The following is a 57,671-nucleotide window of genomic DNA, read 5'->3' as shown; positions in this document are numbered from 1 at the left end:
TTCCATTCAGGTACACATTTTCTCGTCCGGTCAGTTCCGCGCTGAAGCCGGTCCCGACCTCCAGGAGAGAGGACACCTGTCCATTGATCTCGATCCTTCCGTGAGTCGGTGCTGTGATCCGTGAGAGCAACTTGAGGAGCGTGCTTTTTCCGGCGCCGTTTCGGCCGATGATTCCCACCACCTCACCCTGTTTGACACCGAATGACACATCATTCAACGCCCACATGATATTGGAGACATCCCCTGCCGGATCCTGGCGACTAAACAGGGAACTGACCCGAGCCTCGATCCGTTCACGCAACGTCACGTACCGTTGTTTCCGAGCTCCGATTCTGTACATTTTCGAGAGATTCTCGACCCGGACAGCGATCTCACTCATATTGAATCTTCTCCACCGGGTTTGCGTTCACGACCTGGTTGAAATGATCGAAGAACAACGCGACTCGGAGCGCTGACAACGGAGCGGCTACACTGTTCCGTGATCTGGGTCAAATGACATCGGCGAAGTCTCGTTCCATCTTTCTGAAATATGCCAGGCCTCCAATCAGGACGCCAAGAAAGACGACGATGCTTGCCCCTAAGACTACTGGGTCAGGAGCGGATTTACCTAATAGAGCCCAACGAAACCCTTCGATAACTCCGGCCATCGGGTTGAGACCATAGAGTAATCTCCACCGCTCAGGCACAAGACTGACCGGATACACAATCGGGGATAGAAACATCCATATCTGAATCAAGAACGGGATGGCATGCCCCACATCTCTATATTTCACATTAGCGGTGGACAGAATCAGCCCAACTCCAGCGGCTGTGAGCATCGCAACAAGGATGAAGAGAGGTAATGTGAGCACTTTCCACGTGAGCGGAATACCGGCATACACAAGCAGACCAAATAACAAGACAAGCGACAAGGCAAAATCGATCAGTGGCGAGATAATCATCGAAAGAGGGAGCAGCATCCGCGGGAAATAGACTTTCGTGACCAAATTGGCGCTACTCACAAGACTCTGTCCTGAGCGCGTAATAGCTTGCGAAAAGTAGGTCCACGGAAGGAGAGCGGTTAGTGTGAACGCAGGATACCACACGCCGTCCGACGGCATCTTAGCCATCCGCCCGAATATCGCGGTAAAGATCACCATCGTGATCAATGGCTGCAGAAGGACCCAACTCGCACCGATCGCCGTCTGCTTGTAACGGATTTTAATTTCCCGTTCAACGAGCGTATATAACAACTCCCGATATTCCCAAAGTTCAGACCAATCGATATCAAACAGCCCGCTTTTCTTTTCGATTATCAGCTTCCGCCTTGACTGACTCACCAATGCTTTAGCCTGAGCGTGCGATTCCATGTTACTCCCGAATCCTACTTCCATTCAGCCGTCAGAAAAAAACCAAACACGTGGCGAGAGAATTGGTACTCGACTGCGCTTCCATCACTTTTAATATTTGTAAATCTATAGGAAATATCTCCCGTGATATTTCTGGTCACTTTGTAGCTGAGCCCGGCTGATCCGGTGAAGTTCTGAAACGTCGAATTGGAGGTATCGGGGAAGAATTGACTGAAGCCGTAGGCCGCCGACCCATCGAGAGTCAGCCGTTCATATATCCTGTGACTAATTCCTGCCCGAGCAAGGTTGCTGATAACCGCACCACCCTGTAGGAAGATCGATGGCCGGGCTTCCCGTGAAAGCGTCACATTGAGAACCGTGTCTCGCTCAGGCTGGGTCGTAACTGTGATGGACCCGGACGGAAGGCTGCGGCCGGCCGGCTCGACAAAGGTGACTCCTCCCTCGACAGTAACGTTCCACTCCTGGAACTCCTTGGTGTAGTCACCTGCCAACGTCACCAAAGTGGTACTAAATGACCTCCCACCGTCGGATCGCGACTGCAGTATGTAACTTTGCCTATATACGGCCGCAATACTGTCGTTTCTGGTCAGTCGATATCGCGGTCCTCCGTACCACGTGTGGCTATTCGTGTCGAAGAAACTCACTCCGGGTGTGTCTCCACCAGCTATAGTACCCACCCTTCGAAGGGCGAACGTATACCCCCCCTCCACAGCAAGGTCTCTCGACACGGGATATGAACCGTTCACCGATGTTGTATTGATAAACGTATTCGCCCGGAATCCCTGTACGCCCTGAAAGAACGTCGGGTCTTGGGGCACGATCTGCCTCACTCCGGTCACAAAGCCGGGAGATTCAGGCGTATATCTGAAGTTTTCGATTACACGCAACTTGGCTCCTCTGACGTACTGATCAACCCATCGATCCAAACTGACGTACCCGTTCAGTGTCGCGTTGAAAAAATTTAGGTTTGTGTTTTCCACATACGTATTGAAGTCCCCGCCAATTTTGATCTTCGCTTCGATATCCCGAGTGTCGTGCAGTATCTGTGCCGCTCCACCGACAGTCGTCACAAAGTCTTCAAGCTTTGTGCCCGCGGGTAAGATCAGTGCCGGTCGGTTGAATATATTAGTGTCATATCGCCCCGCCACACTCGCGGATGGAACGATCGTCGTCTCCGCATGAACTTCTGCAATCTGCAACGCGCTATAGCCCAGGATCAGTATGAGCGCAAGTGCGCCTCTGACCGTTCCGCTTCTCTCGGCATACCTATAACATCGTACTAGAATCACGGATATTCCTTTAGTTAATCGGGGTGACTACACACAGGGCGGTATATGGCGCATAAGGCACTACCCCATCCAACCCTCTTACTCAGTAACTAGATCGCTGAAGAGCCGCAGCCATCCCCTGGGATCAGACGACCGATAGAATGCTCCTTACGGCACGACCAGCGTGTCGCCTGAGGCCAATACAATGTTGCCGGGCTCACCACGACCGCTCACGAGATCATCGTACCGAAGAGGGATGTGGATCTCTTGGCGCTTATGACCGGGGCTCTCGATCACCCGCACAACTTGCAGCCTATTCTTACTCGCATAGTTTGTGAAGCCTCCAGCCATAGAAATCGCCTGGAGCACGGTCACATACGACTTGAGCTGGTATTTCCCAGGCTTCGCGACCTCGCCCAAGACAAATACAGAATAGCTGTTGAGTTCTTTGACGTTCACCGAGACTGAGGGATTCTGAATATACCCTTTAAGCCGGTCGGTGATCTGCGCAGCGAGCGCCTCCGCGGTGAGACCTGCCGCTTGAACGTCTCCAATAATAGGCATCGACACGTATCCGTCCGGACGTATTAAGGTAACCCTGGACAGATCGGGGTTCTTCCACACATTGATCTCTATTTGATCTTCGGAGCCGAGAAGAAATTCGGTCGGAACATCGGATGCCTTGTATTCTCTCGACGTCACCGGGCCCAGGCAACCGGCTTGGACAACAACGAAACACAACGCTATCCCAATTGAGAGAATACGCACGACTAACTGTACCCGTCTGGATATGCAAATCAATGGCGTGCAGTTGTCCACGGAATTCCTTTCCGGCAGTCTCTATCGGCCTGGGAAGACTACCATTGACTCACTTGGAACCACGAGTGTATCACCAGGCTTGAGCTCGAAGTTGTCGCTGATGCCGCTGCGGAGCACAATATCATCATAGCTTGCCGTGAATCTTCTCATACCTGGGGCGGTTTCGGTAAATCGAAAAATGACGATCTGATTTCTTGCCGCCGTCTCTTTGAATCCACCTGCAATCGTAATCCCTTGTAGAAGCGTGGTTTTGCTTTTCAGCGGATATCGCCCAGGATGAGCTACTTCACCAAGTAGGAAAATATTGGAACTATTGACCTCTTTCAGAGTCACAGCCACAACCGGGTTCTGAACATATTCTTTCAGCTTGTTCGTCATTTCCTCAGCCAATTGCGTGGGCGTTTTCCCGACGGCGACCACGTCACGAATAATCGGCATGGAAATCCTGCCGTCAGGGCGTACTTGCACTTGCCTGGATAAATCTGGGTTCCTCCACACGGTGATATCCAGGACATCTTCGGCACCGATAATATATTCACTACTGACCGCGTTCGAGAGCTTCTCCAACAGCGGTGCCGCTGCTCCCGCTTCTTTACTGACCTGCGCTGCTACTTTTTCACCTTGGTTCGCGGGAAGAAGGGACAATGCCGTGTCCGGACCCTGCTTTCCCGACGTTACCGGAGGGATGTTTCGAGTTTCACTCAGCCCTGATCCTGCGCTGAGTCCAAGAAAGAGCAGGGTCATTGTGATACAGCGGGTGCACTTCATAATCGGCTCCTTCTTTGGTTGAAGCCCCTCAGTCGTCGTCACCATGACACTACTCAACTTTCCATTTCGATTCAACATTGCGCCAATTTTGCGCTTCCTGATACACCACAAAGGTCTCGACCGATACGCTTCACTGTCGGCTCAGGTGCTACCGTCCGGTCTTCACCGAAGGAAGCGCGGTAAACTCGACCACAGGATGCGGGTCGATCCCGCGAACAGCGTCCAGATATCGCCGTTGAATCGCGCCAAGGATCGGGGACTTCTCGGACAACTTGTAGTCGTCAATCGTGGTCACTAATGTGACTTCGTGAAGGGTGCCGCAAACAGCGAGTTCATCAGCCACCAGCAATTCTGTTCGATCGATGGGGCGGCGGCTAAATTTCACTCCCAGCGATTGAGCAAGTGCCTCCACCATATCGAGCGTGATGCTTTCGAGAGCTCCCTCAGTGGCGGGCGGAGTCACGATCGTGTCATTTCTTACCATGAGGATGCACGAAGCTGTCGCCTCAGCAACACGTCCGGACTGATTGAGTAACACCATATCCTCATAATCTCTCGACTTTCCTTCAAGACGCGCCAACAGGGATACTTGGTAATTGCTCCCTGTCTTTATTCGAGCCGGCAGCGCAGTATCGCTGCTTCGACGCCAGGTGCTCACTCCGATTCGGATCGGACGGGGAGCCACTTTATCCTGATGATAAGCGGTGAGGACGAGGTCCGCAACCGTATCTTCTCCCCAATGACCTTCCGTTACAAACAAAGTGGTGCGCACCCACATATCGCGATCGTTCGTGACCAATGCCCCGATCAGCTGATCAACGGCCCCACGATATTCTTCGAAGCTGTATGCACATGGGATATGGAGCAGACGAGCGGACCGCTTGAGGCGCTCATAATGCTGCCGCATCATAATGATCTTGAACTGTCCATCCGGCTGCCAATATCCCTTGAGTCCTTCAAATACATTTCGCCCACGCGTGACCGCCTCGCATCCGATGTGAAGCGTTGCTTGATCCCAGGGAACAAGCTTCCCGTTCATGTATGCGAATGCAGGCCTTTGCAGTTGTGCCACGTGTTCCTCCTCTAGAATTATGCTGGATGCGGTGTCCGGAAATCGTGAACGAACCGTTGAGCTACAGAAAGCGCTTGAGGCGTACCGATATCGAGATACCGCCCTGTCGGAAATGGCACCCCCTCCACTCTGAGTTTGGCCTTTACCGCTGCACGCAGCACTGCGCCGACCGGAATGTCACCCTGCGGATCGATTCTCCGATTCCCAATCAGTTCGCTATCCTGCGCCTTTCTGACTCGCCGCAGAAATTGATGCAAGAACTCTGTAAATGCGGGCGTCCACACGGCACAGAGCCAGGCATATCTCAAACGAGTTACGCCCGGCTTTAGGTGAATGGCTCGGACGCGAAGAGACGCATCAATGTCGATCATGTCCATCGACTTGGAGTCATGAGCCGGGAAAAGCGCTAACACAACATCAGCTGCTCGACGATTCAAATGTTCGAGTAGTTTAATAAACACATCGCTCGGTCGGAACAGAATATCCGGGAAACCGAAGGCGACTACCTTGTCCTTGATGAAGGAGTATGCCCGGTCGACAGTGTCCGGCGGGCCACTGGAGCCTTCGATCACAACATAAGCAAGATCCATATCGAGCTTTTGCCCGTCACCCCAGTATGCCGGAATATCCCATTTGCCCTTACGAATGATGATATAGCTTTTCTGGATGCCCGCTTCGCGGAAACATTCCAAGAGATAGTGGCTGGCTACCTTCGGGCTCCTTTCCGTTCCGTCTCGATCTTTATCGATTCCAACGAGAAGCAATTCCTTACTGCACGGGAGCGGCGCCAACCGCCGGGAATGGCCTGCCGCCGGGACAACCGCCACGATACCCTCTCTTTGCGCGTCCCGAGGCTTCATGTGAACCGGATGCGAGACGGCATCAGCGCTCTCCCTTCTCCTCTGCTGAATACACAAGCTTCCCTTCGCCGACTGTTTCGTCGTCGTAAAGCGCCACCAGCTCATCGGGAATATGCGCCAGATCAGTGACTCGAAGATAATCTCTCATTGTCGTTCCGCTGCATGCTTCATCAGTCCGAGGAGCGCCGATCTTTCCGGCTACATCATCGAGATTCACTACACGAAAATCGATGCTGAAACGAGTCTTGCCGGAAGTATTGGGCACGCTTGAATGCATCTGCGCACCAGAAAACAGAATGATACCCCCAGCCGGCATGATCAGACGAATCTGGGGATCGAGCGCAAGCGGTTCGATCGATTTGGGCAACGGCCTGGGATCTTCTTTCAAAAACTTTGCGACATGCGATCCGCGATTTTGCTGATTCCACAAATAATAATTGTACCCCTTGGAGCTATTCTTCACTGGAACATTCCAATACTGCGGATGGAAAGCCATGGCATTGTTCGACTGAATATCATAGATCGGAATCCACCAATTTATCTGACACGGGGGTGCGGAATACCATGTATCTCGATGAGGATGCCACGCATAGGCAATGCCCGTCGTTAAATACTTATCGCTGGTGGAACTTCGCATCTTCGGAACGTCAAAATACGTTTTTTCCGGATCGCAACCCATCTCCTCAAAAATGTTGCGCATCAGCGCTTTCGATTCAGGATGATGGATGAAGTTTGGCTTCAGCTTCACGAGGATGTCGGCGTACTGTTCAACGGAAAGATGGAGTTGAGCCGTCTCAGGGTCATAAGGAGCGAAGGCCTCCTCGATCAACTTCTTGGCGAACTCGATAAACGCGAGAGTACTCTTCTTTGGAGAATACACAAAGAGCTGGCCTTGATATAACTCTTGGCGGCGCCGTTCGTCCGAAAATGGAGGGTCATAATAAACAGTATTCATGATGCTTCTCCATTAAGTGTTTCCCGGCCTCCGACATTCCTTCAATAGTCCGGCTTCCGCGAGCGCCTCGGCGGCGACTTGAATTCTGCGGAACGGAAGATCGGCGCGTTCCGCGATATCAAGCAAGGCATGGCGCCCATCGGATAGGTTCAAAACCCACAGGAGCGCTAATTCCTTGAACTGTTTCTCTTGTTGACCTGCAACGGCACGATAGAGCCCTCGCCGTCCCAATTGTGGTTCGCACTTCGGATTCTGACTCACATATGTGCGATTTCCTTCCAACAACTCAAATGTCTCCAGACATCGGTCATACGACCGGATCAGAGACTCAGCCTTCACAAAATCGAGATTATCCGCGGACGAATGATACTCCGGATATTCGCCATGCGGTGTACGCATGAAGCACCCAACGGGCAGATCAAACCCCGGAGAACAATATTGCCTCTCATCATATCCGTAAGGTGAAAAGTCGACAATGGAGTAGGTCTTCTCCGAGCACTTCAGCACATGCGCCATTGCGCGGTCAATTTCCGCATTGCCCTGTCGACTTTTCTTGTATGTGACATTCCCCGCGTCGCCGACGCCGGTCAAGACCAGCCCATGTTTAATGCGCGATACATGCTGTTCGTTCCTCGCTAACCAAGTGATAGACCCAATCGTTCCTGGGATAAAGACAAAGCGGTATGAATATCGCCTTGACCGGGCGGCTACAGCCTGCGCCAGCATTACTGCTACGGCTATACCTGAGAGATTGTCATTGCACAGGGACGGATGACATACATGACACGAGATGAGAATCTCGTCCGAGGTCTCACCGGATAGATAGGTTTCGCCATAGGTCAGTGAACCCGACTGAAGGCTGGAATCGATGATCACATCGTAGTCCTCGTCCTCCTGCATCCCCGACAATTGCTTCTCACTCAGACAAAATCCCCAATTCTCCGTGTAGTAGGAGGTACGGTACGGAATCCACTCGGGATGATCGGGCAAAGAGAACAAGTGCGGCCTCAACTCTGCCAATCGCATCTTTTTCCGAACTGGTACGCTGTAACTCATCAAATGCAAATTGCTAACTTTGTAATCGACCAAGCGTGACCCGCTTCGACTCATAATGTACGCATCGGACACATTCCACTCAAGAGGAACCGTCCAGTCAAACACCTTTGTTCCGCTGGGAACTTCATGCATCTCAAGGGGTATATGCTTTTGGAGAACTCTGAGAGTCTCTCGGACCCCTTCTCCGGTGATACTCCTGCAGATCGGGTAGAGTTCCGCCATGAAATTGTGCATCTCTTTGCCCAAATCGTCGGCTCTTGCTATCTTCTGCTGGTAGGCTGGAGTCATTGGTTACAACGAGCCGTTCCTTACGAATGCTGGCCAAGTTCGATCCTTCTCCGACATAACCAAGATGGGTTCCGGCCACGCAATCTTGAACGCGGGGTCATCCCATCGAAATCCCCGAGCACTTGTAGGTGCATAGAACTCCGACATGTGATACGACACCTCGCTATTAGCTTCAAGCGTGAGAAACCCGTGAGCAAATTGCTTCGGGATGTATACGGCTCGACGGTTGTCTGCTGTCAGGGTTATGCCTACATGTCGACCATATGTGGGTGATGTTGGGCGCAAGTCGATGATGACATCATAGATTGATCCTGCGGTACAGCGAACCAGCTTCACCTCCTCATTCGGGGATGCCTGGTAGTGCATCCCCCGCATGGTTCCCTTGCTGATATTGCCCGAGATGCTCGACTGCACCCATGTAACGACTAGTCCATGTACTTCGAACTCTTTTTGACACCAAGTCCTCGCGAATATTCCCCGTTCATCTGATATTGGCTCAGGGTCAATTATGAATGCGCCCTTGAGGACGGTTTCCGTGAAAATCATGAATATATACGAACTTCAGGAATCGGGACGACGAACTTCCCTCCCCACTCGCGAATATAGCTCATCTGGTTCATAACTTCTTCACGGATATTCCAGGGAAGTATCAATAGATAATCGGGGCGTGTCTGGCGAACTCGTTCCGGCTCATAAATCGGGATATGGATTCCTGGCAGAAAATGGCCTTGCTTGTGTGGACTTCGGTCAACAGTGTAGTCAATAAAGTCTGTTCGAACGCCGCAATAGTTAAGCAGTGTATTCCCTTTTGCCGGAGCTCCATAGCCTACGATACGTTTGCCTTCTTGCTTGGCGGAAATTAGGAAAGAGAGCAGTTGTCTCTTTGTCGACTCGACTTGCGGGCCGAACGAAAGATAATGATTCAGGCCGCCAAATCCGGCGACTTCTTCGTGCTTTCTTAGCTCCTTTGCACGTGTTTCAACGGGCTTGCTGACGTCGTCATCGTGACAAGCATAGATTCGGAGTGATCCACCGTGTGTGGGCAGTTCTTCCACATCGAACAGCCTCAACTTATGGTGCGCGAACACTCGCTCAACCGCCAGGAATGAAAAATAGGAAAAGTGTTCGTGATAGATCGTGTCAAATTGATTCTGATGCATCAGCTGAAGCAAGTGAGGGAATTCCATCGTGATAAGACCCGTGGGCTTCAAAAGCACTTTAAGTCCCTTCACGAAATCGTTCAAATCAGGTACATGTGCCAGCACATTGTTCCCAATAATTAGGTCAGCATCCCATCCTTGCGCGGTCAATTCCAGCGCAGTCTTTTCCCCGAAGAATGCAACTTTGGTATTCACTCCCTTTTTCGTAGCCGCTTCGGCCACATTCTTCGCGGGCTCGATTCCAAGCACAGGAATACCTCGTGCTATGAAGTTTTGCAGAAGGTACCCGTCGTTACTGGCGATCTCCACTACTCGAGAGCTATGGTCCAATCTGAATCGATCGACGATCATGTCGACATAGGCTCGGGCATGGGCTAACCACGAATCCGAAAATGAGGAAAAGTAGGCATAATCCGAAAAAATGTCATGCGGAGTTGAAAACTGCTCCAGCTGCACCAATAAACATTCCTCGCAAACATAAACATGCAATGGATAAAAGGGTTCCACACGATTTAGTTGCTCTGCTTTAAGGTAGGAGTTGGCCAACGGGGACATGCCCAGATCGATGAACGTGTGCTCAAGCGCCCTACGGCATGACCGACACTCTGATTGCCCCATGCCCAGATCTCCTTCCCTTCACGAAAATCGATGGAATGTGCCCGTCGCCCTGCGCGATGACCGGCGCCCCCTCAACTACTACATTCGCTCCTTCCACTCAAGCTGGTCTGTCAGGTGTTGACTCTCACGCAGTCGCTTTAAAGTGATCAATCGTATCAACTCACCTGTCCGGAACTCAGGATCATGAAATTTCATGGCCATGAGTCCATCGCGAAGATCTCTCACGGCAGTTTGAAGATCTACCATAGGAAGAAATCCTTGCGCTAACTTGGAAAACTTATCGAAATTCACGCGATATGAACGTTTATCCGGCTGTGCATCTTTGTTAATTGAGATCTCCACATTCGGCACGAGATTCGCCACAGCTGTCGCCAAATCTTTCACTTGATAATTCCATGCGTCGCTTCCCACGTTGATCGTTAGAAAGGCCCCGCCATCTCGATGATCTCGCTGAATAGCCCAATCGATTGCTCTCGCCATATCTTTGACGTGAATCAAGGGACGCCATGGGGTTCCATCACTCAGGATATTGATTCGTTTAGCTACCAGCGCACCAGCCACAAAGTCATTTAAGACAAGATCCAAACGCAGCCGATCACTCATGCCGCAGGCCGTAGCGAACCTGAGGCAGGTTGCGGTGAAGGTCTCCGATGCAAGTGACGCCAGATCTCGTTCAGTATTGACCTTCGATTTTGCATAGGCCGTAAGCGGATTGATAGGGTCTTCTTCCCGACGAGGTCCTCCCTCGGCAAAGCCATACACACTGCAACTCGATGCAAACACGAATTTTCTAGCGCCGGCTTGCTTTGCCTTACGAGCAAGGTCGATGCTCGCTCGATAGTTGATATCGAGAGTCACTTCCTCAAAAGTGGCACCCATTGGATCATTTGAGATTGCGCAGAGATGTACAATGCAATCAACTCCTTCCAGAATCTTCTCTGGCACCTGTCGGATATCTCCGAAGTATTGCACATCGGCTCGACTTTCTGGCAATCGCGTCGCACCCGTTAAACAATGAGCAAAGTAGCCCATGTCGTAACCGATGAGCGTTGCCTGAGGATGGGATTCTCGTAAACGTCGGAGCACTAATGGTCCTACATAGCCCATGTTGCCGGTAACCAAGATCTTCATGTCATACTCCCTCAATTTCCGCTTGGATCTTCTTTACTCACTAACGGTTTCCCTCAAGAACAACCGGTTGCGCTCCCCGCATGCACTACTCCAATTTCTCACTTCCCGATGCGATTTACTGCAAGGTAGGCCAGGAAGTTCACACCCTTTCCAACAGTGTAGTGGAGAAACAATTATAGGATGATCTTCAGACCATTGATGTTTTTACCATACTTTCCACGGCGCCTTGGATGACTGCCAGAGTTCCTCCAAATAATTCTTTTCACGCAAAGTATCCATACAGGACCAGAACCGGTCGTGCCGATAGCCTATCAGTTGACGATCTTCCGTGAGTTGTTCGATTGGCTCTCTTTCCCACACGGTTTCGTCGCCTTTGACGTAGTCTATGGCCTTGCGATCCAACACATAGAAACCTCCGTTAATCCAGCCTTCATCCCCATGCGGCTTTTCCCTGAAGTCGACGATGTGATCTTGATCAAACACGAGCCTTCCGAACCTGGCTGGCGGCAAGACCGACGTCACTGTGGCGAGCTTCCCATGCGACTTGTGGAACTTGATAGTGGCTTGAATATCGACATCTGAAACTCCATCTCCGTATGTGAACAGAAATGTTTCGTCGTTGCCGATCCATTTCTTTAACTGTTTGAGCCGACCACCCGTCTGGGTATGTAGACCGGTTTCGACAAGGTGGACCTTCCAATCCTCATGTTGCTTCCCGTCATGAATCGTTGTCTTCCCGCTTCCAAGATCGACTGAAATATCTTTATTGAAGGCATAGAAGTTAAGAAAGTACTCCTTAATCATTTCTCCCTTGTATCCTAGGGCAATGATAAATTCCTTTATGCCGTGGGATGCATAAATCTTCATGATGTGCCAGAGGATCGGCTTCCCTCCGATTTCGACCATAGGTTTTGGTCGCAAGGTGGTCTCTTCAGAAAGTCGGGTCCCTAATCCTCCGGCTAGAATGACCGCCTTCATGCTCATTTCCTCCTATGCAATGCTTTTGGCGTCTGGAACGCTATCTGTGGAGATCGAATTGACACTAGGATAGTAAACGAAACTCACGCCGCTACATATGGGGACAACTGACCAATATCTACCACGGCTCGTGCCCGGAGTGCGAGTGCATGGAGAAGTACAATCGCCCTTTGTCGCCCTGGCATTTTCCGCACAAAAACTGCCTCAAATCCAATCAGAGGACCGTCCATAATTTGGACTAGCTGGCCATTTCTCAGTTCTTTGGCTTCTTCTCGTACGAACATTTTAGCATCTTTTGTTTTGTTCTTAATGATGTCGATCATCGCGGCATCGACCTTCACAGGAATTGAGCCGAATTCGACGATCTTTCGGACTCCTCGGGTATAAATTACTGCTCTATAATGCTTTGAAAGATCGATTCGGACAAATAGATATCCGGGGAACAGGGGACCAATTACGGTTTTTGGTTGCCGTCGGACGATTTTATGCTCTTGTAACAGCGGCAAAAAACACTCAATTCCCAAGCGCTTGATATTTTGCTCAACATGCCTTTCATGGTTCGCTTTTGTACTAACTGCATACCAATCCAACTCCTCAAATCTTGAAGTAACAGCAAAATCTTCGTTAATCCGGTTCACATCTCGGGTTGGTTTTTCCATAATTTAGCTCAGCATGTGGGCTACCGCCCATCCGGTGCACACCAGATTTTACTTTTATAGAGCCTCCCCCACAAGTCAACGTACGAACCGGGACATCGTCGTCACAAAGCTAGAACAATCTTCTTGAGAAGGCTTCGACCGACCCCCCACTCACCTCATCGGCGAGTGCGCCAGAACTCCGAAACTATTCTCCATCTATGCAGTTCTTCGAACCTAATACACCGACATGATGAATGAGACATTTGGTTTGGGATCTATTCTCGGGAAATTCCAGTGTGAATACTCACTTATTGAATCTCAATAGAGAGCTGATGCTTCTCGCCGCAAAACCATTGCCTGTGCCGCATTGTTTTGCCGACTCAAGCACGTCTAAGCACCGCTCGCTTCATGATTGCTTAATACGGCAGAGTTAAACTATGCACGATTCTAAATTAGAACATGAATTTAAGCCCCACAAAGTATAGCGCATGACTATTTGAATTCCCGAACGGCAGCTTTCTTGTCCAGCGGACTTCAGCTAGGGTTGGAGTTTCAGCAATGGTTATGGGTGTCGGCACATAGACTTTCAACACCTGTTCGACGGCTGGGGCTTGATCCATGAGGATCAGCATACCCCCGCTGCTGATATTTAGCGATAGCGCTCTACCGTCTCTCGCGGAAATGGTGTTTCCCTCTTCGGGAGATGTTATTTGATAGAGGATCGGCCTCAGTAGCGCCGCTCGCTCGCTATGTTTCTCATGGCTATCCCTTATCGGCCATTCCCATTCAATTGGTGTCACTTTCGAACCCTCCTTGGCTATAAAGCATTGTATATACAGACTTTTACGTTGCGATGATCCCTAGCTACACATCAGGACATTAGAATCGATTGAACGGTTATCCAGCTAGGACTGATAGATCCGATCCCACACCTCAGGAACCTGTGGCGAATATATTTGTTGCGACTTGGATGAACAATACCAATGATGTAGGCTGCTTTCCCAAAGGTATATGTTGACTCCCTCGAAAGGGTTAGGTACTATACCTGCATTACCCTGTGTTGTACCTATCGAGCTGATCTAATTAGGGTTGTCAAGAATCGATACTGGCTCATTCCACAGAAATAGAGTGCCGCCATAAGTCTTTATGACTGAATCACCAAAGGGTTCCGACCAAACAGATGTGCTTGCTGATCAAAGGGCAGGATCAGGAATTGTGGTGCTATCAGCATCTATGCAGCTTCTCCACATGAATCGACAAGCTACTGAACTTGCTAAGAAAATCAATGCTGTTGAGCATGGGGGCAATACAGCGATTTCCGCACGTGGAGTCCTGCCGACCGCCTTGACTGAACTTTGTGGAGAAATTATTAAAGCCCTTCATATACGTACGGAGGCCAAGGATTGGGAACAATTCGAACTCAAGCGGGTGACCGGGGATCCAAACCAGCCGATTCTTTTGAGGGGATTCGGTTTGCCAGATCGAGGAGGGATTCAAAACGCCAGGCTTGTGGTTACCATGGAGGAGCTGGGGCGGAAACAAAACCTCAATACTGAACATGCTAGAGAACGGTTCCAATTAACAAACCGTGAGCAATCAGTAGTTGAACACTTGGCGAAAGGGTGGACCAATAAGGAAATCGCGAATGCCCTCCAGATTACCGAACAAACAGTAAAAGAACATATTAAGCACATTATGAGAAAAACGAACGCTACCACCAGGACCGGCATTCTTGTCCAAATCTTCAATTCCTAGTCCTGACGTTTCCCTTTGCTATAGCTTTTTGATTGTGTCAACGGCGCAACAGTGAGTTGAGATTGACACAGCTCCTGATAATGAAAATCCTGGTATCTTCTCCTTTTCCTTCAAATCCAAGAGGTATTTGTTAGGCCTACCACTTGCAGTAAGGCTCCTTAGAGGTGAGCAGATATGCAAGGCATGGTAGCTAAAAGTCTAGTTATAGGGCTTCTTGGAGCGGCGGTTCTTACTTCAGCTTGTGCAACTAGCCCATCATCCCAGGTAACAGAGCTACAAAACAGCGGTTTCATGTCGCTCTGGAACACCTATGCCGACTGCAAGTCTACCTCTGATTTGAGCCAGGCAATGGCAGATTTGAGTCAACTTCGTTCAGCCAGTCAACTAGCCGATGGAAACGAAGGGTTTATCCTTCCACTGCCGACTCACCTTGAGCGCCTGGTTGCCAATCCAACTAGTCGAGTTGCAGTTGATGCAGAGGCTATGGTTGCGGCCTGTGCCCTTCACTCTGGGGAGCTGGCTTTAAATCAAGGACAGACCGACACTGCTCGCGATCTCCTTGTTTCAGTCACCAAGCTTCAGAGGGAAGAAAACTCCTACTACGTTCTTAGAGCCAAAGTTCTTCTGGCAAAACTCGGGCAAGGGATCAACGTTTCGTTCAATACTCGCTAGCCCCTTTCCTCTCCCCGCAACCCGCGATAAAGCTCGACATATAGTTTTGCCGATCGTGTCCAAGACAGATCGGTATTCATTCCTGCATTGATCAATGACTGCCAGGTCTTCCGCTCTTTATATACATAAAGGGAAAGCAGAATCGTGGAAAGCAAGGATTCAGTTGTGGCATCGGTAAAGTGGAAGCCTGTCGCGGACTTGGATTTGACCGTCGACGGGCGAAAAGGAACGACCGTATCAGCTAGACCTCCTGTACGACGCACAATAGGTACCGTGCCGTACCGAAGGCTATAGAGTTGACTTAATCCACAGGGTTCATAGCGAGACGGCATGACCAGCATGTCCGAGCCAGCCTCAATTCGATGCGCCAGCTCTTCATTAAAGCCAAGATGAAGACCGATCTGATTCGGATATCTCGCCTTGGCTGCAATAAATTGTTGTTCCAAATGGCGATCACCTGTGCCCAGCACGGCAACTTGTATATCTAGAGACATCAGTTCAGGGATAGCCTCCATCAAGAGATCAAAGCCCTTTTGAGATGTCAGCCTGCCAATCACAGCCAAAAGAGGCGCCTCAAGAACCGGCAATTCAAGTTCCCGCTGTAACGCTCGCTTGCACACGGGTTTGCCGGACAAATCAGTAGCCATGTACCGCGTGGGCAGGTAGGGGTCATGCTTGGGATTCCAAACGGTGACATCGATGCCATTCGTAACACCTTTCACTCCATCCAGGCGGCTCGCCAGTACACCTTCAAGCCCACAGCCGAATTCCGCCGTCATGATTTCCTTGGCATAGGTAGGGCTCACCGTAGAAACAGCATCTGAAAAAACAATACCGCCCTTTAGGCAATTGATCGACCCGTAGTACTCCACGCCGCTCGGAGAAAACAATGTCGGAGGGAGACCCGTCTCAACGAACTGCTTGCCCGGGAATATGCCTTGATACCCCAAATTGTGCAGGGTCAACAACGTTTTTAGATGTTGGAGCCCCTTGTACTCATGAGGCAGAGCCTTAAGATAGACCGGACACAATGCAGTCTGCCAATCATGCACATGCAGCACATCGACCTTCTCTCCTCGCACATCGGCCAGCACTTGCAATACTTCAAGAATTGCGCGGCAAAAGAGGGCAAACCGATTGAGGTTGTCCGGATAATCACGATGGTCCTGTTGGTAGAGCCCCTCACGATCAAAGTAGGGATCATACCGCACGAAGAGTATTCTCAATCGATGCAAAGCTCCTGTGACCGAGACATATTCTTCTTCTACCGATACGTCCGCCGTCTTCCCACCCAACGCAATAGAGAATCGCATGGTCGGTTGACGAGACTCAGGGGTTGCCTGGGTTCGGTACCTCGGCAACAGCAATGTCACCTGATGCCCTAATTTCGTCAACTCGATCGCCAACGCCCCGACCACGTCGGCTAACCCACCCGTCTTCGCGTATGGGACAGCCTCGGAAGCTGCCATCGCGATATGCAAACCATCTGGCAATGTTGAGATCATGGGATAGATCGAGCAGCGGAACTAAGGACGGGAAGGTTCATCGACCATGGTCTTGAATCGATCCTCATAGGCCCAGGATTTTGCAAGGGCCTGTAACTCCTCAGGTTTGAGCTTTTCCTTGTAGACAAGGCGATCATCGAGAAATACCAGTAACCAGCCACGATCGGGGTATGCAAAGTACACCCCTTCACCTGCATGCACTCCAGCCTTCCACCCTTTCGGCGCTTCTCCCGTGGCCACTCGCGATCGAGGAATGACACTGAAGTCCGGCATCACGAAAAAATAGGTGAACTCACTGTGATAGAGAGGGGGCTTGCCCCAAGCGCTGACGACCGCTCCAGCCGTGATTTGATCCAATACAAGATTATCGGCCTTTACCAGCTGTTCTTGCTGCTCCTGCGTCGGCATGCTCTTACAGCCGACGATCAACAAGAACGCCGAAAGACCGCAGAGGACCAGCACTGTCTTCATCGGGACGATGAGCATGTCGATCACTTTGGACCTTGCCCTCACATGAGCCGGCGGGATTTGGATTCGACTGGTTTCACCGGTTGACAGACATCGCATTGGCACAACTTTCTCAGCAAAGAATAGGAATAGATGCCGGTTGCATGGCCGTCGCTCCACGTGAACTGGAAGGCGTAGCGGCCAACCGGTTGAATATCCTGCAGCATGATCAAGAGCGGCACATCTTCGGCATTGAGCCGGCGCGCGCCTGTCCACTCATCGACACAGGCAGCACAGGGACAGTGCTGCCGTAAATAGCGAACAGGATAGATACCCTTGTGTCCGTCGCTCCACTGAATTCCCAATACTCCTTTGTCGAGCCACTCCATATCCCGAGGCTCCAAAGCAGTGCCGGCCATGCGTTCCTCTGTCATCGTGTCTTACTCATCCCGGTGATGCGAGCGACAGAAAGTTCACCGGTGGGAGCCGTCGACCGGCTACCACCGTTACATACCCTTCGATCGCTTCCTCCACTTCGTTCCTCACTCGGCCCGTGGCCCGCAACCGCGTGACGATGGTAGGAGCCAGCCGAATGGCTTGTTGGAGAAACGAGAGGCTGCCCCGCGAAAGTGTGACACAACGCACCCGTTGGTGTGCAGCACACACCAAGCATACGAGGCCTCCAGCGATCGGGGAAAACTGTGGTTCCCCGACGAAACATGTCTTCCCGCAGGCAACGCAATGATCGGTCTGCGGACGAAACCCCGTGAGCCCCAACAGTCTGATCTGAAAAAGCAAAGCCGTAAACGCAGGATCTTCACTTTCGTGAAGCGACATCAGCCCCTGATCCAGGGTATCAAATAAGAGCGGATCCGGATCACCATCTGGAGTGATTGCCCCCACGACATTGACCATCCGTGCCGCCGAGGCCATCAAGGTGAGATCTTCCCGCAAGATCTGAGCGGACCTCACCAAATCAACATGCGAAATCCGAAACAGCGAATCCCCGCTTTTCTCAAACAGATTCAAGCGGCACAGGCTGAAGGGCTCAAGCGCAGCCCCGAAACGGCTTTTCTGGCGCCGGGCGCCGCGGGCCACCCCGCGGATCTTTCCTAAATTCTTAGAATAAAAGGTCACGATTCGATCGGCATCACCCCACTTGAGGCTCCGTAAAATGATCGCGGTTGTTTTTATGAGAGGCACAGCCACTCCCTTACACCAACACCACAGAAACCGAACAATGCGTTGGTTCGCGTCACCGGAGAGACTCCAAGAAAAGAGTAGCCAAGGTCAGATAGATCGTAATACCGGTGATGTCGTTGGCCGTCGTGACAAACGGACCGGCCGCAACAGCCGGATCAACCCCCATGCGCTTGAGGAGGATCGGCATAATCGTCGCCATACTGGTCGACACCAGAAAGGCGATGATCAGCGAAGCTCCAACGACCATGCCCAAAAATCCCTGATGAAGCACCCAACCAACCAGTGTCAATGTCACGCCGCAGGCCACTCCCATAACCAGGCCGATCTTCGCTTCGCGAAAGAAGACGGGCCATACATGAGTGAGTTCTACAGTACCGGTGGCCAGCCCTCGAATAATCAGCGTCGAAGATTGCAAACCCACATTGCCGCCCATCGCCGCGATCACGGGAATAAAACTCACAATCGCTACGACCTCCTGGATCGTATAGCGGAAATACCAGAGAATCGCGCCGGACAAGAGGCTACCGATCAGGTTGGTAAACAGCCATGGTAATCGAAGCTTCGCCGAACCGATGCTTGAAGACTTCGAGCCTGACTCCTCTTCAATCGCACCGGCCATCTTCAACATATCCTCGGTCGCTTCCTCCCGGATGACGTCGACTACGTCATCGACCGTAATAATGCCTACCAACCTGCCGTCCCGTTCCACGACGGGAATAGCCAACAAATTATAACTGGCCACTTGGCGTGCGACTTCTTCCTGGTCCATGTCGATCGTGACACTCATGGCCTCCCGGGTCATGATGTTCTTCAACGGAGTCGTGGGAGGGACCGTGATGAGTTGCCTGAGCGAGAGGACACCGACTAGGCGTTCATCTTTGTCCGTCACATAAATATAGAACACCATTTCCGCATCGGTAGCTTGCTGCAACCGGCGGATCGCCTCCTGCGCCGTCGCGTCCTCCGGCAGGGAGAAGAACTCCGTCGTCATGATCGCCCCGGCCGTATCCTTCGGATACTTGAGGATATCGGCGACCTCGGTCGAATCCTCGGTCTTCATCAGGGCGAGAATTTCTTTGCTGCGCTCTTCGGGAAGGAATCCGAGAATGTAGGCCACATCGTCGGGGCCGAGATCTTTTAAGAGCCAGGCAATGTCAGAATGCAACAGATCCGCGACGACTTGTTGAATGCTTTCGCCGTCGAGTTCACTCAACACTTGACCACGCTTGCCTTCACCGCGGACCAGCTCGAAGATTTCCCGCTTTTCTTTTAGCGATGACAGGTGGGTCACGACTTTGGCGATATCGGCAGGGTGCATGCGCCCTAACATTTTGGAGAGGTTCGTGATCGCTCCTCGCCGCAGCAGCTTCTGGACGGACTGAATGACGATGTCCGACTTCGTCTGCCCACGCTCGGCCTGATCGCGCAAGACTTCGCGCAGCACATCCCGCTCAGACTGGCGAGGGCGCTGATCCGGTACGCGTGGCTCCGTTGGTCGTTCCGTCGGTTGCATGATTTTCTAGTATCCCAGCTGCACCAATGCCTGCTCGTCCTCACGCCAGGCTTTTCTGACCTTCACCCATAGCTCAAGAAACACTTTCATGCCGAATAGCCGTTCCATATCCAGCCTGGCCTGCGTACCGATCGATTTCAAACGCTCCCCTTGTTTCCCTATCAGGATGCCCTTCTGTGTCTCTCGCTCAACGACAATCGAAGCCCGAATTTTCGCGAGCTTGCCCTGTTCGACGAACTCATCGATCTCGACCGCCACCGCATGCGGCACCTCCTCCTCCGTCTCCTTCAATACCTTCTCACGGATCATTTCCGCCGCCAGCGTCCTCATCGTCTGATCTGTGATGACATCGTCAGCGTACGCTCCTTCTCCGGAGGGAAGATAGGGAACCGTGACCGCCAGCAACCGATCCACATTATCGTCTCCCTGTGCGGAAACCGGCACGACCTCCGTCCACGCGAACAGCTTGGCATATCGATCGATGATGGGAAGCAGCTTATGCTTGTTCACAAGGTCAATTTTCGTGACGACAAGGATCACCGGCCGCGGATGTTTCGCCAACGCCTCCTTCATATATTTAATGGCCGTCATATCTCCTGGACCCGGCAGGCTCGTCGCATCCATGAGCATGTACAACAGATCCGCGTCTTCCAAAGTTTCCACGGCGGTTCGAACCATTCGGCGATTCAGTAAATGCTCAGGCTTATGCAGGCCGGGCGTGTCGAGAAACGCAATCTGGGCTCCTTCCGCATGCACGACGCCCATAATTCGTGTCCGGGTGGTTTGAGGCTTACTCGACACAATCGAGACTTTTTCACCCAACAAATGATTCAGCAACGTCGACTTGCCGACGTTGGACCGCCCAATGATCGCTACCGTTCCGAACTTCATGGCCTCGACAAGGGCTCCTGTTGCTTTCCAGCATCCGGCACAAGTTGATAGACGGTTTCTCCCTTGCGCACATAACCCAACTGTTCGCGGGCCAACTGTTCGATTTTGGCTGGGTCATGCTGCAGACGAGTGATATCCTGCTGTAAGGTGGCATTTTCCCTGCGCAAGGCCGACAGCTCTTGTTCAAGGCTCGTAGCATGATCCCGCATGGAGAGATAACGAGTCAGGCCCATTTCTCCGGAGAACAGCGCCACGAGCAGCCAGATGCATCCCGCAGCCCCCATCACTTGCATCACGGCAAAGAGACGCCCCCGCCATTCCAGCCACTGTCGACCACGATTCTGCTTGATGATCATCTGCGCGTCAATCGACTCCAAAACGAGTTATGCTCTCACAGGCACTGCTTCCCGGCCACGATACAGCGCGGCGGCCCCCAGCTCCTCTTCAATCCGGAGCAGTTGATTATATTTTGCCACTCGGTCTGTTCGGGATAACGATCCTGTCTTGATCAATCCGCTGTTCGTCGCGACCGCCACATCTGCAATCGTGGTGTCTTCGGTTTCACCGGACCGGTGTGAAATGATCGCCGTGTAGCCTGACCGCTTTGCGAGCTCGATCGCATCCAGAGTCTCCGTCAAGGTTCCAATCTGATTGAGCTTGATCAAGATGGAATTCCCGATTCCTTCCTTGATCCCCTTCGAAAAGATCTCTACGTTGGTGACAAAAATGTCGTCCCCGACAAGCTGCACCCTCTTTCCCAGCTTTTCCGTGAGCATTTTCCAACCCTTCCAATCTAGTTCACTCAGACCGTCTTCGATCGAGAGGATCGGATAACGATCCAGCAGTGTGCCATAGTATGCGATCATGGCTTCCGACGAACGTTCCGGATTCTTCTCCGCTTCCAGGACATACCGTCCCTTGTCATAGAACTCGCTCGCTGCACAGTCCAGCGCCAGTGCGATATCTCGCCCGGTCTTATAGCCGGCCTCTTCGATCGCCTGGGAAATCAGGCTCAGCGCTTCCTCATTCGATTGCAGATCCGGTGCAAACCCGCCTTCATCCCCCACAGCCGTGTTGAGCCCCTTCTTCTTCAAGAGGGCCTTCAGCGAATGAAAAACCTCGGTGGCCATTCGGAGGGCTTCGCTGAACCGGCCGGCACCCACCGGCATGATCATGAACTCTTGGAGATCCAATCGATTGTCGGCATGAGCTCCACCGTTGATAATGTTCATGAGCGGGACCGGAAGCACTCGGGCATTACTCCCTCCCAGATAACGATAGAGCGGCTGCCCTGTTTCATTCGCCGCCGCCTTCGCCACGGCCAGCGACACCCCCAAGATCGCATTCGCCCCCAGCTTCCCCTTCGTCTTCGTTCCATCTAAGGCAATCATGGCTCGATCGACGCCGGCTTGATCGAACGCTTCCTTGCCAAGCAGCTCGGGCGCAATGACCTTACTGATGTTCGCCATAGCCTTTGTGACGCCCTTCCCCATCCAGCGTTTCTTATCGCCGTCGCGGAGCTCGATCGCTTCTTTTTCCCCCGTTGACGCGCCTGAAGGCACTGCCGCCCGCCCCTTTGCACCGCTTTCCAGCGTGACCTCAGCTTCGATCGTCGGATTGCCCCGCGAATCGATGATCTGTCTGCCCTTGATTTCTCTAATCGCGCTCATGCTCCTCCACCTTCCTATTCCAAAGCGATTGTTCTATTCTTGAGTTTCTTCAACACTAGCAGTTAGGGAATGACCCGGTGGGCTGCCACTGCGCGCATGCAAGGAGCACCGCCCACAATTCTAAGACTTCGATACACTCCAGCGTGCGCCTTGCGCGAGCATCGGAGTCTACCTGGTCATTCCCAATCCCGTATCATCCCAACTTCTTTTTCAACAACTCATTCACCTTCCCTGGATTCGCTTTTCCCCCGCTGGCCTTCATGACCTGCCCGACGAGGAAACCTAATACTTGCTGTTTGCCTTCCTTGAACTGTGCAACCTGGGTCGGATTCTTGCTCAGCACCTCATCGATTATCTTCTCCAATACGCTTTCATCAGAGACCTGCGTCAGACCCTTTTCTTGAACAATCTGCTCAGGCGCTTTTCCGCTGCTATAGAGCTCCGGGAACATATCCCGAGCCACCTTTAGACTGATCGCCCCTTTGTCCACCATCTGTAATAGGCCGACTAGACGTTCAGGACTGACCGGTGAGACGCTGATATCCGTCCCGGAGTTGTTCAACTCTCTCGTCAACTCTCCCATCACCCAGTTACTCACGGTTTTCGGGTGGTTGAACTGCTTCACACCGCTCTCGAAATAATCGGCCATTCCCTTTGACGCCGTTAATACGCCCGCGTCGTACTCCGGCAATCCGTACGCCTCAACAAATCGACGCATGCGCACAGCCGGCAACTCCGGCAACAACGACTTAAATCCCTCAATCCATTCCTGTTCCAGCTTCAACGGCACCAGATCCGGATCCGGGAAATAGCGATAGTCATGGGCTTCTTCTTTGGAGCGCATGACGGCCGTTTCACCACGGTCGATGTTCCAGAGTCTGGTTTCCTGGCGAATTTTTCCGCCCTCGTTCAAGACCTTAGTCTGCCGCTTGACCTCATAGTCGATCGCATCCTTCACATACTTGAAGGAATTGATGTTCTTCAGCTCGACCTTCGTCCCAAACTCTTTCTGTCCAACCGGACGGAGCGACAGATTCGGCTCACACCGAAAGCTCCCCTCCTCCATGTTGCCGTCGCAGACTTCAAGATACATCAAGATGTCCCGCAGTCCTTTAAGGTACGCCACAACTTCGTCGGCTGACCCCATGTCGGGTTCCGTGACAATTTCCAGCAGTGGTGTCCCGGCGCGATTCAAGTCCACACGGCTTTCCCCCGTGCCGGCTCCATGCGTGTTCTTGCCGGCATCCTCTTCGAGATGAGCTCGGCGGATGCGCACTCGCTTGATCCCCCCGGCGGCGGCAATCTCAATCCACCCATGTTGGCAGATGGGGAATTCGTACTGAGAGATCTGATACCCCTTCGGCAAGTCCGGATAGAAGTAGTTTTTTCTCGCAAATTGATTGTTTGCCGTGATCGTACAGTTCAGCGCCAGACCCGCGCGGACCGCCATTTCGACCGCCGTCCGGTTGATGACGGGTAAGCTGCCCGGCAGACCGAGGCAGACCGGGCATGTCTGGCTGTTGGCCGACGACCCGAATGTCGCGCTGCACCCGCAGAACATTTTGGATTTGGTCCGGAGCTGTGCGTGGACCTCCACTCCGATGACCGTCTCAAAGTTCATCCTCGGTTCGGCCCCTCTTCCTGGATGCGGCCTCGCTCGCGCTTCATCGCTTCGCGTCCCGCATCGAACGCCTCACGCAGGACCGACCGCTTCGTTTCAACAAACTCTTTGCCTTGATCGACGACTTCCTCAAACGCCTCTCCGGCCCGCCCGGCAAGATCGCGTAGATCGGTTTCCGCGCGACGGGCGTACCCGCGCAGTCGATCGCGGGATTCGCTCCCTGATTGCGGCGCCAATAACAGCGCTGCGACAGCGCCCAGCGCCGCACCGCTTAAAAAAGCCAGCAGGACCGCTGCCGATGTTCCTCGATCATCCGCCATTGTGTGTCCCTCCTTCTTGTCTCATCCGTTCTCGCACGACTTGGGTGGCGGCCTTAAATCCCGCCACCATACTTGCCACGTTCGTCAACAGTGTGCCGCTCGATCCGCGAATGATGTTATGGACTTGTTGCACGGACTCACCGACTTCTCCCACAGCATGGAGCAATACCGCCGCATGTTCCGTGCTTTCACGAACCTGATTCGTCACATCATTCAAGTTCTGGCTCATGGTCCGTAGTTCCGCAACAAGCGCCGGCACCTCGACGTTCATCTTCGATAGGAGCTGTTCCGATTCGGCGACCGTCTTACGAACTTGCATCAATACCGGCACGAGATACCCGACCAGTACCACGAAAGCGATCGCCACGAGGAGTGCCGCGATTTCAACGATGCTCATAACAGCCAATCCTCCTGGTCTTTCATCCCGTACATCCTCTCCCTTGCCACTCTCTGCCCGGTCCTTACCGTATCACCGGCTTTTTGAGATGCCATTGCGTCGATTGCTCATAGGCGTGTGCGGCTCGAAGCACTGTTTCTTCCTCGAACGCCCGCCCGATCAGCTGCAACCCGATCGGAAGCCCCGCCTTGCTGAACCCACAGGGGAGGGCAATCGCCGGCAGACCCGCGAGATTCACCGAGATCGTGAAGATGTCCGACAGGTACATTTGCAGCGGGTTTTCGCTCTTTTCCCCCAACTTGAATGCCGGTGTCGGAGTCGCAGGGGTCACGATCACATCGACCTCTTTGAATGCCGCCGCGAAATCCTGGCAAACCAGCGTGCGGACAGCTTGGGCCTTCCCATAATACGCATCATAATACCCGGCGCTAAGAACATACGTCCCCAGCATGATTCGCCGCTTCACTTCCGGCCCAAACCCCTCCTGCCGCGTCTTCATGTACAGTTCGGGCAGATCTTTGGTCTCTTTGGCTCGCAAACCGAACTTCACCCCGTCGAACCGGGCAAGATTCGAACTGGCTTCCGCGGTCGCGATCACATAGTAGACCGCCACCGCAGCATCGGTTCTCGGCAGCCGGATTTCCTTGACTTCAGCTCCCAGATGCTTCAACTCGTCGATAGCAGCTCTGACTGCCTGCTCGACTTCGGAATCCAGTCCTTCAGTGAAGAACTCCACCGGCACGCCCACCCTCAGAGATTTGAGGTCACGCTTTTGCAATGCCTTCATGTAATCCGGCACCGGGCGATCGACCGATGTGGAATCCATTGGATCATGGCCAGCAATGGCTTGAAGGAGAAACGCCGCATCGGACACATTTCTGGTAATCGGGCCGATTTGATCCAGCGAGGAAGCAAACGCCACCAAGCCGTACCGAGACACCCGTCCATAGGTCGGCTTCAGTCCCACCACGCCGCAGAACGCCGCCGGCTGCCTGATGGAACCTCCGGTATCCGATCCAAGTGCGGCCACGCATTCCTCTGCCGCCACCGCCGCCGCGGACCCTCCGCTCGACCCTCCCGGCACGCAGTGCACATTCCAGGGATTGCGGCTGGGCCCAAATGCCGAGTTTTCCGTCGACGATCCCATTGCGAACTCATCCAGGTTCGTCTTGCCCAACAAAATGTACTCCTGTGCCCGCAACTTGGCGACGACCGTGGCATCGTACGGTGGCACAAAATTCTGCAACATTCGAGAGCTGCACGTCGTGGGAACGCCGTCCGTACAGATATTATCTTTGACGGCAAGAGGCATTCCGGTGAGCGGCTGAGTCCTTCGCCAGTCCTTGAGTTTCCGGTCTAAATCCTCTGCCTGCGCGGACGCGGTTTCTTTCGCTTGCGTGACGAAGGCCTTAATCTTCGGCTCCACCTGGCTGATGCGAAGGGAGTAGGCACGCACGATCTCCGTCGCCGTGACTTCGCCTGCCTTGAATTTTTTGTGAAGCTCGAAGAGAGTCAATTTGTGGAGGGACATCGCTTCTCCGCTGCCGTCACGCGACCAACCATCGGCTGGCCGGATTGCCGACTTCTCCCGTTGTCCTGTTTCCCTATTTGGTCAGCGCACGGTCACGATGTGATTCTTTTCGTCCACTCGGACGATCTTCGGCGCGTGCTTCTTGATTTCTTCGTCGCCGTAATACTCGTAACAAAAGATGATGATCTGATCTCCGACCGCCGCTTTTCGCGCAGTAGGTCCGTTCAGGATGATATCTCCGTTTCCCCGCTTTCCGTTGATGGCATAGGTCATGAATCGCTCGCCGTTATTCAAGTTCGAGCAGATGATGGCCTCATAGGGAAGGATACCGGCGGCCTCCATCAAATCCTGATCGATGGTCAAGCTGCCTTCATACTCAAGATGCGCGCCCGTTACCGTGGCGCGGTGAATTTTCGAACGAAGCATTTGTCGAAACATGTATCTGTTCGTCATTCGTCATCCGTCACTCGTCATTCGCGGTACCCCACGAATGAGCGGGACGCTCGACGGTTAACGCTCCTCTAGAATTTTTGGCACGACGAAACCGTCCGCTTCACGTTGCGGCGCATTCGCCAACGCCTGGTCCTGTGCAAGGGACGGACGCACGACATCCTCCCGAAACACATTCACTTGGCCCATGACTGTTGTAGTCGGTTCGATTCCGGTTGTGTCGTACTGCTTCAACTTGTCGACGTGCGTAAGAATCTCGCTCAACTGTTTGGCAAAGGCCTCCTTCTCGGCGGGGGTGACAGTCAATCGTGCCAACTGCGCCGCCTTTTCCACATCCTGCTGCGTAATCTCCACCTTCTTATACCTCTCTCTCATCCATGAGGCGTGATGGTGGGATCCCCTACTGCGCGCATTCAACGAGGGCCTTGACGGTTCTTACCCTCGCCGCCCTAGCAGCGCCAAGACGCCGCCTTTCCCTAGGGCTCGCGCGTTGAGCGAGCACGGGGACCCGCCTTCGCGCCTCACTCTTATCCTCATTCCACGGTCACGCTTTTTGCCAAATTCCTCGGCTGATCCACATCCGCGCCGCGCAGCACCGCAATATGATACGCAAGGAGTTGCAGCGGGATCGTAAACAGAATCGGCGAAATCAGCGGATGGGTGTCCGGCACCGTGAACACGGCATCCGCGATCTTGCCGAGCTCTCGCTCGCCTTCGGCCACGAAGGCAATCACCGGCGCGTGCCGCGCCTTGACTTCCATGAGATTGCTGACCGTTTTGTCATAGAGCCGGTCCCGAGGCGCCAAGACCACGACCGGCATGTCCTTATCGATCAGCGCGATCGGACCGTGCTTCATCTCGCCCGCCGCATAGCCTTCGGCGTGGATGTAGGAGATTTCTTTCAGCTTCAACGACCCTTCCAGCGCAATCGGATAGTTGATGCCCCGTCCTAGAAACAGAAAGTTCCGCTTCTTATAATAGCGCTTGGCAATCGCCACGATTTCAGCTTCTCTCCGCAGCACACTCTCCACCAATACGGGCAACCGCACCAACCGGTCGAGCCATGCTTTGCCGTCCGCTATCTTCATCACATTACGAACTCGCGCAAAATGCAATGCCAGAAGATAGAGGGCTGTGAGCTGAGCGGTGAACGCCTTGGTCGACGCGACGCCGATCTCCGGCCCGCAATGGGTGTACAGGACCCCATCGGATTCCCGCGCCAAGGTGCTCCCGACCACATTCACGATCGAGACGACGCGCGCGCCCTTTCCCTTGGCCTCTCGCGCGGCGGCCAGCGTATCGGCCGTCTCACCGGACTGAGAAATGGTAATGAACAAATCTTTCTTGCCGACAAGCGGATCGCGATACCGAAACTCGCTGCCGATATCCACCTGCACCGGAGTGCGGACCATCTCTTCAAACAAATATTTCCCCACCTGTCCCGCATGCCAGGAGGTGCCGCAGGCCACGATCCAGATGCGCTCAACGGCGGCGAACTCCTCCGGCGTCAGCCCGATGTCGGGTAGATCCGCTTCACCGGTCTCATACGAGTACCGTCCGCGCATCGTATCCAGAATGGTCTGGGGTTGTTCGTGAATCTCCTTCAGCATGAAATGCGGATATCCGCTCTTCTCCACCGCCGATGCGTCCCATGTAATCGTTGACGGCTTTCGCGACACGGCATGGCCGTCGACGTCGGTGAGATCGACCCGGTCTTGAGTGACGACCGCCACATCTCCTTCTTCGAGGTAGGTCACTTCCCGCGTGTGCGCGAGCATCGCCATGACATCGGACGCCACATAAGAAGCCTGATTGGTCCGCCCGACGACCAGCGGGCAACCGGAACGCGCGGCAATCAAGGTACCGGGCTCCCGCTCGGAAATCACGGCCAATGCATAACTACCCTTCACATCTTTGGTCGCCAATCGCACGGCATCGGCCAGCCTGTGCTCTTTCTGAAGATATTTGTCGATCAAATGCGCGACAACTTCCGTATCGGTTTCGGATTCGAACTTGTAGCCGTCTTTTTCCAACTGCTGTTTTAGCTGCTGATAGTTTTCAATGATTCCGTTGTGCACCAACACGCAGCCTTTCGACCGATGTGGATGGGCATTCTGTTCCGACGGTTTCCCATGGGTCGCCCAACGGGTGTGGCCGATTCCCACCGTCCCCCTCAGTTCGTTGGCTTTGAGGGCATTTTGAAGATTGACCAGTTTGCCCACGCTCCGTCTGACAACAATCTTTTCCCCCTGCATGACGGCTACTCCCGAGGAGTCGTAACCGCGATACTCCAGCTTCGCCAATCCCCCGATGAGAATCGGAACTGCATCTTGATTGCCGACGTATCCGATGATTCCACACATGACGGTTGCTCCAGGTCTAACTAGACTGACCCGCAGACGACGACGCTCTCACCGTGATCAGCGTTTCGATGACTTCGCGAGCCCCTTTTTCAGCTTATTTGAAGCGTTTTTGGTTTTCAGGTTCGTCGGCTCATCCGCTGCCCGTGCTGAGTGTCCGCTGGATGCACGGCCGGCCAGCAACATTCGACGTTTAGCCGCCCACCCCACTCGATTCACTTGTGCGATGCGAGTGATTGCCAATGAATCGGCCGGCACGTCTTGCGTCACGGTTGTCCCAGCCGCCACCACCGCTCCCTCTCCGATCGTGACCGGCGCAATCAGCTGCGAATCACTCCCCACAAACACTTGATCCTCGATCACGGTCCGGTGTTTGTTCACACCATCATAATTCACTGTAATCGTGCCGGCCCCTATGTTGACGCCTTTCCCGATTCGGGCGTCACCGAGATACGCAAGGTGATTCGCCTTTGATCCTTCGCCGAGCTCGGCTTTTTTCATCTCGACGAAATTTCCAACCCTTGCCTTCCGCCGCACGATCGCTCCCGGTCTCAAATGCGCGAACGGTCCCAGATGCGCCTCATCATCGACTTGTGACTCGCGTAGCACGCAATGATCGAGAATCTCTACATTGTTTCCGATTACGCAATCTGAAACGCGGACCCCGGAACGGATTGTCGTCCCTTCACCGACTATCGTTTTGCCTTCGAGATTCACGTGTGGGTAGAGCACCGTATCTTGTCCGATAGTGACTCCCGCATCAATCCACACGGAGCCGGGATCTCGCATCGTGACTCCGGCCTCGAGCCAGCGCTCGCGGATCTGGTGTCTGATGACGTGCTCCGCCGTCGCCAACTGTTGTCGAGTATTGATACCCAATCCTTCATCGGGATCATTGAGAGTCACCGCGGCTACATGCCGCCCTTGCGCCACGGCCATCCGCACAATATCGGTCAGATAATATTCCCCCTGAGCATTATCAGGCTCCAGTTTATCGAGCGCATCGAAGAGAAACTCTCCGGACACAACGTACGTACCCACATTGATTTCGTTGGTGGCCCGCTCTGCTGCGGTCGCATCTCGATCTTCGACAATCTTGAGCACCTCGCACGAAATCACTCCATCGGCTTTTGCGCCGGACTCCCGACGAATGACCCGTCCATACCCACTGGGATCATCGAGTCTCGCCGTCAGAATCGTGACCGTCGCACCCTGCGAGCGATGGACACGCAAGAGTTCTCGCGCGGTCTGTTCTTTCAGTAACGGGGTATCGCCGTTCAAGATGAGGTAATCGGTCGGGAGTGCCTCCTTACCCACGAAAAACACGGGACGGCTCTGCATGACGGCATGGCCGGTTCCAAGTTGTTCGGCCTGTTCGACGATGCTGACCGCTTTCCCTCCCGGCTTGTCCGCAATGCCTTCTTCGATGACTTGCCGAACCCTGTCGGCCTGATGTCCGACCACCACCGCAATCCGATGCCCCGCTACCTGCAACGCCACATCGACAGCGTAGAGAACCATCGGCCGTCCTGCGACGTGATGCAGGACTTTCGCTTGGGTGGACCTCATCCGCTTCCCCAAACCGGCCGCCATCACGATCACGCCAAAGCCGGAAATGCGGGAGAGTGTTGTGTGTTGGCCTGCTGACTGTTTCATCTCAGAAGTTTAGGAGTCTCTCAACAGAGTATCAGGAAACTTTTTATCCGATCGGCACACCGGCCTCCGGCTGTTTGACCTGATTCCACTTCGTTTCCGCGTTCAGGGCCGCCACCATCGCGGCGGACGGCGTATAGAGACCGCCCGAGACAATCAGTTTCATCGCTTCTTCGATACTGATATCGACGGACGAGACTTCCCGTTCCGGCACTAACAGAAAGTATCCCGACGTCGGATTCGGTGAGGTAGGCACATACACATGAATCAGGGCATCCTGACCCAATGCCGTCGTCTCACCTTTCGTCATGCCGGTCACGAACGCGAAACAATAATGGCCGTTCTTCGGGAATTGAATCAAGACGACCCGCCGATACGACCCTCGCTCCGAAAATGAAAGAATATCCATCATGGACTTCAACGTGGAATAAATCCCCCGGACGAGGGGCAGCCGGTTCAACCAATCCTCCCAGTGACTGACGATCTGGCGACCGATGAAGTTAGCCGCAAATAACCCGACCAAAAAGATGAGCAAGATCAGAGTAACAATCCCCAATCCGGGGATGTAATGATCAGGCACCAATTCCGCGACCGCGTCCCCTAGGATACCGTCTACCGCGATGAACAGGGTTTTTAGAACGAGAATCGTGCCCCAGATGGGGGTGACAAGGAGAAGGCCCGTCAAAAAATACCGTCGCAGAGCGGTCTTGATCATGAATCACCGGCACCCAGTCGAAGGGAGAACATTGAGCAGTTCATCTTACAGAGTTCCGGACCAGCCTCGCAAGCGTTTTATTGTAAATTTCAAAGGGTTATGCACTCAATCCGGACGAATTTCTGAAGGGTACCGGTCTTGCTATTCACCCTGACCTGACATAGGATCACTCCCCGGTCGGGGGTTGATACGAACAACGCTCATGGGTACGGCATCCAGAAAATCGACAGGCATCTTCATCACGCTGGAAGGCGGTGAAGGAAGTGGGAAAACGACGCATGCTCGGAGGCTGTGTCAGTGGCTGACCGCGCAAGGATTGAATGTCCTACATACCAGGGAGCCGGGCGGCACCATCCTTGCTGAACGGTTGCGCACGATCCTGCTTGAAAATTCTGCGGAGACCATCGCTCCGGAAACTGAAGCCTGCCTCATTCTTGCGGCAAGGCGCCAACATGTAGATCACGTCATCAAGCCTGCATTAGCGCAAGGAAAGGCCGTCGTCTGTGACCGATTTTCAGACTCGACCATGGCTTATCAGGGATACGGACGTGGGTTGGACCTTCGAGTATTACGCACCATGAACGGTTGGGCGACGGGGAAACTGGTCCCCCATCTTACCTTGCTCTTCGACGTTCCTATTGCCGTCGGACTCAGGCGCCGGCGGGGCCAGACCTCCTCCCAAAATCGCTTGGATCGAGAAGCTGAACGATTCCACGAGCGTGTGAGAAAGGGGTTTCACGCCTTAGCAAAGCAAGAACCTCGGCGCATTCTGATGATCGATGCTTCTCTCTCCATAGAATCGGTCGAGCGCGAAGTAGAATCCCGAGTAAGCAACTGGTTCAAAACCCACCGTTCCCAAAAGCCAAGGCGCCGATAAGCCATGCCCTTCGCGGATATCACAGGCCACGAGCAACCCATTTCCTTACTCCAGGCAAGCATACGTAGCGAACGACTGGCCCATGCGTACCTGTTCCACGGCGAAGCCAGGATCGGAAAGTTCATGACCGCTGTAAGATTGGCCCAAGCCTTGAACTGCGAGCAGCCCGCTCACGCGGATAATTTGGATAGCTGTGGCCGTTGCCGATCCTGCTTGCAAATCGCCGCACGGACTTACCCGGACTATTCGGTCATCGAGCCCGATCCGGAGTCGGCCACGCCGCAGATCAAGATCGAGCAGGTACGCGAAATCGAACAACAGTTCGTCTATCGACCGCTGGTCGGTGAACGGAAGATCTGCCTGATCGACGACGCCGATCGGCTGACCATCGGGGCGGCCAACGCGCTCCTCAAGACCCTGGAAGAACCTCCTGGCCATAGTCTTTTCGTCTTGACTACGAGCCGGCCTCATGCGCTCCCGATCACCATTCGATCGCGATGCCAGGCGCTCCGTTTCACCACACCCGCCCGCACACAAGTCGAAGCGGCGCTGATACTCACGCGAGAACTCTCCCCTGCCGATGCGCGTTTCCTCGCCGTGCTTACCGATGGACGTATCGGAGAGGCCCTCACGGCGAATGTGGCGGACGTTCGAGCACGACAACAAGAATGCCTGGCCTTGGTGAAGCCGGAATCTTTGACGTCGAGCAGCACCGTCCTCTCCGCAGCCGAGAGTCTGGCCAAGACAGACCGGGGAGAGGAGACGCTCAACTGGCTCACGCGATGGATCCGCGATCTGGTCCTCGTCATCGTGGGAGGAGATCACGACCAGATTCTTCACGTCGATCAACTTGCCGAATTGCGTCGATACGCCCAACGAGCGGACATCGACACGTTGCTCACTCTCTTGAATGACATCGAGCGCATCGAGCAGCAAGCCACGCGGCACTTGAACATGCAGATGGCGCTGGAGACCACCTTTCTTCGCCTGCGCGAAGCGCTTGGCCTGGTCCCTGCCGGGATCTCCGCCTAGAAATAATCGCCGTCAACCTGCTATCTTGCCTTCATCGTGGCAGAAGATCACACCTTTTACATCACCACCCCGATCTACTACGTCAACGATGTCCCGCATATCGGCCACGCCTACACCACGGTCGCGGCGGACGTGCTGGCGCGCTATTGCCGGCTGCGCGGGCGCGAGGTGTTCTTTCTCACCGGTCTCGATGAACACGGGCAAAAAGTTCAGCAGGCTGCCGCCAAGGCCGGCATCCCCCCGCAGACGCATTGCGACAAACTCGCGCCACAGTTTCAAACGCTGTGGCAACGCCTCAACATCTCCAACGACGCATTCATCAGGACAACGGATGCACAGCACACACTCGTCGTCCAACGGTATCTTCAACGACTCTACGACGAGACGCTGATTTACAAGGATTCCTACACCGGATGGTACTGCACGTTTGATGAGCGGTTCTGGACCGAGAAAGACGTAGAGTCCGGACTCTGTCCCGACTGCAAACGTCCCGTCGAGCAGCTCAGTGAGCACAACTACTTCTTCAAAATGGGCCAGTACCAAGACCGACTGCTTGACCACATTAAGAAACACCCCTCCTTCATCAGGCCGGAATCCCGACGGAATGAAGTCCTCGGCTTCCTCCAGACGCAGAAACTCGGTGATCTTTCAATCTCCAGACCGAAATCACGACTGTCTTGGGGGATCGAACTCCCCTTCGATAAGGACTATGTGACCTACGTCTGGTTCGATGCGCTGGTCAACTACGTGTCCGCGCTGGAATATCTGCCACGAGCACAACCGGCCGGGAACCGATTCTGGCCCGCCGATGTCCATCTGGTCGGCAAGGACATCCTGACGACGCACGCCGTGTATTGGTCCACCATGCTCATGGCGTTGAATCTTCCCTTACCCGAAACCATCTTCGCCCATGGCTGGTGGACGGTGGACGGCGAGAAGATGTCCAAGAGCCGCGGCAACGTCGTCGATCCTTACAAAATGTCGGAAGTTTATGGGGTCGATGCTTTTCGCTACTTCCTGCTCCGTGAAGTGCCGTTCGGACAGGACGGAGATTTTTCCCTCTCCGCCATGCTCACACGAATCAATAGCGATCTTGCCAATGGTCTCGGCAATCTCCTCAGTCGCACATTGACCCTCATTGAACGGACTCAAGCAGGGCTGATACCCAATCCAAAAGAGATCGGGCCGGCAGAGCAAGAGCTGCAACAAGCCACCATGACGCTCTTGAATGAGGTGTTGCCGCGCCATATGGAGCAGTTGGAGTTCAATCGAGCCCTGGAAGCAATTTGGCAAGTCGTTCAACTGGCCAATCAATATGTCGACAAAACTGCACCTTGGACACTGGCAAAGAAAGAGAGTGACGCGGAACAACTGAGGACAGTCCTCTACACCATGGCGGAGATCCTCCGTTGCCTCAGCCTGGCCACATATCCTTTTATGCCGTCGAGCGCGCAGTCGATCTGCTCTCAATTGGGCATCTCAGCCGAATTCATAGCGCCTTTGTTGAAAAACAAATTGGAGTGGGGCGGCCTAACGCCTGGCACCCTTATTCACAAGGGGCCGTCACTCTTCCCACGCATCGAATCGAAACCACAAGGAGCCAAATCCGTGAACGACACATCCGCAACTCCACAACCGGCCCCTGCTGCACCCGTCACACCCGCTGCTCCGGCAGCCGTAGCCGCGCCGCCGCAGATCACAATCGACGAATTCATGAAGATTCAGCTCAAGACCGCCAAGGTGCTCTCCGCCGAGCGCGTACCGAAATCGGAAAAGTTGATCAAACTCCAAGTGTCTCTCGGCACGGAACAGCGTCAAATCGTCGCGGGCATCGGCAAGAAATATGAACCGGACACGCTCATCGGTAAGACGATCGTCATTGTGGCCAATCTCAAGCCGGCCAAGCTCATGGGGATCGAGTCGCAGGGGATGGTGCTGGCGGCGGGCGATGCCGACGTACGAGGCCTGCTTACCGTTCTGGAAGAAGTCGATCCCGGCACCAAAGTAAAATGACGCAGTCCGTCCTCGTCCGGCTTGGATTGGTCCTCTCGTTCACCCTGCTTCCCTGCCTTCCGGCTCCAGTCCAAAGCCAAACCCCGCCAGATTCGTCGCTCAACAGTCCACAACCGACGACGGTCCTCGTACGAGTTGTCGCACATGGGGCGATGGTGTTGGGCCGCGAGGTGGGTGGAGCTCGGGTGACTATCACCGACATTGCCAGCGGCCGCATCCTGGCCACCGGCCTGCAGCAAGGAGAGGCCGGCGATCAGAATCAGATCATGCGCACTCCCCACATGATGGAAGAGCCGATCTACAGTTCTCGTCCCTCCGCCTCCTTCACCACGACGTTGGAGTTGCAGAAACCGACGTTGGTGGACATCTCCGCCGAGGGACCGCTGGCCTATCCGGCTTCAACGCAGAAGACCAGTAAGACGCTTTTATTGATACCGGGACATGATCTGACGGATGACGGGATCGTGCTGCACCTTTCCGGCTACCTAGTTCAGATCGAACGGCCAACGCCGCGTGATCCGTTGATCGCCAAAGACGACGTCAAATTGCGAGCCTTCGTCCGCACGCTGTCCGGTTCTTTGGTTCGCCCTCATGGAGATTGGGACTCGAGAAAGATCCGTATTTATGGAGAAGTCCTGGTCGGTGATCGGGTCATCGAGCGGCTGCAGATGTTTTACGACGAAGGAAGCCGCACGTTCGAAGCTCCGTTCTTTGTGCCTCCGTCGAAAGAGGTTTCCGATGGGATCACGCTGCGCGTGATTGCGACCGATCTCTCCACCGGCAATTCAGGAATGGATCAGGCGAACTACCCGGTGTTGAGCGAACGTCTCCCTTCAAAACCCGTCCCCTAGTCGCTGCGGATTTTTCAATAAACCTTTGCCAAGGCTTGCCGCATGGCGCGACCCATGCGAAACTATAATCAATGACGGCGCTCGCGTCTTACGCACATCTTCGATCACGGCTGCAACTCGCCCTCGCCATCAATGCGGTCATCATTGCGGCGGAGTTCGTCGGGGGCTGGGTTCTCGACAGTATTGGTCTGATGAGTGACGCGGGGCATAACCTCGTCGATCAAGGATCGCTGTTTCTGGCCCTCTACGCCCATCTCCTCACCGCACGGCCGGCTTCAGAAAGCCGGACCTTCGGGTATCATCGCGCCGGCATCATCGCGGCATTTCTGAACAGCTTTATCCTACTGTTGACCGCACTCGGCATCACGATCGTCGGCCTGAAGCGACTGTTCCAACCGGTTCCCGTCGACGGCTCGTGGGTCATGGCGGTCGCCGCCGTCAGTTTCGCCGCCAACCTCGGGATTGCCCTGTTGCTTCAACACGGAGCGAAAGACGATTTGAATATTCGGAGTGCGTTTTGGCACATGTTAGGGGACGCCTGGGTCTCGCTCGGCGTCATTGTCAGCGGTGCCGCAATACTCCTGACGGGATGGGCCATCCTGGACCCGCTCGTGAGCTTGCTGGTCGTCGGCGCCATTCTCCGTGGAGCTTGGCCGATCTTTAAAGAGTCGATGGAGGTCCTCTTGGAGTCGACGCCACCGGGAATCAGCGCGTCGCATGTCGCCGCAACCATGGAAGCCATTCCCGGCGTCAAAAATGTGCACGATCTTCATATTTGGGCGGTCGAACCTCGGCTGGTCATGCTGACCAGTCACGTCATGATCGAACCTCATCACACGCCTCCGGAGCTGTTGCAGTTGATCCAGAACCGGATCACGACGGACTTCGGCATCAAGCACATGACCATTCAACTGGAAACCGAATGCTGCGACCCTGACGACATGCACTGCGATCTCCGGAAACTGACCGAGCAGCACGACGACACCCCTACCTTCGCTCACCATCATTGATGGGCCGGCATCATCTTCGCGTAGTCGCTTAGCGAGCACGTGGCCGGTCTATTTTCATCTTTTCGTGCGGACAGAGTACAATCGTCCCGATGCTCCAACCACTCTTCCGCGCCGTGGATGAATCTCGCTTAGTGATCTTTGCCGGTGCCGGCATCTCGATGGCACCGCCGACGAATTTGCCCTCCTGGCGCGACTTCAATCATGTCGTGATCCGAGCGCTGGCCGACGCCTCGACACCCCTGCTCGGGCGTGCGCTCGCCGATCGGGCCGTGGACGTGGTGTCCACTCGGCACAGGCAGGAAAAATTACCGCCGGAGTATCAAGCCCAGGTGCTCGCCGAGATCCTGCGTCGCCGTTACTTCGACGTGATTCGGTATCTCGATAGTGACCGCCCGAATGCAACCCATCTCGCGATCGCGTGGCTGGCACGCGCGGGTCTCGTACGCGCCGTGTTGACGACCAATTTCGATCGTGTGCTGGAATCGGCGTTCTCCTTGCTGGATGTGCCGCTTCACGCGCATTACCAGCCGGAACACTTTCGCGCGCTTGCTGAAAACCTTGATCAGCTCGCCGTCGCCGGTGGTCCGTGTCATCTGTTGAAACTCCATGGGTCGGTGGTCGATCCCATTACGCTGATCGATACATTGGCGCAGCGCAAACGAGGCTTTCCGCCATCGGTCACACAATGTACACGCCATCTGCTGCGGCAGGCTCACTGGCTGTTTCTCGGATTCTCCGGCCTTGATTTGGAAGCCGAGCCCAATTATCTCGGCCTGGCGGCTGAGTCCGAACACGCCGTCGGTTTTACTTGGGTAGTGCGCAAGGGGACCCAAGCAAAACCGGCCGTACTCGCTTTGCGGGAACGGTATGGGGCGCGGGCGGCGATTTTGGAAGGAGAGCTCCCAGAATTCATATTGGACTTGCTGCAGCCGCACGCCCCGCAGGCACGAGACCAGATCGCCTCCAGGATTGCCGTTCAACCTGGTCCCACACAAGAGGAAGCGAACTCGGCGCTGGGACAAGGGGCCGCTGACTGGGCGTCGGCGTTACCGCCCACTCTTTGCGGCCTTTCGCTGGCCTTCGTGGTGCGCGCTTGCGCCGAACCTTCCATCGCACTCGAACTCACGCTGGCGATTCTATCCACCATGGGAAGGCTTTCGGCGGCCGACGCGCAAGCGATATCGACGACCTTGTCGCTCGTCAATAACGCAGCAGGAATTCTTCTGCAGGGATTCGGCCGGCACGAGGAAGCATCCGAGCGTTTCGTGAAAGCCATCGAGACTGCCGAAGATGACGACACACGGGACCGCTGGCGCGGCAACCTTGCGACGAGCTTTGAAGCGTTGGGATACATCACCGAAGCTAAGGAGCTGTATGCCGAGGCGCTCGCGGGCTATCGCCGACGCGGAGACCCCATCGCCATTGTCTTCGGCCTGCTCGGCTACGGAGCTTTTCTGATTCGCCGACTTGAGCTGGACGAAGCGCATAGACTATGTGAAGAGGCTATGAACCTTGCCAAGGCCATCGGTGACGAGTATGTGCGCGGTACCACGCTCAACCTCTTTGGGTTGATCGCAAAGCTAAGAGCAGACTATACAGCCGCGCTCGATCTATTCGGGCAAGTGGAGCAATTGTTTACACGGCTGGGCGACGACCAGGCCGCTGGTGCCGCCATGAGCAATCGCGGGGAAGTGCTCACGGCTCAGGGTGCATTCAATCAGGCGGAACAGGTGTATCAGCAGAGCTTGGCCATCAACCGGCGAACCGGACGGCGAGAAAACGAAGCATCGACCTGCATTGCGTTAGGCTTGCTGGAGCGGGACCGCGGCAATGTCGATGCGGCGCGCAGCTGGTTTCACCAAGCAGTGGAACTGCACCGTGGACTGCATAATCCCACAAACGAGGCGTTGGCTCAGTATCGTCTCGCGGCACTGGAAGCCGAGGCGGGTGAGATGCGACGCGCGATCGAAATTTCCAGACAAGCCCTTCCGCTCGTCGAACAACGTCATCCCGTTTTGGAGCAAGACCTGTATGGTCTCATAGGACGAACTCTTCTGCGAATGGGCGACCTAGCGGGAGCAGAACAAGCATCCCGTCGAGCCGTCGGATTGGCCCGACAGCGCCGTGATCCGCCGACACTCGCTGGACTCCTCCAAAACCTAGGGCTGACATTACTCCTCCGGCAACGCGATGAAGAAGCCGTAGCTGTGTTTGCCGAATCCGCCGAGCTATGGGACACACTCGGCCGAGCTCGTGAGCGGGACTATTGCCGATTGTGCGAGACAGCCGTGCAGCTCGATGTCCGGATCGCCAAGCTGTCTGCTGAGGGCCACGCCTTCACCGACATCGAACGGCAACGGCAGGCGGCGAGCGAAATGGTTGGGCTCTATCCCGAACTCATCGCCATGTATCAACAGATCGGCGCGCAACAACTGGTCGTGGCTTTTCAACAATCCGCCGCGAGCAGCGCGCGCTTCGCCGGTGACCTGGCGCGGGCCGCAGAGTGGTATGGCGCCGCGGGCAACGGCTTTCTGCAACTCGGGCTCACGCGTCAGGCCGGAGAGGCGTTCAGCAAGTGCGAGTCCCTGTTGCAGTCTTGGGTGGACACGCTCATTCGGCAGGAACGGCTTGAATCGGCGTTGCCATCACTTCTCCAGCTTGCCGAAGTGGCCGAGCATACCGGCAATCAGCGCTGTCGCGCTACGGCATTACTGAACGCCGCGATCATTACATTTGAACCCCGACGAGACTGGAGCCAAGCCAGAGTACTTGCCGGGCAAGCCTTGCCACTGTTTGCCGCCGATTCAGAAGATTGCGCAACGGCTCAACGCCTGATAACCCTGTGCGACGAGCGGCTTTCACAGCATCCACCATAGAAACCTTCGCTGCGACCGCTACCACGAGTTTCGACCCTTCATGTTGCCGCCTCGTCTCGGTACAATGGTCCGTGCTTGAGTGAAGGTACACACGAGCGCCTTATAGGGATCGGAGCCCATACTTTTGATTCATGTCCTATCTCACCCGTTATAAATTCTCGGTGCCGATCGACCGTGACCAGGTGGCTCGAGACTGGCGCCGGCGGGGCTACTCCTGTGATGTATTCATCGACCCACCCGGACGCGAGTGGAATGGCTTCGTCCATGCCACAAACGAGCTCGTGACCGTTGTGGCGGGAAAACTCAGGTTGATCATCGATAAAGAAGACATCATCGCGGAACCGGGCGACGAGGTGTTCATTCCCAAAGAGATCCGCCATTCCGTCAAGAATATTTCTTCCTCCGCGACGCATTGGCTCTATGGGTATGACTGAGAGCGCTGAAAGGTGAGAGATCGGTTCGATTTCATGAGAGCGAAGCGCTATTGAAAGACGATCCATGAAACCGCTCCTAGTCATGATCCTACTGATGCTGACCCCGACCCTTGTCTTTGCCGAATGGGCGGTGGTGGAGCGTGACTATTTTTCGCCGGGCTTGCAGACCGTGTACGTGGACCCAGCCAACCTCCAACACGACGGGAATCTCGTGACGATTTGGCAACTGATCGACTACAAATGGATGCAGGGCAACTATGTCGGGACGCCGCGGTTCCTATCCACCACCGCCCGCAAACAGTTCGACTGCGTGAACCGGCAAGTCCGCTCCCTGTCATTCGTGGAACATTACGGGCATATGGCGACAGGTACGGCCATGTCGGGGTACATCTCGAACGATCAGTGGCAGCCGATCGAATCACAAACGCTCAACCAAGCCCTTTGGGAAATCGCTTGTGGCCATCTGAAAGAGGATCAATCACCGTAATGCAAGTCTATCCGCCCTCTCTCACCCCTTGGAAATCCTTGCGCCCCTTCGATCACGGCCGAGTAGCTCTGGCATTTATAAAACTCGAATTCTGCGACCGCTATTTTTGGGCCTGACAAACAATAGCGCGTTTCTGGTATCCTAGCCCCCGTCTCTTCATCACCTAGACTCACTGTTCATAGGCTTGAGCGGGTTGAAGCTACGCACCTCACTATCAGCAACTATCTAAAGGGGGAAAGCAGATGTTTCCCAGACCCATAGACAAGGCTCTCGTCGTCTTATCCTTGTTGCTGTCGTTAACGGGTTGTCTCGCCAAGCAGTATGTCGTTCGCCCACCGGCGCCGACGCTGCTGCCGGCAACCCCGAACCCCCTCTCTCCCTCAACAGAGTCCAGTATCAGCGTTCCAGTCCATGTGGACCTGTCACCGTTTCTCACTGCCGCCAACGATGACAGCGTGATCCCAAAGAAATTCGACCATTGGGCAAGCTCCGTCAAACATCCCAAAGGCGTTGAATACAAATACTATGCAGAGCGAGATGAGTTGACGATGGCACCTTCCGGCGCTCACCAAGCCAACGGCATACCTTCGGGCATCGTTCTCCGTGATTGGTGGAAAGGGGTCGAACTCTCCAGCTCCCACGTATTTGTCGGCACCGCCATTCGATATAAAATTGGAGCCAATTCGCTGTACTGTGGCGATGGCAGTGAATGGCCGCGAAGGGCCACACTGCATGGGAGTATCGCGACTGAGCTGACTCCGGCTTATGGTCTATCCGCATCGGTCGCCAGCGTGACCGTGAACACCAGTGATCCATGCCAGATACGAGTCGCCGATCTTGACGTGACTCAGGAAGTGAAACAGAGGCTGGCAGACATCGTCCGAGGAGGACTCAGCCGTGCGGTCACCCGCATCAATGCGCTGACGGTCAAATCTCACGTGGAAGATGTTTGGAATACACTGCACAACCCCATCCAGTTAGAACCGAATGCCTGGCTCCAGTTCAATGTCGACAAAGTCGGACATAGTGGCTTTTCGGGGACCGGCCCTATTGTCGATGACACCATCCACATCACCGCGAAACCGGTCATCGTCTTCGGCCCGGAACCACCCTCTGGAGGTGCAGCCCTTCCTCCACTCGACACTCCACCGACTTCTACCGGATTCCACGGTGCCGCCGATGCCCAACTCTATGGCACACTTCCCACAACGCTTGCGAATCGGCTCACTCCCACTGGATTCCACGTCGTCGCTGACATCCCGCTGGACTATCCCTCGCTGTCCAGATCACTTGCAGCGCGGTTGAAGGGAAAACGTGTCGCCATGAAAGGGGACTTCGTTCAGATCGCTGATGCGGCTATCCTAGGCCGTGGTGGTAACCAAGTGGCCCTGCGGATAACGTTTGACGGAGATGCGACCGGCCACTTGTATTTCGTGGGGAAACCTGAAATGAACATCTTGACACAGTCCATCCAAATCGGTGGCCTCCGCTTGGACCCCGATTCCGAACAGTTCCTTTCGAAGAACGGCCCCGATTGGCTTGGCTACTCGGTCAGAGATCTCATCATGGGTGAAATCGTACTCGGTGTGTCGCCGGCAATCGACCGCATGCGAGACCTGGTTCGAATGGCACTGAATCGATCAATCAGTCAGACCCTCTCCCTGCAAGGGACGGTCCAGTCTGTGCAAGGTATCGGCGTGTTCGCCGACGTGAACGCACTGTTCGTTCGAGCGATGAGTGACGGATCACTTAACCTGAAGGTTAATGGCAAGCAGTAAGCTACCCTAGCGCAGAAACACCAGCCAGAGGTAGAGCGCGCTCAGCGCGACCGATCCGATCATGACGGGAAATCCGAACTTAAAGAACTGCCAAAAGGTAATCCGATAGCCGGACTTGCGTGCGATGTCCACAATCACGACGTTGGCACTCGCGCCGATGATGGTCCCGTTTCCTCCCAAACAAGCCCCCAAGGCCAGAGCCCACCAGAGTGGAATGATATCCGGTTGATGGACCAAGGTCGCGTAATCGGAGATCTCGGGGTGCAATGACCTGGCAAGATCGACGATGAGCGGATTCATGGCGGCGACATAGGGGATATTGTCCACGACGGCGGAGAGTATCGCCGACCCCCACAGGACTGCCATCGTGGACCCGGTGAGGTTGCCCCTCGTCACCGCCACCAGTTGATCGGCCAGATACCGGATGACGCCCACTTTGACTAATCCGCCGACCAGGATAAACAATCCGATGAAGAAGAAGATCGTCTTCCACTCCACATCGGCCAGATAGGTCAATTCTTCAGTGTCCTCCGGTTTCCGTCTGGCATGGCCGATCAACATGCATGCACTCGCGCCCAGGAGCGCGATCGTGGCCGGCTCCAAATGAATGAGCGAGTGAATGCAAAATCCGACGTTGACCACCATCAGCAAGAATAGACAGCGGTTCAAGAAGGCGCGATCCGGCACGGCTTTTCGCATGTTCAAAGCCAGGACCGCCTCTCGTAGATGGGGTTCCACCGTCATCGTTCGCCCAACAATAACCCACAGTGCCGCCAGGAAGACCGCCATGATAAGGATTGCAATCGGCCCCATCACCAGCAAAAAATCAAGATAGCTGAGCTCCGCTTTGCTGGCGATCATAATGTTGGGTGGATCTCCGACGAGCGTCGCCGTTCCGCCAATATTGGAGGCGAGGGCTTCGGTCAACAGAAATGGGATCGGATTGAGCTCCAACCGTTTTGCAATCGCCAACGTGACCGGTGCCATAAGCAGGACGGTGGTGACGTTATCGAGCATGGCCGATTGCCCGGCAGTCAACAGAGCCAGCAGGACCAGTAAGCGAAACGGTTTTGCGTCCGCGCGCTGCGCCGCCCAAATGGCCAAGACTTCGAAGAGACCCGTCTCCCGCACAATATTGACGATCACCATCATGCCGATCAGCAGAAAAACGACGTTATAATCGACACCGAATTCGTGGGAATAAAACGCCTCCTCTTGCGATACGACACCGAACACGATCATCAACGCCGCGCCGGACAGCGCCACAATCGTCTTGTGGATCCGCTCCGTGACGATCAGCAGGTAACAGACGCTGAAGATGAGAAGGGCTACAGTGAGAGATGACATTCAACTCCTCGTGACCGACTAAAATCAGCGCATTATCGGGGGGCACTCACGATAATGCAATGAGAGTCGTTTTTCCGGTCGTTCAGCCGACACCGCCGAGAACATTTTCTCCTTCCTAATCCAACACGCAGCCATTAGGATAGAGCCATGCCGCTTCCAACGACCGTTCAACAAGACGATCTCGATCTCCTCCTGGCAGGAACGCACTGGAATCCCCGCACCATCCTCGGTCCGCATGCCGGGACGATCGACGGCCGCCCTTGCGTCATCATCCGCGCCTGGCTCCCGGACGTGAAGGAGGTCGAGGCGGTATCGGATTCCGCTCTGTGGCGCATGACTTGTCTCCATGAAGCCGGACTGTTTGAGGCGCTGCTTGCGGGGGAAACCCAAGTGCCGTCCTACCGGCTACGCATCACGCGCCGCGACGGCACCGTCACTGAAATTCACGATCCCTATGCCTTTCCCCCGCTCTTGACGGATTTCGAACTGCACCTGTTCGCCAACGGAACGCTGTATAAGGCCTACGAAAGCCTCGGCGCCCATGTCCGCACCGTCGGCGGGGTGCGCGGGGTTCACTTTGTCGTGTGGGCTCCCAATGCCGTCCGTGTGAGCATCGTCGGCGACTTCAATGGATGGGATGGCCTCCGCCACCCCATGACGGGTCGCGGCGCCACCGGTCTCTGGGAGCTCTTCATTCCTGATCTGCCGGAGGGCACCATCTACAAGTATGAAATCCGGTCACGGCAACACGATATGCTGCTGCTGAAAGCCGATCCGTATGCCTTCGCCGGCGAACTCCGTCCTCGGACAGCCTCGATCGTTCACGATCTGACCACCTACACCTGGCACGACGACGCGTGGATGGCCGCTCGCTCGAAATGGGATGCGCTGACCTCTCCCCTCTCCATCTATGAAGTTCACTTGGGATCCTGGATGCGCGTCCCCGAGGAAGACAATCGTTGGTTGACCTACCGAGAGCTCGCGGAGAGACTGATCCCTTACGTCCAAGATCTCGGCTACACGCACCTTGAGCTCATGCCGGTGACGGAACACCCGTTCGACGGATCATGGGGCTACCAAGCGACCGGTTACTTTGCCGCCACCAGCCGGTACGGCGATCCCGAGGGATTCATGGCATTCGTGGATGCCGCTCATCAAGCCGGCCTCGGTGTGATCATGGACTGGGCGCCGGCGCACTTTCCGGACGATGCGCATGGATTAGGGCTGTTCGACGGCACGCATCTCTATGACCATGCCGATCCGCGGCTCGGGTACCATCCTGATTGGCACAGCCGTATTTTCAATTACGACCGAGTCGAGGTTCGCGCCTTCCTCCTAAACAGCGCGCTCTTCTGGCTGGACAAGTATCACATCGATGGGTTGCGCGTAGACGCCGTGGCGTCGATGCTCTATCTCGACTACGGCCGAAAGGCAGACGAATGGATTCCGAATGAGTTCGGCGGCAAGGAGAACCTCGGGGCCGTCTCACTCTTGAAAGAACTCAATGTCCTGATCCACCGGGATTTTCCAGGGGCCGTCACCATCGCGGAAGAATCCACGGCGTGGCCCGGTGTGTCTCGACCGACCTATACGGGAGGGCTCGGGTTTACCTTCAAGTGGAACATGGGGTGGATGCACGACATGTTGACCTTTTTTCAGCACGACCCCATTTACCGGCGGTTCCATCAGAACCAAATCACCTTCGGCCTTCTCTACGCCTTCAGTGAGAACTTCATCCTTGCCCTGTCTCATGACGAAGTGGTCCACGGCAAGCGCACGTTGCTCGACAAAATGCCCGGCGATGCCTGGCAGCGGTTTGCGAACCTCCGGCTGCTCTATGGATACATGTACACCCATCCCGGCAAGAAAATGCTGTTTATGGGCGGAGAGTTCGGCCAGTGGCACGAATGGAATCATGATACGAGTCTGGATTGGCATCTCTGTAACTATGATCCGCATCGCGGGCTGCAACGTTTGATTCGCGACTTGAACCGGATCTATCGCGAAGAACCGGCGCTGCACGAAGTCGACTTTGACTGGAACGGATTTCAGTGGATCGACTTCAGCGATGCCGACAATTCCGTCATCGCCTACCTGCGGAAGGCAAAAAGCACGGAAGCGGCCATCGTCTGCCTATGCAACTTCACACCGGTCCCTCGTCACGGCTATCGCATCGGAGTTCCTGAACCCGGTTGGTATCGGGAATTGCTCAACACAAACGGCGTCGCCTATGGCGGCAGCAATATCGGAAACGACGGCGGTGTTGAGGCCGCCGCAACCCCGAGCCATGGTTTTCCGTACTCATTGACAGTCACACTCCCACCTCTGTCCATCCTGTTGCTGAAACGACAGGCCTAGCAGATCACTGCCGGCACACGGCATCATCCGACTCCAGGAAGTACCAACGTGCACTACCGGGGATGTGACATGCTGCGGGGAGGGATGCGGCCGGAAATTACCAATGCCGGAATGGACCGGAATCCAAATGCACGTAACTCGAACGCTTGTAATAGCCGACTCCGCCGTACTGCAATTCGAGCGCCGCTTGGCGAAGCTGCTTCGGACGGACTCCAGGGATCAGAAGATCGATCGCCTGCCCCTGCATATGCAAGCTGTTTCGAGCGGCACGCCGACCGGTTCGAACCAACATGGCGTTGTACTCTGGAGACCGAAAGCCCGAAATGACATGGATCTCTCGCTGACCGCCGAGTTTCTTCTGCACCAAATTCACGTGCTCGAGCACGCGCACATCCATAGCCGCGACTTCGCCGGTGTAATGACAGCGCAGGATGTGATTCACATCGTCAAGCGCAGCTAGATCGTACGCGCCGGCTTCGTTACGATAGGTCACATCCAACCGCTCATTCGTCCACGCGTTCACCAAGGTGAGCCTTCCTTCAGGCAGTTCCCGTGCCTGCGCAGGCTGGGGACCGACCAGCCTCCCACTCAGCAAGAGAGTTCCTACCAGAGACACATGAAGAAATGCGCGGCGGGTCCATGCCCATGTCGACTGATCGGCACTATTCACTGAGACCTCCCTACTGGACAGCACGGTCGAAATCAATGTGCAAGAAAATACATTGCGATGAAAGACTGAGGCTTCACGCTTGTAACAAAAATCAGAAAGTCGGTCAACCAAAAATTCTTTCTTTTTCTTGGGTTACATCTTATTCGGCGTACCGTCGGATGAAACATAATTTCATTGTCGATCTGTAAACCCGATATCAACTGACGTGGCAGCGGCCAAGATTCATGAGGCTGATTGGCCCCATCGCATTTGCCCCCTTTGCACGTATCTCAAATATCCTTTTATTTCTAGACAGCGTCAGGAATCCCCAGGTAAGATCCAGCGAAAGTCCTTAGAGTATCTTATGGCAAACATTCTGGTCATCGACGACGAACCATCCATCCGGGGACTGCTCAAAGAAGTCCTGGTGAAGGCGGGGCATCGTGTATTTGAGGCGGAAGATGGCCGAAAAGGGCTCACGCTCTATCAGCAAGAAGCCGTCGATCTCGTGATCATGGACTTGTTGATGCCGGAGACGGACGGCCTAGAAGCAACTCTTCAGCTCACTCGAGAGTATCTCGACGCCAAAGTGATTGCCATCACGGGCGCCCAAGGGGATCACAACTTCTTGGATGTCGCGAAACTCTTCGGCGCCCGCCGCACCTTCGAGAAACCGTTCGACATCAACAAACTGCTTGAGGCGGTGAACGAAGAACTCACCGTCGGATGAATCGGGTTCACTCGGAAACACTCCACTCCGAGCTATCGTTGACCTGTCAGTTCCTTCCGTACAAGACCGCGCATCATGGCTGGATCGCCGTATCCTACCTCACTCAGCGCATCCAGCAAGTGCAGTCCCTTCGAAGCCACTAATTCCTTTGCTCTCGCATAGTTCTTCGCGCTGAACCGCGCGACAGCCGGCTGACCGTTCACAATCTGACAGGCCAGCACCTCACCGTTCACTTCGAGCGTACCGCCCTGCTCGATCAACGTCTTCCCCTGAGCCGACGTGATGCCGTGAAGCGCGGCAAACTCCTGGATGCCTCCGGTCTCGACCAGCCGTCCGTCCGGCATGATACACAGCCGCTTGAAATGCGGTGACCAGTCCTTCCGGAAATCGATATATTTGATGTCGCCGCCTTTGGCGACAGCGCGATCCAATGTCCGGTAATCCAGCCCCAAATTTTTCTGCTCCAGCTTGGCTTTCAGTTCGCCCGGCAACGACTTCCGGAAGACCTCCAGCGCCGCATCAAGCAGCGGGACCACACCGGTTCGAACCGCTCGCTCTGCCTCGGCGAATTGCATGAGATCCAATGTCCACGTTTGCTTCGGCGCTTGCCCGGAAGGGTCAATCCAGCAGGCAAACAACCCGCGTGTGAGAATGCCGCCCTCCCCCGGGTACACGTAGGTTCCGCCTTCTGCCAGCAAGATCGTCATCGTCTCAAGCGGCACGTCATAGCTTTCCGCGAGGATCTTCGCATGAACCGATAGATTCTCCGGCTCGGTCATAGCACAGACGGTCACATTCCCCGGTGCGTCGAACTCGGAATAGTCTTCGACGATGTTATAGAGCACCGCGCGTTTCGGCTTTTCGGCTTTCTTTTTGATCTTGAACATTTCTCGGATCGTCCCTCGTATCTCGTCGTTCGTATTTCGTCTCCGGCGAGATACGCCTCACTGGATACGCTTCACGTGTCCATACGGCGGCAAGCTCTGTAACCGTCGGTCCTCCACCGGTCTACCAATCGTGAAGTGGTAGAGCGATTGCAGACCTAAGTTCTTAATGCCAATCACCTCGTGGACCGGGTCATCATAGAAACAGCCGATTCCCGTCGCCCGAACTCCCGCGGCTTCGGCCTCCAGATACAGCACTTGCCCGAGCAATCCTGACTCCCAAAACATCCGTGGGTACCACCAGGCGCCCCGCGCCCTCAATAATCCCTCAAGCTCAGCCAGCATTCCAAAGGAAAACGCGCTGTCGCCGGCGATGTCCTGATGACAACTCACTTGCGCCGCCAGCTTTTTTGCATCGCCTTCCAGCAACCAATAGAGCGGCAAGTCCGCGGGACATTCCGGTGCGATGGTCCAGATCAGTTCGGCATTCGTCGCTTGCTGAATGAACGACAATTTCGTGATATCGCGCACGAGGAAATAGAGTCCCGGCGTAAGCCCGTCCACACGATGGACGAATATCATCAGATGAATGGCGGGATCATGAGGCCAAGCATCCCACGGCATCGGCCGCTCCAGCTGCGGACGTTCAGCCCGCGGCATGACTCGCTGCATCATGCGGAAGAAGGTTGCGGCGGAAATCGACGTCTTGCCGTCAAACGCCACGGCACTTCGCCGCTGACGAATGATCTGTCCCGCCGTGATCCCGACATCGTTCGTCTCGTGTGAAGCATGAATCGTGTCGATTGGTGGCATGGGAGTCACCGGGAGAGTAATGATCGGATTCTCACTCTGCCTTTTCCACGAAGCCTCGGCCGCCTCATCGATAATGTCCCAATGGACGCCGTGCTCCCGGCTCAACGTATTGGCTTTCCCATGCCAAGTTGCACCCGCTAGATTCTTCACAATTGCCACATCAAGAAACAACGGCATCTCCGAATGTTCGCGCTTCACGTTTTCAGGTGGCCAGACCACCGCGAGACAGTCCGGATGTTCCGCTTCAGCCTTCTCAAAATCCTCCTGACGATCTGTCCCGAGCAGCATGGCGACCGTGTCTTGATTCAGCCCGTCCAACAGCACCATGTTCCAGCCAAGAGTCGTCGCCGCAATCCGGGCGGTCCCGATCGCATGGCCCACATCATGATTACAGTAGCGGAACGCCCGCTCGCCATATTTCCATGCTTCCCGCCAGTGGACCGAGGTCAACCCAAACAGAAAGGCATTTGGGGGGAACGACGCCAGCAGACGTTCCATGAGGTCAGCCCGCCATTCCGCTCTGAACTCCAACCCGTGTTCTCTCGGGGCATAGTGATACAGCCCTGGCGTCAGGTCGAGTCCCTCGATCCGTGGCAAGACCACATAGCCTTCCGTCGGATGCAGGTTGCCGGAAGATGGATTACTCCGCAGCGCCCATTCCGACTCCCCCGCTTTCTTCCAAGCCGACAACGCGAGCGCGAATTCGAAGAACCGCGAAAGAGTTCTCACATTCACAGGCTGACAGGGTACGGCTCCCTGTTCATAGATTGCTTCATACGCGGGCGAGAGCGGTCCTTCGTCAGGCTTGAGTACTGGCAGGGGGATTAATGGGGCTCCTTCAAACCGCCGGAACGGATCCGGCTGATTCGCCCAATCCAAGTGCCCCAATGACCGTGCATAACGGTTAAAATGGTGCTTGGTCCGGATGTGATAGTGAATGACTCGATCGACCAGGTCAGGGGGGACTGAATCGGCTATGGGAATAGGAGATAGTTCTTCGGCACTCATAGGAAGTAGAGGCAGTCTACAAAGCAACAGGCATGAAAGTAAACGCGGACACGTCGCTAGCCAGATTGTAGGATGCACAGTCTATCTTAAAAAAGGTAACAGCTGACGGTAGACTCAGTATGATCTGTACCACGCGCAGCACCGGCATAATGCCTCCACGTCATTAAATTGTCCGCGTAAACGATCATCCCGTTTTCCTGAGCCGAACCAGGCTCCTCCCCCCTACCCGGTCGCACTACTTACAGATTTGTAGAAGAATCGCTAGGCGACATCCGCTCAACTGATGTAGAATGGGGAATAGAGGTGTCCCATGAGTGAAATCGAGCAGCTTGAAGAACGGGTATCCAATCTCCCACCCAAAGATTTGGCACAGTTTCGGGCCTGGTTTCTGGAGTTCGACGCCCATATCTGGGACCAGCAAATAGAATCAGATCTCAAAACCGGCAAGCTGGATTCGCTGATTGCAGAAGCTCATGCTGAATTCAAACGCGGCAACTCCCGGCTTTTGTGAAGCATTACGCTTCGTCACGGTTCTGGACCGCCTATCGCTCTCTTCCTCAAGACACTCGCACCTTGGCAGATAAGAACTTCGCGCTTCTCAAAGAGGATTCCCGGCATCCCTCCTTGCACCTGAAACACATTGGAGAATTATGGTCGGTGCGAGTCGGCAACCACTATCGGGCGCTTGGCTTGGAAGTACCCGATGGAATCCAATGGATCTGGATTGGAACGCATGCCGACTACGACAAGATGCTTGACCGAGGTTGAGATTCATCATGCGCTTTGATCCTGCCCTTGCCGCTCAAGATGCCTTTTATGAAGCCGAAGCCGAACTCGGTACGGACTGGGATGCGGCTGTTGAACTGGAAGACACGTTCTCCTCCAATGCGGGCACGACCGCGCGCGAAGCCTACGAGGGTTTGTTGGCTCTTGCGCGGCAGTATCCCAACGCTCATTCGTTTCAGGCCTTCTGCATTTATATTACGTGGCAGCAGGTGACCGAGGAAACAATCGCGCATCACTTCGAGACAGGCTTAAGGCTGTGTGAAGCATATCTCGCATCTCGAGAAGCGCGAACAGAGCGAGATGTTGAGCAGATCGAAGAGCTGCACGAATCGTTCAAAGCTGGGTTGGGACTGGTGGAAGAGGACGAGATTCAGGCCGAGTATAGGCGAGACACGCCGAAGGGAGGAGACTAAAAGGAAACGTGCTGGGTACGATGTGCTACGTGCTAAGTCGGTTATCGGAAGAGGAATGCGTATCGCGGATTATGGAGGGCTCAGGATCGGATTCGTCGAAGCCGCAATGGGGGCACGGCATACACACCGGTCCGTCACAACAGTGATAAATATATTCCCGTCCGCATCGCTTACAGTTCGTCTGCGCCATGGTTGTGTTCCGCACCGTAGCAAACTTTCCTCACCCTCTCAAGAGGCCTGATATGTCGGACAACCATAAACATCGGGCGCGAATCTTTCTTCATCGCGGCGATCTGGTTCAGGCTCGCGCTGCCTGGGAAGCGGCCGTGGCCGATGATCGAACCACCGGCGATCAACAAGCGCTCTCGGATTCACTTGGGAACCTCGGCAACACCTGCGCATTGATGAACGATTTTCCACGCGCAGAACAGTGCTATCGGGAGGTCCTCCACATTCAACGAAGTGAGCGCAACCTTACGGCCGTTGCTCATACCCTGGTCAATCTGGGTAACCTCCAGATCGCTTCCGATCATCCGGAAAAGGCCCGCCCCTACTATCTGGAGGCCATGGATCTCTTGCGCCAGCTGCAGGACAGCCGCGGACTCGGTATCCTCTATAACAACCTGGCGCTGCAAGAGGCCCGCGAAGGCCAGTGGGATCAGGCCGTTGCTTCGTTTAAGCAAGCCCTCGACCATCATCGGACGGTCGGCAATGAAGAAGGACTCGCGGTGACCTATAGCCAGCTTGGGAAATGCTATCTCGACCAGGGAGATCTGATCAGGGCGGAGCGCTGCTTGAACAACGCCTCAGAGCACTACATCAAACTCGGCAGCGAACCGGCTGAAGCCGCCGTCCTCCGCCTACTCGCAACGGTGTATGAGACCCGACGAGATTCCCTCTCCGCCGTACGCTGCCTTGAGCGTGTCGTGTCCCTTGACGAACGATACACCCTTCCTGAACTCCACACTGATTCCGCACATCTCTCCAAACTGCGCCAATCTGAATAACCCGACTCTGCGCGGATCCTCCATTTCTCTCTGACCTTTTTCTATTCGCCGTCCAGCATTCTTTCATTTTTGAACAGAGCGCAGATCACCCGCCCTTCTGGACAGAATTCAAACCTCTGCTACCTTTGAAACGTCACACCTAGTCGCCCATTGATCAAGTTTCACCTCACATGAGCCGACAGAGGATTGACTGACACAAGCATGTCCATGTTCACTCGCACGATCATCGCTTTGGCGCTCGGCATCATCATGGCGGCGCCTCCTGTTCAGGCCGGCGACGTTTCGCCGACGATCACTGTCGGCACGCAAGAAGTCGGACTCACCGCCGGGTATTTGTTCTCTCACCGACTGACTCACCTTCACACCACCAAACAACATGGGCCGGCGTTGATGCCCACGTGGATGATGACGATCACGGATCCCATCGGCGACGGCTGGTACCGGGGGCAGGTCTCGCTCGGCGCAGAAATGGTCTATCTTGAGTTCCGAGAGCCTCTATTGACGCACGGGGTCGGATTCACGCCGAGAATCAAGTACACGTTCGTCGCCCTAGGCCGCGTCCGGCCATATGCAGAATTCGCCGGCGGCCCCTTCTGGACGGATCTCGGCGGTCGTGTTCGCGAACAAGCCAATGAATTCAACTTCGTGCTGACAGGTGGAGTGGGCGTGTCATGGTTTCTCACGTCGCAACTCGCCTTCAATGCCGGCTACCGCTTCCATCATATTTCCAACGCTGGGACGGCATTCCCCAATCTTGGGCTGAACGCGAGCATGCCCTTCGGCGGGTTTTCATTCTATTTCTAAGGAGACCGCGATCATGACAACGGATGCCTTTCGCTGGTCGGTCTTGGGCCTCGCCGGATTCGTCATGTGCGCCGCGACCGGATGCACCCGATGGATCGACGTTAAACCTCCCGCAGCAGATCCACAGACGGCCTTCACCCACTCGCTGCCCACCCAAGAACGAGTTCCGCTCGTGATGGATTCCTTTCACCTTTCGAGAAACGACTCGCCGCAATACTCTTCCGCTGAAGTCGAGCGGCGGATCTTGAACAGCGTTCAGGAAACCCGTCTGTTTTCGACCTTGATTCCCATGGGTGGAACATCCGATGCGCTCGGTGAGAAGATCGTGTCAGCCCGTATTACGGTGGACGAGGCCATCGATCCCCATTCCGGCCTGTCCGCGTTGAAAGGTATCCTCATCGGGGGCTCCATGTTTCTGCTCTCACCCTTCTTCGATCTGGAATATGATTATGCCGTCAAGGTCGGCCTCGAGCTCGAGCGGTGGGACGGTCAACTGAAGCGCTATGAAGCCCGCTCATCGGGTACGGTCCATTACAAACTGTTCGGCGCCACGCCGGTCATGATCGACGAACTGAAGGGGCATGTGACGGACGCGTGCCTCGCCGACCTGACGGGACAACTCGTTCACGACACCAATCTCTACCTGGCCAGCAGCGCCACGTCGCCGGCCCCAGGCATCCGCACGGTGACCGTCAAAGCGCGAAAACCGACAACTGTGTCCCCAACTCGTTCCATCGTCCCGGTTACCGGAGTACCGTCCCCATGAGCAAGGCTCATCAGGTCTAAGTCAAACCGCCATCTGGCCCATCCGGCTCCTTCAATGCTATAGTGCCTCTCCTCTACCAACGGAGAGACGCTTCATGGATATTGACGCTTTTCGCCTCATGGTCGCCAAGAATCCCAAAGGATTTCTCGGTCGTTACGGACTGGGGAACAAGATCCTCCAGGAAGGCGGCAGTGTCGAGGAAGCCGTGGAGCATCTTACGGTTGCCACGCAACTGGACCCGACCCATGTCGCCTCCCATCTGGCGCTGGGCCGTGCATTGATCGGATTGGGCAGGAACGCTGATGCCAAGCCGATCCTCGCCGCCGGCATCGAAGCCGCCCTCTCGGGACGATCCAACGGTGGCAAGGATCTGGTGCCGGAAATGCAACAGTTGCTGCAGACCCTTGCATGAACCCGCTTACGCGACACAGGAGTCACTTATGAACCTCGACGATGCCAGAAAGCGAATTGAATCGGCCGTGACCCAATACGGACAACATGCCGCTCCGGCGATCGACCTCGTCATGGCCGAGGTTCGCTCCGATATGGGAGCCGGCGCATTCAACGACTTGATCGAAGAGTTCGATCTTGAGTTGCTGTACAACATCGCCCCGATGGAATCAGACCACTCCAGTAGTTGAGTAGCTATTCCCTGTAGCGTGTGTCACCCGGGGTTGTCACGCATTCCTGCCTATGCCGCTAATCTGGGCCGCTATTTCAGGTCATGGGTTCGGCCACGCCGCCCAAGTTGTGCCGGTCCTCAATGCATTGGGCCGTCTCGTTCCCAATCTCCGAGTGTTCCTCCGCACCACCGTCCCCTCGTCGTTCTTCAAGGATCGACTCACGATTCCATGGGAGACCAGTGCCGTCCAGCAGGATATCGGCTGCATTCAAAACGGCCCCATGACGATCGACGTAGAAGCAACCTGGCGTGAACATCACCGATTCCACAGTACCTGGAACGAGCGCCTTCAGGCTGAGGTCGCCGCCATGCAGGCTGCCGATCCGGATATTGTCCTGGCCGACACTCCATACCTGGCACTGGCAGCGGCAAAAGCGGCGGCCATTCCTTCCATCGCGCTCGTCAGCTTTACCTGGGATCTGATCCTGTCCGAGTATCAGGCCCCTCCATCGATCGATGGCCGGACACTCATCCAGTCGATTCAACAGGCCTATGTCCACGCCGATCTTGCGTTACGACTTGCCCCTTGCCCTAAAATGGAGTTGTTCCGGCGAACGATCGATATCCAGCCGATCATCGAACCGGCTGCGGGTGATCGTGAACACCTCGCCAAGCTTCTGGCACTGGCCCCAGGGGAGCGAACCGTGCTCATCGGATTCGGGGGAATTCCGCTCAGTTCGCTTCCTTTTCGGACATTGGAGCCGTTGACAGGCTACCGATTCCTCTTCGACGGACCGGTGCCATCGGCAAGCTCTCGATTCCTGTCCATCAAATCTCTGCCGCTTTCGTTTAAAACGCTGATGGCCTCGGTTGATGTCATCCTGACCAAACCGGGCTACGGAACCTTGGTGGAAGCTGTTGCATTGAAAACTCCACTGGTCTACGTGCGGCGGTACAACTTTGCCGATGAACAGCCGCTGGTCGACTATCTGCACCGATATGGGAGGGGTGTAGAACTGTCAGCGAGCGATTTTCTGCAGGGCCGGTGGCTTCCGGCGCTCCAAAAGGTCCTTGGTCTCCCAGTCCCCGTCACACCTCCGCCTTTAACCGGGGCGAATGAAGCCGCGGCTGTCCTCGCCTCATACCTTTCGAGAACGGGACCATAACCCGTGCGCCTGCGCGTCACCGCCATCATATTGCTGACTCGCTTCGTTGAACGAACAGGCTCGCTACTCTCTCAGATCCAGTTTTTCCTCTATGGGGTGCTTCCCGTCCTCCTTCCTCCCGACGAGCTGATTGCGCTGACTCGCACCTACTACCGCAGAAGTTATGAAGGGCTTGAGCAAGACTTTCAGTCGGACCGATACAAATGGGCTCTCGACAACTGGGAAGAAACCGTGGCCTCGAAACATATGGCTTCAAAGGGGACTGTGGTCGTATTGGGAGCCGGGCTGGGTCGTGAATCCATCGCCTTAGCCGAGAGGGGTCATCGGGTGATCGGACTGGACAACAATTATGACGGATTGCACATTGCTGCCGCGCACGCATCCGCAATACGTCTTCCCGTTGTTTTTCTGCAGGGAGACTTTCGGCGACTCCCGATCGGCAAAGGACAGGCAGACTATCTGGTTCTATCCAGCGTCATGTACAGCGCCATCCCGGCCAGGCGGCAACGCCAGGAATGCATTCGTGTATTCCGCTCCGCGTTGAGACAGGAGGGGAAAATCGTATTGAGCTTCCTGTTTTCCCACGAATGGCAGACGAAGTCGCACCGGCTGATTGAAGCCGTCAACCGATGGCTGCTGAAACTGCCCGGGTCGAATCAAGATTATCAGCTGGGCGATTTCTGCTCACATAGCCACTTCATGCACGCGTTTCTGGACGAGACAGAGCTCCGGTCCGAGCTTGCCGAAGCCGGTGCAACGATACTTGAACTCAACTGGAGGGAAGGATTCGCCGTGATCGCCTAACGACTATTGAAGGCGGACGGCGAAATATCCCTGGCGAGGGCATATGGGATTTGCTATTCTCCGGGCCTATGAACCCCGCCGCCATCTACACACACAATTCCGACTATGTGCAGCGAGATGTTGCCGGCGAATGCATTCTCGTTCCCATACACAGGAATCTCACCGAATCGAACAGCATCTACGTCCTGAACGAAACGGGAGCCGCCCTTTGGAGGCGGATCGACGGAACCCGATCCCTTCAAACGATCGCCGACGAGTTTGTTGAGGAATATGACGTCACCGCGGAACAGTTTCATCAGGATTTGCAGACCTTGCTGACCGACCTGCTCTCGATTCATGCCATACACGAGGTGACTGTCACCGATGGTCCCACTGGATAAGATTCGGTCCTTGCCCGAACGATTCCCGCTTTCCTGCCAATGGGAAATCACCTGTCGCTGCAACCTCCGTTGCGCCATGTGCTATACGGATTGCCTCAATCGCCCGGAGTTTG

At 54.9% G+C, this 57,671-nt stretch carries 60 protein-coding genes (2 of these 60 running past the window's edge); 24 read left to right on the top strand and 36 right to left on the bottom strand.

From position 1 onward, the window contains the following. The 15 genes from H8K04_05260 to H8K04_05190 all read right to left on the bottom strand — a co-directional run. A protein-coding gene (locus tag H8K04_05260) for an ABC transporter ATP-binding protein (GenBank protein UVT16963.1) crosses the window boundary here: on the bottom strand, nt 1-379 show its beginning. 905 nt of this gene lie to the left of the window's left edge; only the first 379 of its 1,284 coding nucleotides appear in the window; it begins with the start codon at nt 377-379; its stop codon lies beyond the left edge, outside the window. 109 nt (nt 380-488) lie between these two features. Then, nucleotides 489-1,349 carry an ABC transporter permease gene (locus H8K04_05255; protein UVT16962.1) on the bottom strand — a complete coding sequence of 287 codons (861 nt, stop codon included), beginning with the start codon at nt 1,347-1,349 and terminating at the stop codon, nt 489-491. A gap of 14 nt (nt 1,350-1,363) precedes the next feature. Next, the gene (locus H8K04_05250) at nt 1,364-2,638 is read right to left on the bottom strand and encodes an outer membrane beta-barrel protein (protein ID UVT16961.1); all 1,275 of its coding nucleotides are present in this window, start codon (nt 2,636-2,638) and stop codon (nt 1,364-1,366) included. 147 nt (nt 2,639-2,785) lie between these two features. After that, the gene (locus tag H8K04_05245; GenBank protein ID UVT16960.1) at nt 2,786-3,319 is read right to left on the bottom strand and encodes a polysaccharide biosynthesis/export family protein; all 534 of its coding nucleotides are present in this window, start codon (nt 3,317-3,319) and stop codon (nt 2,786-2,788) included. Nucleotides 3,320-3,457: 138 nt separating this feature from the next. Next, nucleotides 3,458-4,204 carry a polysaccharide biosynthesis/export family protein gene (locus H8K04_05240; protein UVT16959.1) on the bottom strand — a complete coding sequence of 249 codons (747 nt, stop codon included), beginning with the start codon at nt 4,202-4,204 and terminating at the stop codon, nt 3,458-3,460. Nucleotides 4,205-4,352: 148 nt separating this feature from the next. Beyond that, entirely contained in the window at nt 4,353-5,276 is a 924-nt protein-coding gene (locus H8K04_05235) for an aminotransferase class IV (protein ID UVT16958.1), read from the bottom strand. A 17-nt stretch (nt 5,277-5,293) separates the two neighbouring features. Continuing rightward, nucleotides 5,294-6,103 carry a dTDP-glucose pyrophosphorylase gene (locus tag H8K04_05230; protein ID UVT16957.1) on the bottom strand — a complete coding sequence of 270 codons (810 nt, stop codon included), beginning with the start codon at nt 6,101-6,103 and terminating at the stop codon, nt 5,294-5,296. 55 nt (nt 6,104-6,158) lie between these two features. Further along, a complete protein-coding gene (locus tag H8K04_05225; protein UVT16956.1) occupies nt 6,159-7,091 on the bottom strand; it encodes a phytanoyl-CoA dioxygenase family protein in 933 nt (310 codons plus the stop codon). 12 nt (nt 7,092-7,103) lie between these two features. Next, a complete protein-coding gene (locus H8K04_05220; protein UVT17873.1) occupies nt 7,104-8,381 on the bottom strand; it encodes a DUF4910 domain-containing protein in 1,278 nt (425 codons plus the stop codon). 57 nt (nt 8,382-8,438) lie between these two features. Beyond that, nucleotides 8,439-8,981: a dTDP-4-dehydrorhamnose 3,5-epimerase gene (gene rfbC / locus H8K04_05215; protein UVT16955.1), complete on the bottom strand. Its 543-nt coding sequence runs from the start codon at nt 8,979-8,981 to the stop codon at nt 8,439-8,441. After that, entirely contained in the window at nt 8,978-10,213 is a 1,236-nt protein-coding gene (locus H8K04_05210) for a methyltransferase domain-containing protein (protein ID UVT16954.1), read from the bottom strand. Before H8K04_05210 ends, rfbC begins: the two co-directional genes overlap by 4 nt. Nucleotides 10,214-10,291: 78 nt before the next feature. Next, nucleotides 10,292-11,344 (bottom strand): SDR family oxidoreductase, encoded by a 1,053-nt coding sequence (locus H8K04_05205; protein UVT16953.1) that lies wholly within the window; start codon nt 11,342-11,344, stop codon nt 10,292-10,294. A gap of 204 nt (nt 11,345-11,548) precedes the next feature. Next, nucleotides 11,549-12,322, bottom strand: a complete 774-nt coding sequence (gene rfbF / locus H8K04_05200; GenBank protein ID UVT16952.1) for a glucose-1-phosphate cytidylyltransferase — start codon at nt 12,320-12,322, stop codon at nt 11,549-11,551. A gap of 83 nt (nt 12,323-12,405) precedes the next feature. Further along, a complete protein-coding gene (locus H8K04_05195; protein UVT16951.1) occupies nt 12,406-12,981 on the bottom strand; it encodes a hypothetical protein in 576 nt (191 codons plus the stop codon). A 431-nt stretch (nt 12,982-13,412) separates the two neighbouring features. Next, a complete protein-coding gene (locus tag H8K04_05190; GenBank protein ID UVT16950.1) occupies nt 13,413-13,592 on the bottom strand; it encodes a hypothetical protein in 180 nt (59 codons plus the stop codon). Nucleotides 13,593-14,106: 514 nt separating this feature from the next. On the opposite strand from H8K04_05190, the gene H8K04_05185 reads away from it, so the two are divergent. Continuing rightward, nucleotides 14,107-14,715, top strand: a complete 609-nt coding sequence (locus H8K04_05185) for a response regulator transcription factor (GenBank protein UVT16949.1) — start codon at nt 14,107-14,109, stop codon at nt 14,713-14,715. Nucleotides 14,716-14,889: 174 nt separating this feature from the next. After that, complete coding sequence (locus H8K04_05180) at nt 14,890-15,387, top strand: hypothetical protein (protein UVT16948.1); 498 nt, start codon at nt 14,890-14,892, stop codon at nt 15,385-15,387. Here H8K04_05180 and glgA read toward each other — a convergent pair. The 17 genes from glgA to H8K04_05095 form a co-directional block, all read right to left on the bottom strand. After that, entirely contained in the window at nt 15,384-16,892 is a 1,509-nt protein-coding gene (gene glgA, locus H8K04_05175) for a glycogen synthase GlgA (protein UVT16947.1), read from the bottom strand. The genes H8K04_05180 and glgA overlap by 4 nt on opposite strands. 21 nt (nt 16,893-16,913) lie before the next feature. Then, nucleotides 16,914-17,378 (bottom strand): hypothetical protein, encoded by a 465-nt coding sequence (locus tag H8K04_05170; GenBank protein ID UVT16946.1) that lies wholly within the window; start codon nt 17,376-17,378, stop codon nt 16,914-16,916. Between the two features lie 23 nt (nt 17,379-17,401). Then, nucleotides 17,402-17,758 carry a DUF971 domain-containing protein gene (locus H8K04_05165; protein ID UVT17872.1) on the bottom strand — a complete coding sequence of 119 codons (357 nt, stop codon included), beginning with the start codon at nt 17,756-17,758 and terminating at the stop codon, nt 17,402-17,404. Nucleotides 17,759-17,783: 25 nt separating this feature from the next. Continuing rightward, nucleotides 17,784-18,542 carry a DNA repair protein RecO gene (gene recO / locus H8K04_05160; protein UVT16945.1) on the bottom strand — a complete coding sequence of 253 codons (759 nt, stop codon included), beginning with the start codon at nt 18,540-18,542 and terminating at the stop codon, nt 17,784-17,786. A 52-nt stretch (nt 18,543-18,594) separates the two neighbouring features. Next, a complete protein-coding gene (gene mgtE / locus H8K04_05155) occupies nt 18,595-19,932 on the bottom strand; it encodes a magnesium transporter (GenBank protein UVT17871.1) in 1,338 nt (445 codons plus the stop codon). A gap of 129 nt (nt 19,933-20,061) precedes the next feature. Beyond that, nucleotides 20,062-20,946 (bottom strand): GTPase Era, encoded by an 885-nt coding sequence (gene era, locus H8K04_05150; protein UVT16944.1) that lies wholly within the window; start codon nt 20,944-20,946, stop codon nt 20,062-20,064. Continuing rightward, on the bottom strand, nt 20,943-21,302 hold the full coding sequence (locus H8K04_05145) for a septum formation initiator family protein (GenBank protein ID UVT16943.1): 360 nt from the start codon (nt 21,300-21,302) through the stop codon (nt 20,943-20,945). The genes era and H8K04_05145 overlap by 4 nt, the downstream gene beginning before the upstream one ends. A gap of 27 nt (nt 21,303-21,329) precedes the next feature. Then, nucleotides 21,330-22,616 (bottom strand): phosphopyruvate hydratase, encoded by a 1,287-nt coding sequence (gene eno / locus H8K04_05140; GenBank protein ID UVT16942.1) that lies wholly within the window; start codon nt 22,614-22,616, stop codon nt 21,330-21,332. Nucleotides 22,617-22,809: 193 nt separating this feature from the next. Further along, nucleotides 22,810-24,237 (bottom strand): Asp-tRNA(Asn)/Glu-tRNA(Gln) amidotransferase subunit GatB, encoded by a 1,428-nt coding sequence (gene gatB / locus H8K04_05135; protein ID UVT16941.1) that lies wholly within the window; start codon nt 24,235-24,237, stop codon nt 22,810-22,812. Next, nucleotides 24,234-24,557 carry a YtxH domain-containing protein gene (locus tag H8K04_05130; protein UVT16940.1) on the bottom strand — a complete coding sequence of 108 codons (324 nt, stop codon included), beginning with the start codon at nt 24,555-24,557 and terminating at the stop codon, nt 24,234-24,236. The genes gatB and H8K04_05130 overlap by 4 nt, the downstream gene beginning before the upstream one ends. After that, entirely contained in the window at nt 24,547-24,954 is a 408-nt protein-coding gene (locus tag H8K04_05125) for a DUF948 domain-containing protein (GenBank protein UVT16939.1), read from the bottom strand. The genes H8K04_05130 and H8K04_05125 overlap by 11 nt, the downstream gene beginning before the upstream one ends. Nucleotides 24,955-25,018: 64 nt before the next feature. Next, nucleotides 25,019-26,485: an Asp-tRNA(Asn)/Glu-tRNA(Gln) amidotransferase subunit GatA gene (gatA, locus tag H8K04_05120; GenBank protein UVT16938.1), complete on the bottom strand. Its 1,467-nt coding sequence runs from the start codon at nt 26,483-26,485 to the stop codon at nt 25,019-25,021. Nucleotides 26,486-26,566: 81 nt separating this feature from the next. Continuing rightward, nucleotides 26,567-26,923, bottom strand: coding sequence for an aspartate 1-decarboxylase (locus H8K04_05115; protein UVT17870.1), 357 nt, complete (start codon nt 26,921-26,923; stop codon nt 26,567-26,569). Nucleotides 26,924-26,995: 72 nt separating this feature from the next. Then, a complete protein-coding gene (gatC, locus tag H8K04_05110; GenBank protein UVT17869.1) occupies nt 26,996-27,289 on the bottom strand; it encodes an Asp-tRNA(Asn)/Glu-tRNA(Gln) amidotransferase subunit GatC in 294 nt (97 codons plus the stop codon). A gap of 179 nt (nt 27,290-27,468) precedes the next feature. After that, nucleotides 27,469-29,298 (bottom strand): glutamine--fructose-6-phosphate transaminase (isomerizing), encoded by a 1,830-nt coding sequence (glmS, locus tag H8K04_05105; protein UVT16937.1) that lies wholly within the window; start codon nt 29,296-29,298, stop codon nt 27,469-27,471. A 57-nt stretch (nt 29,299-29,355) separates the two neighbouring features. Next, on the bottom strand, nt 29,356-30,951 hold the full coding sequence (gene glmU / locus H8K04_05100; protein ID UVT16936.1) for a bifunctional UDP-N-acetylglucosamine diphosphorylase/glucosamine-1-phosphate N-acetyltransferase GlmU: 1,596 nt from the start codon (nt 30,949-30,951) through the stop codon (nt 29,356-29,358). Nucleotides 30,952-30,994: 43 nt separating this feature from the next. Next, a complete protein-coding gene (locus H8K04_05095) occupies nt 30,995-31,663 on the bottom strand; it encodes a DUF502 domain-containing protein (protein UVT16935.1) in 669 nt (222 codons plus the stop codon). Nucleotides 31,664-31,865: 202 nt separating this feature from the next. Here H8K04_05095 and H8K04_05090 point away from each other — a divergent pair, with 202 nt between their 5' ends. The 9 genes from H8K04_05090 to H8K04_05050 all read left to right on the top strand — a co-directional run bounded on the left by H8K04_05090 (nt 31,866) and on the right by H8K04_05050 (nt 43,021). Beyond that, nucleotides 31,866-32,540 carry a dTMP kinase gene (locus H8K04_05090; GenBank protein ID UVT16934.1) on the top strand — a complete coding sequence of 225 codons (675 nt, stop codon included), beginning with the start codon at nt 31,866-31,868 and terminating at the stop codon, nt 32,538-32,540. Nucleotides 32,541-32,543: 3 nt separating this feature from the next. After that, a complete protein-coding gene (gene holB, locus H8K04_05085; protein ID UVT16933.1) occupies nt 32,544-33,572 on the top strand; it encodes a DNA polymerase III subunit delta' in 1,029 nt (342 codons plus the stop codon). A gap of 36 nt (nt 33,573-33,608) precedes the next feature. Beyond that, on the top strand, nt 33,609-35,585 hold the full coding sequence (metG, locus tag H8K04_05080; protein UVT16932.1) for a methionine--tRNA ligase: 1,977 nt from the start codon (nt 33,609-33,611) through the stop codon (nt 35,583-35,585). After that, the gene (locus H8K04_05075; protein ID UVT16931.1) at nt 35,582-36,436 is read left to right on the top strand and encodes a hypothetical protein; all 855 of its coding nucleotides are present in this window, start codon (nt 35,582-35,584) and stop codon (nt 36,434-36,436) included. Before metG ends, H8K04_05075 begins: the two co-directional genes overlap by 4 nt. 71 nt (nt 36,437-36,507) lie before the next feature. After that, nucleotides 36,508-37,446 carry a cation transporter gene (locus H8K04_05070; protein ID UVT16930.1) on the top strand — a complete coding sequence of 313 codons (939 nt, stop codon included), beginning with the start codon at nt 36,508-36,510 and terminating at the stop codon, nt 37,444-37,446. An 89-nt stretch (nt 37,447-37,535) separates the two neighbouring features. Further along, nucleotides 37,536-40,322 carry a tetratricopeptide repeat protein gene (locus H8K04_05065; protein UVT16929.1) on the top strand — a complete coding sequence of 929 codons (2,787 nt, stop codon included), beginning with the start codon at nt 37,536-37,538 and terminating at the stop codon, nt 40,320-40,322. 131 nt (nt 40,323-40,453) lie between these two features. Next, nucleotides 40,454-40,756 (top strand): cupin domain-containing protein, encoded by a 303-nt coding sequence (locus H8K04_05060; GenBank protein ID UVT16928.1) that lies wholly within the window; start codon nt 40,454-40,456, stop codon nt 40,754-40,756. 64 nt (nt 40,757-40,820) lie between these two features. After that, complete coding sequence (locus tag H8K04_05055) at nt 40,821-41,243, top strand: hypothetical protein (protein ID UVT16927.1); 423 nt, start codon at nt 40,821-40,823, stop codon at nt 41,241-41,243. A 242-nt stretch (nt 41,244-41,485) separates the two neighbouring features. Then, nucleotides 41,486-43,021 (top strand): DUF4403 family protein, encoded by a 1,536-nt coding sequence (locus H8K04_05050; GenBank protein ID UVT16926.1) that lies wholly within the window; start codon nt 41,486-41,488, stop codon nt 43,019-43,021. A gap of 6 nt (nt 43,022-43,027) precedes the next feature. Here the strand turns inward: H8K04_05050 and H8K04_05045 are convergent, their stop codons facing one another. After that, a complete protein-coding gene (locus H8K04_05045) occupies nt 43,028-44,368 on the bottom strand; it encodes an ArsB/NhaD family transporter (protein UVT16925.1) in 1,341 nt (446 codons plus the stop codon). A 147-nt stretch (nt 44,369-44,515) separates the two neighbouring features. Here H8K04_05045 and glgB point away from each other — a divergent pair, with 147 nt between their 5' ends. After that, nucleotides 44,516-46,726: a 1,4-alpha-glucan branching protein GlgB gene (gene glgB, locus H8K04_05040; GenBank protein UVT16924.1), complete on the top strand. Its 2,211-nt coding sequence runs from the start codon at nt 44,516-44,518 to the stop codon at nt 46,724-46,726. A 97-nt stretch (nt 46,727-46,823) separates the two neighbouring features. On the opposite strand, the gene H8K04_05035 is transcribed toward glgB, so the two are convergent. After that, complete coding sequence (locus H8K04_05035) at nt 46,824-47,396, bottom strand: DUF882 domain-containing protein (protein ID UVT16923.1); 573 nt, start codon at nt 47,394-47,396, stop codon at nt 46,824-46,826. Between the two features lie 343 nt (nt 47,397-47,739). Between H8K04_05035 and H8K04_05030 the strand changes: the two genes are divergently transcribed. Continuing rightward, entirely contained in the window at nt 47,740-48,105 is a 366-nt protein-coding gene (locus H8K04_05030; protein UVT16922.1) for a response regulator, read from the top strand. A gap of 32 nt (nt 48,106-48,137) precedes the next feature. Here the strand turns inward: H8K04_05030 and H8K04_05025 are convergent, their stop codons facing one another. Continuing rightward, on the bottom strand, nt 48,138-48,992 hold the full coding sequence (locus tag H8K04_05025) for a hypothetical protein (GenBank protein ID UVT16921.1): 855 nt from the start codon (nt 48,990-48,992) through the stop codon (nt 48,138-48,140). A gap of 57 nt (nt 48,993-49,049) precedes the next feature. Continuing rightward, nucleotides 49,050-50,810, bottom strand: a complete 1,761-nt coding sequence (locus tag H8K04_05020; protein ID UVT16920.1) for a SagB/ThcOx family dehydrogenase — start codon at nt 50,808-50,810, stop codon at nt 49,050-49,052. A 310-nt stretch (nt 50,811-51,120) separates the two neighbouring features. On the opposite strand from H8K04_05020, the gene H8K04_05015 reads away from it, so the two are divergent. The 11 genes from H8K04_05015 to H8K04_04965 form a co-directional block, all read left to right on the top strand. Further along, on the top strand, nt 51,121-51,321 hold the full coding sequence (locus H8K04_05015; GenBank protein ID UVT16919.1) for a hypothetical protein: 201 nt from the start codon (nt 51,121-51,123) through the stop codon (nt 51,319-51,321). Between the two features lie 265 nt (nt 51,322-51,586). Next, a complete protein-coding gene (locus tag H8K04_05010) occupies nt 51,587-52,009 on the top strand; it encodes a hypothetical protein (protein UVT16918.1) in 423 nt (140 codons plus the stop codon). Nucleotides 52,010-52,251: 242 nt separating this feature from the next. Beyond that, nucleotides 52,252-53,016 carry a tetratricopeptide repeat protein gene (locus H8K04_05005; GenBank protein ID UVT16917.1) on the top strand — a complete coding sequence of 255 codons (765 nt, stop codon included), beginning with the start codon at nt 52,252-52,254 and terminating at the stop codon, nt 53,014-53,016. A 201-nt stretch (nt 53,017-53,217) separates the two neighbouring features. Continuing rightward, nucleotides 53,218-53,820: an acyloxyacyl hydrolase gene (locus tag H8K04_05000; GenBank protein ID UVT16916.1), complete on the top strand. Its 603-nt coding sequence runs from the start codon at nt 53,218-53,220 to the stop codon at nt 53,818-53,820. Nucleotides 53,821-53,833: 13 nt separating this feature from the next. Further along, nucleotides 53,834-54,586, top strand: a complete 753-nt coding sequence (locus H8K04_04995) for a hypothetical protein (GenBank protein UVT16915.1) — start codon at nt 53,834-53,836, stop codon at nt 54,584-54,586. Between the two features lie 94 nt (nt 54,587-54,680). Continuing rightward, on the top strand, nt 54,681-54,998 hold the full coding sequence (locus H8K04_04990; protein UVT16914.1) for a tetratricopeptide repeat protein: 318 nt from the start codon (nt 54,681-54,683) through the stop codon (nt 54,996-54,998). Nucleotides 54,999-55,026: 28 nt separating this feature from the next. After that, nucleotides 55,027-55,227: a hypothetical protein gene (locus H8K04_04985; GenBank protein ID UVT16913.1), complete on the top strand. Its 201-nt coding sequence runs from the start codon at nt 55,027-55,029 to the stop codon at nt 55,225-55,227. 52 nt (nt 55,228-55,279) lie between these two features. After that, nucleotides 55,280-56,374: a hypothetical protein gene (locus H8K04_04980; GenBank protein ID UVT16912.1), complete on the top strand. Its 1,095-nt coding sequence runs from the start codon at nt 55,280-55,282 to the stop codon at nt 56,372-56,374. A 3-nt stretch (nt 56,375-56,377) separates the two neighbouring features. Beyond that, nucleotides 56,378-57,178, top strand: a complete 801-nt coding sequence (locus H8K04_04975) for a class I SAM-dependent methyltransferase (GenBank protein ID UVT16911.1) — start codon at nt 56,378-56,380, stop codon at nt 57,176-57,178. 68 nt (nt 57,179-57,246) lie between these two features. Then, nucleotides 57,247-57,558: a PqqD family peptide modification chaperone gene (locus tag H8K04_04970; GenBank protein ID UVT16910.1), complete on the top strand. Its 312-nt coding sequence runs from the start codon at nt 57,247-57,249 to the stop codon at nt 57,556-57,558. Further along, nucleotides 57,542-57,671: the 5' end (the start) of a radical SAM protein gene (locus H8K04_04965; GenBank protein UVT16909.1), read on the top strand. 782 nt of this gene lie beyond the right edge of the window; the window shows 130 of its 912 coding nt (coding positions 1-130); its start codon is at nt 57,542-57,544; its stop codon lies beyond the right edge, outside the window. Before H8K04_04970 ends, H8K04_04965 begins: the two co-directional genes overlap by 17 nt.

The sequence above is a fragment of the Nitrospira sp. genome, assembly GCA_024760525.1.
Taxonomy (GTDB): Bacteria; Nitrospirota; Nitrospiria; order Nitrospirales; family Nitrospiraceae; genus Nitrospira_D.
This window is presented reverse-complemented; position numbering and strand designations above follow the sequence as displayed.

Bases quoted from the DNA above. Each gene is read 5' to 3' on its own strand.
- H8K04_05255 (UVT16962.1), bottom strand. From the start codon at position 1,349: ATGGAATCGCACGCTCAGGCTAAAGCATTGGTGAGTCAGTCAAGGCGG.
- H8K04_05240 (UVT16959.1), bottom strand. From the start codon at position 4,204: ATGAAGTGCACCCGCTGTATCACAATGACCCTGCTCTTTCTTGGACTC.
- H8K04_05225 (UVT16956.1), bottom strand. From the start codon at position 7,091: ATGAATACTGTTTATTATGACCCTCCATTTTCGGACGAACGGCGCCGC.
- H8K04_05220 (UVT17873.1), bottom strand. From the start codon at position 8,381: ATGCACAATTTCATGGCGGAACTCTACCCGATCTGCAGGAGTATCACC.
- rfbC (UVT16955.1), bottom strand. From the start codon at position 8,981: ATGATTTTCACGGAAACCGTCCTCAAGGGCGCATTCATAATTGACCCT.
- H8K04_05210 (UVT16954.1), bottom strand. From the start codon at position 10,213: ATGGGGCAATCAGAGTGTCGGTCATGCCGTAGGGCGCTTGAGCACACG.
- H8K04_05205 (UVT16953.1), bottom strand. From the start codon at position 11,344: ATGAAGATCTTGGTTACCGGCAACATGGGCTATGTAGGACCATTAGTG.
- rfbF (UVT16952.1), bottom strand. From the start codon at position 12,322: ATGAAGGCGGTCATTCTAGCCGGAGGATTAGGGACCCGACTTTCTGAA.
- H8K04_05195 (UVT16951.1), bottom strand. From the start codon at position 12,981: ATGGAAAAACCAACCCGAGATGTGAACCGGATTAACGAAGATTTTGCT.
- H8K04_05190 (UVT16950.1), bottom strand. From the start codon at position 13,592: ATGCTGATCCTCATGGATCAAGCCCCAGCCGTCGAACAGGTGTTGAAA.
- H8K04_05185 (UVT16949.1), top strand. From the start codon at position 14,107: ATGACTGAATCACCAAAGGGTTCCGACCAAACAGATGTGCTTGCTGAT.
- H8K04_05180 (UVT16948.1), top strand. From the start codon at position 14,890: ATGCAAGGCATGGTAGCTAAAAGTCTAGTTATAGGGCTTCTTGGAGCG.
- glgA (UVT16947.1), bottom strand. From the start codon at position 16,892: ATGATCTCAACATTGCCAGATGGTTTGCATATCGCGATGGCAGCTTCC.
- H8K04_05170 (UVT16946.1), bottom strand. From the start codon at position 17,378: ATGCTCATCGTCCCGATGAAGACAGTGCTGGTCCTCTGCGGTCTTTCG.
- H8K04_05165 (UVT17872.1), bottom strand. From the start codon at position 17,758: ATGGCCGGCACTGCTTTGGAGCCTCGGGATATGGAGTGGCTCGACAAA.
- era (UVT16944.1), bottom strand. From the start codon at position 20,946: ATGAAGTTCGGAACGGTAGCGATCATTGGGCGGTCCAACGTCGGCAAG.
- H8K04_05145 (UVT16943.1), bottom strand. From the start codon at position 21,302: ATGATCATCAAGCAGAATCGTGGTCGACAGTGGCTGGAATGGCGGGGG.
- eno (UVT16942.1), bottom strand. From the start codon at position 22,616: ATGAGCGCGATTAGAGAAATCAAGGGCAGACAGATCATCGATTCGCGG.
- gatB (UVT16941.1), bottom strand. From the start codon at position 24,237: ATGAACTTTGAGACGGTCATCGGAGTGGAGGTCCACGCACAGCTCCGG.
- H8K04_05130 (UVT16940.1), bottom strand. From the start codon at position 24,557: ATGGCGGATGATCGAGGAACATCGGCAGCGGTCCTGCTGGCTTTTTTA.
- H8K04_05125 (UVT16939.1), bottom strand. From the start codon at position 24,954: ATGAGCATCGTTGAAATCGCGGCACTCCTCGTGGCGATCGCTTTCGTG.
- gatA (UVT16938.1), bottom strand. From the start codon at position 26,485: ATGTCCCTCCACAAATTGACTCTCTTCGAGCTTCACAAAAAATTCAAG.
- H8K04_05115 (UVT17870.1), bottom strand. From the start codon at position 26,923: ATGTTTCGACAAATGCTTCGTTCGAAAATTCACCGCGCCACGGTAACG.
- glmS (UVT16937.1), bottom strand. From the start codon at position 29,298: ATGTGTGGAATCATCGGATACGTCGGCAATCAAGATGCAGTTCCGATT.
- glmU (UVT16936.1), bottom strand. From the start codon at position 30,951: ATGAAACAGTCAGCAGGCCAACACACAACACTCTCCCGCATTTCCGGC.
- H8K04_05095 (UVT16935.1), bottom strand. From the start codon at position 31,663: ATGATCAAGACCGCTCTGCGACGGTATTTTTTGACGGGCCTTCTCCTT.
- H8K04_05090 (UVT16934.1), top strand. From the start codon at position 31,866: ATGGGTACGGCATCCAGAAAATCGACAGGCATCTTCATCACGCTGGAA.
- holB (UVT16933.1), top strand. From the start codon at position 32,544: ATGCCCTTCGCGGATATCACAGGCCACGAGCAACCCATTTCCTTACTC.
- H8K04_05075 (UVT16931.1), top strand. From the start codon at position 35,582: ATGACGCAGTCCGTCCTCGTCCGGCTTGGATTGGTCCTCTCGTTCACC.
- H8K04_05070 (UVT16930.1), top strand. From the start codon at position 36,508: ATGACGGCGCTCGCGTCTTACGCACATCTTCGATCACGGCTGCAACTC.
- H8K04_05065 (UVT16929.1), top strand. From the start codon at position 37,536: ATGCTCCAACCACTCTTCCGCGCCGTGGATGAATCTCGCTTAGTGATC.
- H8K04_05060 (UVT16928.1), top strand. From the start codon at position 40,454: ATGTCCTATCTCACCCGTTATAAATTCTCGGTGCCGATCGACCGTGAC.
- H8K04_05055 (UVT16927.1), top strand. From the start codon at position 40,821: ATGAAACCGCTCCTAGTCATGATCCTACTGATGCTGACCCCGACCCTT.
- H8K04_05050 (UVT16926.1), top strand. From the start codon at position 41,486: ATGTTTCCCAGACCCATAGACAAGGCTCTCGTCGTCTTATCCTTGTTG.
- H8K04_05045 (UVT16925.1), bottom strand. From the start codon at position 44,368: ATGTCATCTCTCACTGTAGCCCTTCTCATCTTCAGCGTCTGTTACCTG.
- glgB (UVT16924.1), top strand. From the start codon at position 44,516: ATGCCGCTTCCAACGACCGTTCAACAAGACGATCTCGATCTCCTCCTG.
- H8K04_05030 (UVT16922.1), top strand. From the start codon at position 47,740: ATGGCAAACATTCTGGTCATCGACGACGAACCATCCATCCGGGGACTG.
- H8K04_05025 (UVT16921.1), bottom strand. From the start codon at position 48,992: ATGTTCAAGATCAAAAAGAAAGCCGAAAAGCCGAAACGCGCGGTGCTC.
- H8K04_05020 (UVT16920.1), bottom strand. From the start codon at position 50,810: ATGAGTGCCGAAGAACTATCTCCTATTCCCATAGCCGATTCAGTCCCC.
- H8K04_05015 (UVT16919.1), top strand. From the start codon at position 51,121: ATGAGTGAAATCGAGCAGCTTGAAGAACGGGTATCCAATCTCCCACCC.
- H8K04_05010 (UVT16918.1), top strand. From the start codon at position 51,587: ATGCGCTTTGATCCTGCCCTTGCCGCTCAAGATGCCTTTTATGAAGCC.
- H8K04_05005 (UVT16917.1), top strand. From the start codon at position 52,252: ATGTCGGACAACCATAAACATCGGGCGCGAATCTTTCTTCATCGCGGC.
- H8K04_05000 (UVT16916.1), top strand. From the start codon at position 53,218: ATGTCCATGTTCACTCGCACGATCATCGCTTTGGCGCTCGGCATCATC.
- H8K04_04995 (UVT16915.1), top strand. From the start codon at position 53,834: ATGACAACGGATGCCTTTCGCTGGTCGGTCTTGGGCCTCGCCGGATTC.
- H8K04_04990 (UVT16914.1), top strand. From the start codon at position 54,681: ATGGATATTGACGCTTTTCGCCTCATGGTCGCCAAGAATCCCAAAGGA.
- H8K04_04985 (UVT16913.1), top strand. From the start codon at position 55,027: ATGAACCTCGACGATGCCAGAAAGCGAATTGAATCGGCCGTGACCCAA.
- H8K04_04980 (UVT16912.1), top strand. From the start codon at position 55,280: ATGCCGCTAATCTGGGCCGCTATTTCAGGTCATGGGTTCGGCCACGCC.
- H8K04_04970 (UVT16910.1), top strand. From the start codon at position 57,247: ATGAACCCCGCCGCCATCTACACACACAATTCCGACTATGTGCAGCGA.